This is a genomic window from Sphingomonas sp. UV9 (assembly GCF_004101245.1).
GTDB lineage: Bacteria > Pseudomonadota > Alphaproteobacteria > Sphingomonadales > Sphingomonadaceae > Sphingomonas.
The window spans coordinates 228176-275982 of record NZ_SCIN01000004.1 but is presented as its reverse complement, the minus strand read 5'-3'; the positions used below and the strand labels follow the sequence as shown (position 1 = coordinate 275982).

The 47807-nt window shown below is 62.7% G+C and carries 51 protein-coding genes and 2 pseudogenes (1 of these 53 cut by a window edge); 22 read left to right on the top strand and 31 right to left on the bottom strand.

From position 1 onward, the window contains the following. Positions 1–287: integrase core domain-containing protein (locus tag EQZ23_RS18340; protein ID WP_206364313.1), on the top strand; the 287-nt coding region annotated here is incomplete at its 5' end. 11 nt (positions 288–298) lie between these two features. On the opposite strand, the pseudogene EQZ23_RS18335 reads toward EQZ23_RS18340, so the two are convergent. The 4 genes and pseudogenes from EQZ23_RS18335 to EQZ23_RS18325 form a co-directional block, all read right to left on the bottom strand. After that, positions 299–609, bottom strand: a pseudogene (locus EQZ23_RS18335) (DDE-type integrase/transposase/recombinase); the annotation flags it as partial. A gap of 3 nt (positions 610–612) precedes the next feature. Next, positions 613–818 (bottom strand): annotated as a pseudogene (locus EQZ23_RS20385) (IS110 family transposase); the annotation flags it as partial. Between the two features lie 117 nt (positions 819–935). Further along, positions 936–1151, bottom strand: a complete 216-nt coding sequence (locus EQZ23_RS18330; RefSeq protein WP_128455886.1) for a helix-turn-helix transcriptional regulator — start codon at positions 1149–1151, stop codon at positions 936–938. Continuing rightward, entirely contained in the window at positions 1151–1687 is a 537-nt protein-coding gene (locus tag EQZ23_RS18325) for a DUF2975 domain-containing protein (protein WP_128455885.1), read from the bottom strand. The genes EQZ23_RS18330 and EQZ23_RS18325 overlap by 1 nt, the downstream gene beginning before the upstream one ends. 325 nt (positions 1688–2012) lie before the next feature. On the opposite strand from EQZ23_RS18325, the gene EQZ23_RS18320 reads away from it, so the two are divergent. Continuing rightward, positions 2013–2660: a type II CAAX endopeptidase family protein gene (locus EQZ23_RS18320; RefSeq protein ID WP_164913502.1), complete on the top strand. Its 648-nt coding sequence runs from the start codon at positions 2013–2015 to the stop codon at positions 2658–2660. Between the two features lie 109 nt (positions 2661–2769). Further along, positions 2770–2922 (top strand): hypothetical protein, encoded by a 153-nt coding sequence (locus EQZ23_RS19950; RefSeq protein ID WP_164913501.1) that lies wholly within the window; start codon positions 2770–2772, stop codon positions 2920–2922. Between the two features lie 249 nt (positions 2923–3171). On the opposite strand, the gene EQZ23_RS20085 is transcribed toward EQZ23_RS19950, so the two are convergent. From EQZ23_RS20085 to EQZ23_RS18295, 6 genes are all read right to left on the bottom strand, one after another. Further along, positions 3172–3345, bottom strand: coding sequence for a hypothetical protein (locus tag EQZ23_RS20085; RefSeq protein ID WP_206364312.1), 174 nt, complete (start codon positions 3343–3345; stop codon positions 3172–3174). 7 nt (positions 3346–3352) lie between these two features. Then, the gene (locus tag EQZ23_RS20080; RefSeq protein ID WP_206364311.1) at positions 3353–3763 is read right to left on the bottom strand and encodes a hypothetical protein; all 411 of its coding nucleotides are present in this window, start codon (positions 3761–3763) and stop codon (positions 3353–3355) included. Positions 3764–4708: 945 nt separating this feature from the next. Next, on the bottom strand, positions 4709–5704 hold the full coding sequence (locus tag EQZ23_RS18310) for a FecR domain-containing protein (protein WP_128455883.1): 996 nt from the start codon (positions 5702–5704) through the stop codon (positions 4709–4711). Next, positions 5701–6228, bottom strand: coding sequence for a sigma-70 family RNA polymerase sigma factor (locus EQZ23_RS18305; RefSeq protein ID WP_164913500.1), 528 nt, complete (start codon positions 6226–6228; stop codon positions 5701–5703). Before EQZ23_RS18305 ends, EQZ23_RS18310 begins: the two co-directional genes overlap by 4 nt. Positions 6229–6399: 171 nt before the next feature. Then, positions 6400–8775 carry a TonB-dependent receptor plug domain-containing protein gene (locus EQZ23_RS18300; RefSeq protein WP_128455881.1) on the bottom strand — a complete coding sequence of 792 codons (2376 nt, stop codon included), beginning with the start codon at positions 8773–8775 and terminating at the stop codon, positions 6400–6402. A 21-nt stretch (positions 8776–8796) separates the two neighbouring features. Then, complete coding sequence (locus EQZ23_RS18295; protein ID WP_128455880.1) at positions 8797–9417, bottom strand: porin family protein; 621 nt, start codon at positions 9415–9417, stop codon at positions 8797–8799. Positions 9418–9608: 191 nt separating this feature from the next. On the opposite strand from EQZ23_RS18295, the gene EQZ23_RS20520 reads away from it, so the two are divergent. Then, on the top strand, positions 9609–9962 hold the full coding sequence (locus EQZ23_RS20520) for a winged helix-turn-helix transcriptional regulator (protein WP_128455879.1): 354 nt from the start codon (positions 9609–9611) through the stop codon (positions 9960–9962). Between the two features lie 334 nt (positions 9963–10296). On the opposite strand, the gene EQZ23_RS18285 is transcribed toward EQZ23_RS20520, so the two are convergent. The 3 genes from EQZ23_RS18285 to EQZ23_RS18275 form a co-directional block, all read right to left on the bottom strand. After that, positions 10297–11625 carry a site-specific integrase gene (locus tag EQZ23_RS18285; protein ID WP_128455878.1) on the bottom strand — a complete coding sequence of 443 codons (1329 nt, stop codon included), beginning with the start codon at positions 11623–11625 and terminating at the stop codon, positions 10297–10299. A 384-nt stretch (positions 11626–12009) separates the two neighbouring features. Then, entirely contained in the window at positions 12010–13296 is a 1287-nt protein-coding gene (locus tag EQZ23_RS18280; RefSeq protein WP_128455877.1) for a glycoside hydrolase family 130 protein, read from the bottom strand. Between the two features lie 157 nt (positions 13297–13453). After that, on the bottom strand, positions 13454–14254 hold the full coding sequence (locus EQZ23_RS18275) for a class I SAM-dependent methyltransferase (RefSeq protein ID WP_128455876.1): 801 nt from the start codon (positions 14252–14254) through the stop codon (positions 13454–13456). A 160-nt stretch (positions 14255–14414) separates the two neighbouring features. On the opposite strand from EQZ23_RS18275, the gene EQZ23_RS18270 reads away from it, so the two are divergent. From EQZ23_RS18270 to EQZ23_RS18260, 3 genes are read left to right on the top strand one after another with little or no spacing between them, the layout of a single operon-like run. After that, complete coding sequence (locus EQZ23_RS18270; RefSeq protein WP_128455875.1) at positions 14415–14699, top strand: hypothetical protein; 285 nt, start codon at positions 14415–14417, stop codon at positions 14697–14699. 3 nt (positions 14700–14702) lie between these two features. Beyond that, positions 14703–14993 (top strand): DUF1488 family protein, encoded by a 291-nt coding sequence (locus EQZ23_RS18265; RefSeq protein ID WP_128455874.1) that lies wholly within the window; start codon positions 14703–14705, stop codon positions 14991–14993. Positions 14994–15000: 7 nt separating this feature from the next. Beyond that, on the top strand, positions 15001–15435 hold the full coding sequence (locus EQZ23_RS18260; RefSeq protein WP_240663672.1) for a barstar family protein: 435 nt from the start codon (positions 15001–15003) through the stop codon (positions 15433–15435). Positions 15436–15537: 102 nt separating this feature from the next. On the opposite strand, the gene EQZ23_RS18255 is transcribed toward EQZ23_RS18260, so the two are convergent. Genes EQZ23_RS18255 through EQZ23_RS18240 form a run of 4 tightly spaced genes read right to left on the bottom strand, consistent with a single transcriptional unit; the run spans position 15538 to position 19855 of the window. Continuing rightward, positions 15538–17751 carry a molybdopterin cofactor-binding domain-containing protein gene (locus EQZ23_RS18255; RefSeq protein ID WP_128455873.1) on the bottom strand — a complete coding sequence of 738 codons (2214 nt, stop codon included), beginning with the start codon at positions 17749–17751 and terminating at the stop codon, positions 15538–15540. After that, a complete protein-coding gene (locus tag EQZ23_RS18250) occupies positions 17748–18239 on the bottom strand; it encodes a (2Fe-2S)-binding protein (protein ID WP_128455872.1) in 492 nt (163 codons plus the stop codon). Before EQZ23_RS18250 ends, EQZ23_RS18255 begins: the two co-directional genes overlap by 4 nt. Continuing rightward, positions 18236–19525 (bottom strand): cytochrome c, encoded by a 1290-nt coding sequence (locus tag EQZ23_RS18245; protein WP_128455871.1) that lies wholly within the window; start codon positions 19523–19525, stop codon positions 18236–18238. The genes EQZ23_RS18250 and EQZ23_RS18245 overlap by 4 nt, the downstream gene beginning before the upstream one ends. A gap of 18 nt (positions 19526–19543) precedes the next feature. Beyond that, a complete protein-coding gene (locus tag EQZ23_RS18240) occupies positions 19544–19855 on the bottom strand; it encodes a hypothetical protein (RefSeq protein ID WP_128455870.1) in 312 nt (103 codons plus the stop codon). 91 nt (positions 19856–19946) lie between these two features. On the opposite strand from EQZ23_RS18240, the gene EQZ23_RS18235 reads away from it, so the two are divergent. From EQZ23_RS18235 to EQZ23_RS18225, 3 genes are all read left to right on the top strand, one after another. Beyond that, positions 19947–20609, top strand: coding sequence for a Fe2+-dependent dioxygenase (locus tag EQZ23_RS18235; protein ID WP_128455869.1), 663 nt, complete (start codon positions 19947–19949; stop codon positions 20607–20609). A gap of 397 nt (positions 20610–21006) precedes the next feature. Then, positions 21007–23574 carry a TonB-dependent receptor gene (locus EQZ23_RS18230; RefSeq protein WP_164913498.1) on the top strand — a complete coding sequence of 856 codons (2568 nt, stop codon included), beginning with the start codon at positions 21007–21009 and terminating at the stop codon, positions 23572–23574. Positions 23575–23596: 22 nt separating this feature from the next. Then, the gene (locus EQZ23_RS18225) at positions 23597–25189 is read left to right on the top strand and encodes an alkaline phosphatase D family protein (protein WP_128455867.1); all 1593 of its coding nucleotides are present in this window, start codon (positions 23597–23599) and stop codon (positions 25187–25189) included. A 242-nt stretch (positions 25190–25431) separates the two neighbouring features. Here the strand turns inward: EQZ23_RS18225 and EQZ23_RS20380 are convergent, their stop codons facing one another. Continuing rightward, the gene (locus EQZ23_RS20380) at positions 25432–25770 is read right to left on the bottom strand and encodes a TonB-dependent receptor (RefSeq protein ID WP_240663671.1); all 339 of its coding nucleotides are present in this window, start codon (positions 25768–25770) and stop codon (positions 25432–25434) included. A gap of 73 nt (positions 25771–25843) precedes the next feature. Between EQZ23_RS20380 and EQZ23_RS20375 the strand changes: the two genes are divergently transcribed. Further along, complete coding sequence (locus EQZ23_RS20375) at positions 25844–26035, top strand: hypothetical protein (protein WP_240663670.1); 192 nt, start codon at positions 25844–25846, stop codon at positions 26033–26035. A gap of 131 nt (positions 26036–26166) precedes the next feature. Here the strand turns inward: EQZ23_RS20375 and EQZ23_RS18215 are convergent, their stop codons facing one another. From EQZ23_RS18215 to EQZ23_RS18200, 4 genes are all read right to left on the bottom strand, one after another. Next, positions 26167–28038: an EAL domain-containing protein gene (locus EQZ23_RS18215; RefSeq protein WP_240663669.1), complete on the bottom strand. Its 1872-nt coding sequence runs from the start codon at positions 28036–28038 to the stop codon at positions 26167–26169. A gap of 288 nt (positions 28039–28326) precedes the next feature. After that, entirely contained in the window at positions 28327–28569 is a 243-nt protein-coding gene (locus tag EQZ23_RS18210) for a hypothetical protein (protein WP_128455864.1), read from the bottom strand. 379 nt (positions 28570–28948) lie between these two features. Beyond that, positions 28949–29134: a hypothetical protein gene (locus EQZ23_RS18205; protein WP_128455863.1), complete on the bottom strand. Its 186-nt coding sequence runs from the start codon at positions 29132–29134 to the stop codon at positions 28949–28951. A gap of 14 nt (positions 29135–29148) precedes the next feature. Next, on the bottom strand, positions 29149–29376 hold the full coding sequence (locus tag EQZ23_RS18200) for a hypothetical protein (protein WP_128455862.1): 228 nt from the start codon (positions 29374–29376) through the stop codon (positions 29149–29151). A gap of 235 nt (positions 29377–29611) precedes the next feature. Between EQZ23_RS18200 and EQZ23_RS18195 the strand changes: the two genes are divergently transcribed. From EQZ23_RS18195 to EQZ23_RS19945, 3 genes are read left to right on the top strand one after another with little or no spacing between them, the layout of a single operon-like run. Further along, on the top strand, positions 29612–29944 hold the full coding sequence (locus EQZ23_RS18195; RefSeq protein WP_128455861.1) for a hypothetical protein: 333 nt from the start codon (positions 29612–29614) through the stop codon (positions 29942–29944). 3 nt (positions 29945–29947) lie between these two features. Beyond that, positions 29948–30604 carry an SOS response-associated peptidase family protein gene (locus tag EQZ23_RS18190; protein ID WP_128455860.1) on the top strand — a complete coding sequence of 219 codons (657 nt, stop codon included), beginning with the start codon at positions 29948–29950 and terminating at the stop codon, positions 30602–30604. A gap of 10 nt (positions 30605–30614) precedes the next feature. Then, a complete protein-coding gene (locus EQZ23_RS19945; RefSeq protein WP_164913497.1) occupies positions 30615–30791 on the top strand; it encodes a hypothetical protein in 177 nt (58 codons plus the stop codon). Positions 30792–31167: 376 nt separating this feature from the next. On the opposite strand, the gene EQZ23_RS18180 is transcribed toward EQZ23_RS19945, so the two are convergent. Beyond that, positions 31168–31686, bottom strand: a complete 519-nt coding sequence (locus tag EQZ23_RS18180; protein ID WP_128455859.1) for a general stress protein — start codon at positions 31684–31686, stop codon at positions 31168–31170. Between the two features lie 125 nt (positions 31687–31811). Here EQZ23_RS18180 and EQZ23_RS18175 point away from each other — a divergent pair, with 125 nt between their 5' ends. After that, positions 31812–32777, top strand: a complete 966-nt coding sequence (locus tag EQZ23_RS18175; RefSeq protein WP_128455858.1) for a hypothetical protein — start codon at positions 31812–31814, stop codon at positions 32775–32777. Positions 32778–32899: 122 nt separating this feature from the next. Here the strand turns inward: EQZ23_RS18175 and EQZ23_RS18170 are convergent, their stop codons facing one another. Together EQZ23_RS18170 and EQZ23_RS18165 are read right to left on the bottom strand one after the other, a co-directional pair. Further along, a complete protein-coding gene (locus EQZ23_RS18170) occupies positions 32900–33712 on the bottom strand; it encodes a retropepsin-like aspartic protease (protein ID WP_128455857.1) in 813 nt (270 codons plus the stop codon). Positions 33713–33872: 160 nt separating this feature from the next. Beyond that, on the bottom strand, positions 33873–34061 hold the full coding sequence (locus EQZ23_RS18165; RefSeq protein WP_128455856.1) for a hypothetical protein: 189 nt from the start codon (positions 34059–34061) through the stop codon (positions 33873–33875). Positions 34062–34288: 227 nt separating this feature from the next. On the opposite strand from EQZ23_RS18165, the gene EQZ23_RS18160 reads away from it, so the two are divergent. The 4 genes from EQZ23_RS18160 to EQZ23_RS18145 all read left to right on the top strand — a co-directional run bounded on the left by EQZ23_RS18160 (position 34289) and on the right by EQZ23_RS18145 (position 37282). After that, a complete protein-coding gene (locus tag EQZ23_RS18160; protein WP_128455855.1) occupies positions 34289–34489 on the top strand; it encodes a hypothetical protein in 201 nt (66 codons plus the stop codon). A gap of 353 nt (positions 34490–34842) precedes the next feature. After that, positions 34843–35271, top strand: coding sequence for a DUF2231 domain-containing protein (locus EQZ23_RS18155; RefSeq protein ID WP_128455854.1), 429 nt, complete (start codon positions 34843–34845; stop codon positions 35269–35271). After that, positions 35268–36587: a sorbosone dehydrogenase family protein gene (locus EQZ23_RS18150; RefSeq protein ID WP_128455853.1), complete on the top strand. Its 1320-nt coding sequence runs from the start codon at positions 35268–35270 to the stop codon at positions 36585–36587. Before EQZ23_RS18155 ends, EQZ23_RS18150 begins: the two co-directional genes overlap by 4 nt. Before the next feature lie 365 nt (positions 36588–36952). Beyond that, positions 36953–37282: a hypothetical protein gene (locus EQZ23_RS18145; protein ID WP_240663668.1), complete on the top strand. Its 330-nt coding sequence runs from the start codon at positions 36953–36955 to the stop codon at positions 37280–37282. A 281-nt stretch (positions 37283–37563) separates the two neighbouring features. On the opposite strand, the gene EQZ23_RS18140 is transcribed toward EQZ23_RS18145, so the two are convergent. The 5 genes from EQZ23_RS18140 to EQZ23_RS19935 all read right to left on the bottom strand — a co-directional run bounded on the left by EQZ23_RS18140 (position 37564) and on the right by EQZ23_RS19935 (position 43502). After that, complete coding sequence (locus tag EQZ23_RS18140) at positions 37564–39501, bottom strand: BCCT family transporter (protein WP_240663667.1); 1938 nt, start codon at positions 39499–39501, stop codon at positions 37564–37566. Between the two features lie 436 nt (positions 39502–39937). Continuing rightward, entirely contained in the window at positions 39938–41284 is a 1347-nt protein-coding gene (locus EQZ23_RS18135; protein ID WP_128455851.1) for a HAMP domain-containing sensor histidine kinase, read from the bottom strand. A 2-nt stretch (positions 41285–41286) separates the two neighbouring features. Then, positions 41287–41964 carry a response regulator transcription factor gene (locus EQZ23_RS18130; RefSeq protein ID WP_128455850.1) on the bottom strand — a complete coding sequence of 226 codons (678 nt, stop codon included), beginning with the start codon at positions 41962–41964 and terminating at the stop codon, positions 41287–41289. Positions 41965–42029: 65 nt separating this feature from the next. Then, positions 42030–43319 (bottom strand): trypsin-like peptidase domain-containing protein, encoded by a 1290-nt coding sequence (locus EQZ23_RS18125; RefSeq protein ID WP_128455849.1) that lies wholly within the window; start codon positions 43317–43319, stop codon positions 42030–42032. Between the two features lie 15 nt (positions 43320–43334). Further along, positions 43335–43502 (bottom strand): hypothetical protein, encoded by a 168-nt coding sequence (locus EQZ23_RS19935; protein ID WP_164913495.1) that lies wholly within the window; start codon positions 43500–43502, stop codon positions 43335–43337. A 205-nt stretch (positions 43503–43707) separates the two neighbouring features. Between EQZ23_RS19935 and EQZ23_RS18120 the strand changes: the two genes are divergently transcribed. From EQZ23_RS18120 to EQZ23_RS18110, 3 genes are all read left to right on the top strand, one after another. Continuing rightward, positions 43708–44097: a hypothetical protein gene (locus EQZ23_RS18120; protein ID WP_128455848.1), complete on the top strand. Its 390-nt coding sequence runs from the start codon at positions 43708–43710 to the stop codon at positions 44095–44097. Positions 44098–44468: 371 nt separating this feature from the next. Next, positions 44469–45725, top strand: coding sequence for a Gfo/Idh/MocA family oxidoreductase (locus tag EQZ23_RS18115; protein ID WP_206364310.1), 1257 nt, complete (start codon positions 44469–44471; stop codon positions 45723–45725). Positions 45726–46031: 306 nt separating this feature from the next. After that, a complete protein-coding gene (locus tag EQZ23_RS18110; protein WP_128455846.1) occupies positions 46032–46241 on the top strand; it encodes a hypothetical protein in 210 nt (69 codons plus the stop codon). Between the two features lie 286 nt (positions 46242–46527). Here the strand turns inward: EQZ23_RS18110 and EQZ23_RS18105 are convergent, their stop codons facing one another. Then, positions 46528–47807 carry the 3' portion of a hypothetical protein gene (locus tag EQZ23_RS18105; protein WP_128455845.1) on the bottom strand. Its footprint extends 295 nt past the window's final position, so 1280 of the gene's 1575 nt are visible here — the last part of the coding sequence; its start codon lies off the right edge, out of view — the gene reads right to left on this strand; it ends in the stop codon at positions 46528–46530.

Sequence of the window (47807 nt, the reverse complement as noted above, 5' to 3'; positions counted from 1 at the left end):
GCTGCTACACCGCTCGCAACACACGGGCGTTCGCCCGGGGCATTGGACTGATCCCGCGCACGACCCCAGTCAGCAGTCCTCAATCGAATGGCATGGCCGAGGCGTTCGTTCGCACCCTCAAGCGCGATTATGTCCGCGTGAACCCCAGGCCAGATGCGCAGAGTGTCATCGACCAACTGCCCGGCTGGTTCGCCCATTATAACGAGGTGCATCCGCACCGCGCTTTGCGCTATCGATCCCCACGCGAGTTCATCGCGCAAACCTGCGAGGCTCTGTCAGGCCTTTAGGGGGCAACAACACCCACACTGCCGACCGACGGCTCGATCCCGGCTTCGGCGAGCCGCTCGGTATACTTGATAGACACGTAGTGCGCCCCCGGTCGCTATGGTGAACCAGGTCGCCACTATGTGCCGGCCGGCGGCCATGAAGCGCCTGCTCGAATGCATGTAAGACGAAGCTGGCATGCTCCGTCCTGCTGGCGCGCCAGCCTACGAGCCGTCTGGCGTAAGTATCAGTGACGAAGGCGACGTAGACGAATCCCGCCCAGGTCGCGACATAGGTCATGTTCGACACCCACAGCATGTTAAACGCTGGGGCATAGAACTGCCGTTTGCCTAGCAGGGCAATCTGCCGCCCCCAGAAATGCGAGCATTTGCACGCCTCAATGGCGACCGTGCACTGCGGAAGCGCGCTGAAGAACGGCAGCAACTGATACCGGCTTAACTTCCTGCGCAGGATCAGATGACCCGCTCATCAGCCCCGTGGACCTGGAACACTTTCTTCGCCAGATTGAGTCCGATCGTAATAATCTCCGACATCGCCGACTCCTCCATCAATTTAAGACGCAGGTTTCCAATCTAATGTCGTCGGGGGGCGGCTACATGATCAAAGCCAAGCGACGGCCTTAAACGGCTGAACGAGAGAGGCAAACGAGATCAATCGGCCTGCCCTTCATCCCACTCAAGAAGATCGCCTGGCTGGCAGTCGAGGAATCTGCAGATCTTTTCCAATGTCTCGAAGCGCACCCCCTTGACCCGCCCCTGCTTGAGCAGTGACAGGTTGGCTTCAGTTATGCCGACGAACGCAGCCAAGTCCTTGGAGCGTACCTTGCGCCGCGCAAGCATGACATCGAGTCTTACGACGATCGCCATCAGACTATCTCATCGAGTTCGTCGCGCAGGCGTCTGCCTTCGTCGATGACACGACAGATCATCATCACGAGCGTGGCGATCGCCAAGGCGAAGAGGCTGGAGAAGAGCGGTACCTGCAACGGTGGTACAGAACTGGGGCCGGGCGAAGCCAAGATCATCGTATGCATAACGACCGCCAGCAGCGGCAGCACCAAAGCCGCGGCAGCAGCCACCACGAGCCAGCGTCCGAAGGCACGCAGGTGCGCGGTTGTCTCCGCTGCGAAGACCCGACCAGCCTTCGAGAGACGAAGGAACGATATCAGCCGCCACAGCGCGTAGGCGAAGACGAAGTAGGAAACCGCTCCGACCTGGACCGCATAGGCCGGCATGTAGGAATCGCTGTGACGGACGAGGACCTTCGCCGGCCCGAAGTCGGCGTCGAAGCTTCCGATGAACGCCAGTACGCCACCCAACAGGGTGAGGATGACCGCGAGCCAACAAAAAACGAGACCCACCGATGCGGAGCGCTCCAATCCGGAATGACTGTTGACCAACATGTAATTTCTGTCCTACAGAAAGAGATCGTTGCGAATTTGTATTTACGCCATACCTGAGACTCACGCAACGGGAGTCTTCCCGTCGGCGCAGCTTCTTCGCCGTGGCAAGGATCAAAGTGGCCTAGTTCGTGCAGTTGTCCATCCTTGCAGCGGGGAAGTGTCGAAGCCGCTCCATGCGAATCGCCATGCCGTCATCGTATTATTAAGGATGGAAAAGTGTTCGCACGGGTCTCGGGAAGCATCGGTAGCTCGATATGGCGAACGCACCGAGTTTCGAAGACGACATATCGATCGTTTATATGGTCAAGAACACGGAAGCAGGATCATGACATCATTGAATAGAAAACCCATTCGCGGTCTAGTGATCGCCGTTCTACTCATTATCCTATTCCAGCCGGTGGTCGCCATACCATTTCGGGTGGTGCTGCTGGCCTGCGCCGCGCTCGTATGGACGTTTCTGGAAGCGCGAAGCCTCAATCCTATCGGTTTGAGCCGGCACGGGCTTACGAAGACTCTGGCCTGGGCTGTCGGCATCGCCGTTGGGGTGACGGCCCTCGGCTATATCCTTGAACCCGTGATCAACAAGTTGCTCGGCATCCAGACCGATCTGAGTGGCTATGGTGCGTTGAAGGGCAATGCCCAAGCAGCATTGAAACTCTTAATGCTGGCGCTGACGAGCGCTGCGTTCGGCGAGGAGATACTCTTCCGGGGTTTCCTGCAGCATCAGGTCAGTGCGATTCTGGGCTCGGGCGATCGCTCGCGATGGACCGCAATTTTGGCGAGTGGAGCGCTTTTTGGATTGGCTCATTCGATACAAGGTCCAGCCGGCGTTATTTCAACCGGTTTGGCCGGTCTAGTCTTTGGTTGGGCGTGGTTTCGTAGCGGCCGCAATCTATGGGCGCTGATATTGGCACATGGGATGATCGACAGCTACGGCATCGCGATGCTCTACCTCGGACGGTCCGCCATATGACGCCAAGGCACGGTTTCGATCTATGTTAGGTGGGGCCGCTTTCGCAAACTCGTCCCGCCCCGCGACGGTCGGAAGACTTGGGCCACTTCCTGCTATTTGGGAACGAAACATGAGCGAAGATACCCGCCATCGGGATAGGGCAACGAGCGAACTTCACAAAATTCTCGACGTGCTGGACGATCATCACGAGCATTTAGCCGCCGCCTTGGTCGCCCAAGCGATAGCGGCGCTGTCTGATGTCAGGCCTCACCAGTTGGTCTAATAAAAGGCGGCCGTGGCGGATATGCCCTCATCCGCACGTTACGGTGAGGATCGTCGATCACGCTGCACGCCGGGCGTCGTCAGATTGCTCGGTCAGTGCTTGGCGATCAACGGAAGGCGGTACCCACTCCGCCGCGTACACTCCAGCCTGCCGATTGGAGCGGCCGTTTCCCGAATGCTTCCGCCTTTGCACAAGGCGCCTGAATTCCGCCGATCGGACCTTACGAGCACCCGCTTCGGCACCGACGCACTAATTAGCCGACATCGCGCCGATCGCGGCTTTCTTGATGACGTTCGCCACCGCCTTAGGCGGGGTAAGGAAGACGACGTGGCTGCCCTTGCTCTCCATTGTATTGGCACCGATCCGGCGTGCCATCCTGCGCAGCAGTTTTGGATCAATGGCGCCGTTTTCCTTGGCCAGCACCAACCAGCTAGGCTTTACCTTCCACGCAGCTTTCGTGACCCTGGCACCGATCGCCGCCATGGACACCGGAACCCGGCTGCCCCGAAGGAACGAGCCGAACTTGTTGCTCGTATCCGCTGCGAAGCCGGCTTTGAACTTCTGCTTGTTCAGGAACCCATAGCCGTCGGCCGTCGTCTCCGGCACGAAGTCGGGCGGAGGCCGCAACCTTGGAATACTGGTCCAGCATCGACTTGTCGACCGCCGGAGCAAAGGCGGCGACGTAGACCAGTCCCACGACCTTGGCGTCGCCGCCGGCCTCGCGGATCACGCTGCCGCCGTAGCTGTACCAGACGAGGATGGTGGCGCCGTCCCGGCGTGCCAGAACCCGATTCGTCGCCGGCACGTCGTCCTCGAAGGACGTCAGCGAATTCTGGACCATACTAAAGCCGTAGCCGCAGGCGGTCGGCTTATCGTAAAATCCCTTCCTGCCGGAGCAGTCCGCGAGGCGCCGTGAACGAGCACGATGTCCTTCGCGGTCTGCGCCCAGGCGGCAGCGGGAAGACCGGCGCATGCCACAGCGGCGAATATCAGGTTGCCTGTCCTCATAGTGCACTCCGTAGACAGCAATGCAGCATCGCCAAAAAAACAACACGTCAAACTGCCGCCCTGCTTCCGTCCGCCAGCAGCGGCGGTTCCGGAGGCGGCTCGCAAGGATGTCCCGACAGATGGACGAGACTAGCGGTAGCGCCAGCCTCCATGACGCCGATGGCGATTACCATAGTAGCGTCCGTTGCGGGTGTACCGATCCCGTTCGTGCCGTCCGTAGTATCGCCGATCGCGACCATTCAGGCTGGGGTGGTAGCTGGGGGGGCGGCGATCCGGTCGCCAACGGCGGCCCTCGTTGCGATCGGAGCGTTCTCCAAACTGTTCGCTACGCTCTAGGCGACCGTGGTCCTGCGCGGTAGCTGGAACTCCTGCTGCGAAGGTCGCCACGGTGAGGGCAGCCAGCAAAAGGCTTCTGATCATTCATATTCTCCCATGACTAATCAACAAATCACCCGGCCGCTTTGACGCGCCGAGGTTGCGTGGAGATGGCCTAAGGCGGGGAAACTGGTGATCGAAGCTTCGGCGCGCATGATTTTGAAAAAGGACGTGGGGGCGCAGCTGGAACCCCGGTCCGGCAACGGGCTCATCGGGCTACCGGGGGCCGAAACATCAGTCGGCCCGATCCAGACGCGGCGTTGCCCTGCCCCTGAGCGGAAAGACGCTCCGCATCGCGCACACGCGCCGTCTTCAGCGCCTCTTGGTTTTGGACGTATCCTGGTTCGGGATGCGCGGCACAACCAGCAGGAACTGGTGTCGTCCACTTCCGAGCAGGATCTGCCTACCGACCGCTGGAGTAGGGAGCGGTCGTCCCATCTCGCACCTGTTTGACGTCAACGGACCAACCCGACTCGGTCTTAACGGCGGACGCTTGCAAGAGGTCTGCCAAACGACGAACCACCTCGCCGGGACCTTGGCGGAGCGGCAGCACGCCGGTGAACCGCTCGTCTGCCAATCGCGGAGATACCACCACGGATACGCCAAGCGATCTAGTCAGATCGGATGCCACGCGATCGACGCGGTCGTTGGCGTAGACAAGCCGTCCTTCCCGCCAACTGCCAACGTTGCGGGAGGCTACCTTGCCGATCACCACCTGCGCTCCCATGATCGTGACAGCATCTCCCGCATCGATGCGCAGGTTCGCGCCATCTGGATCCAGCGCCACGGCACCCTCAGCGACAGTAAGCCGAGTGGCGGTAGATTGCATGCTGATGTTGAACTCGGTCCCGACATCGCGGAACAACCTGTCGCCCACGACCACTTCGAACGGATGCTCGGCATCGTGAACGACACGGAGGAACACTTCGCCTCGGTGGAGAACAATTCGGCGCTGCGCCGCGTCCGCTACCGTGACCTGCGTATCGCCGTTCAGGGTCAATGACGTGCCGTCTGCAAGCGTCACGTTTCGGCTGGCGCCGGGCGCCGTTCGGATTGACCGCGCGGGCTCAGCACCTTGGTGCGGCAGTATGAAGAACGCGGTGATCGTGGCGGCAAGCGCGACGCCTGCTCCTGCCCACCAACCGGTCTGCGGGCGGTGCGTGCCGACATTTTCCTCGGTGTCGTTCGCCGCCAATGGTACGGAGCCAGCCCCGATCGGCTGAAGCATCGACAGACCTGCGGACATCGCCTTTGTTGCGCGGCGATAGAGTGCCGGATGAGTGGCGTCGGCCTCGAGCCATTCGATATGGGCTTCCCAATCATCGAAATCGGCTGCCTGCATATGCGCGGCCCAATCAAGCGCCTCACGCATGGCGGGATCGTGGCTCTCGTCGCTCATCGTACGTGCTCCCCCGCCCCATCAAACTCAATCTGGATCAAGGCAATTGCGCGATAGGCCTTCTGGAGATGCTTCTCGACAGAGCTCAAGGATAGACCTTCGTCGATGGCGAGTTGCTGCTGACGAACGCCATCGATCCTATGGCGGCGAAGGATCCGTTCGGTCACCGGGCCTAGCCGACGCAGAGCGTCTTCCATCCTACGAAGACCGTCGCGGAATATGACCACCTCCTCAGCATCCGGAGCAGGGTCTACATCGAGGAGGCCCATTCGTTCGCCTTGCCAAGTGTGATCGCGCGCTCTCCGCCGTGTTGCAGACCGCGATTCATCAACCACGAGATTGTGAGCCATTTTCATGAGATACGCCCGTGAGACCTCTGCTACCGGCGGTGCGCGTTCAATCTTGAGCCATAGATCCTGAAGCAGATCATCAGCGTGATCGCCAGCTCCATGTGCTCGAAAGTACCGCATGATCATGGTCCTGTTCGCGTGAAACAGGTCGGTCAGCGACGGAGCGATGATCACGTCAGGGGGGTCCCGCTGAACCAAGTAGACCGTTGGCATCCGTCCGCTTGATTGACGGCAGTCGTATTTGATCGGAGTTCGATTGGCCGTCCATCCGGACACGTTTCGTCGCCCCACCGTTTGCTGATGGTGGTCAAACGGCACGGGAACGCCGAACCCGCATCAGCGCCTTCAGAAGTCTGCATGCAGGCCTACATTAAGCGTGCGAGGTCGCTGAGGAGTCGTTTGTCGCTCCGACCGAAGGGTAAAGGGATTGCCATAGCCAAACAGGCTGGAACGGTCGTCGAGAATGTTGTCGACCGACAGCGTCAGCGACTTGGAACCATGCCCGATACGGACGGCTGCGTTGGTGAACAACGCATCGCCTTGACCTATTTCATTGAGGAAGCCGAAGCCGAGGCGTGATTTCCCCCGATATGCCAGTCGCGCTTCCATGCCCACCTTCCAGTTGTTCGACAGCGATTTCTCCCATTCGATGCTGCCATAGGTGGCTCCGACTGGCACGCTCGGTACTTCGGAAACGGCCGAACCTGGACCAATGTCTACACGCCGGGTAATCGAGCTGCCGGCTCGCAGCGTCGTGTCGGACCTGATCAGCCACGACCCGGACAGATCGAGATTCAGGACGGTAGATCCATTGGTGTTCGTCGCGTACAGAAATCCGTATTCGTCGACGATACTGCCCTGCGTCCTGTTCCATTTCACGGCCGTCACCGAAGCCTTCAGATCGAACGGCCTGCTTCCGGTCGTGCGATGACTCAACTCCAGTGCAGCGGCACGAATCAGATCCTGCCCGTAGTAGATTGAGTAGAACCCGGGCGACAGCACGTCTTCAAATCGTTGGTCGACACGGTAGATGGAAGCGCCGCCCGACCGGAACCCCTGTCTCAACGAGAAGCCGAGGGACGTTTCGCTGTCGATGAGCCACCCGATCTCGGCCATAGGAGAAATGTTGAGCTCGGTCCGTCCGCCGCTGCCGAACCCGTTCGACGTCAGATCCAGCGCAGTTTCAGCCCACTGACGTGAGTAGGTACCTCGCAGCCCCGCCGTGAGCAGAAGATCGCCTGCACGAAGGGAGCCCTGGCCGAAGAGGGCAACATTGACGCGATCGCTCTGGAGGTTTGAGGCGAGATCGGCGAGAGCCGGCTCGTCCGCGGTCTGCTGCGCTTCGTCGCGTTGTGCGAAAGCGGCCATACCGACGACCCAACCGGCTCCAGTGGCCGCCGAACGTGCCAGGCGAGTTTCATGGTTCAGGGTCGTAAGCCGCCGATCGTCGCGAAAGGCTGCCGGCGAGCCAGCCTTGACCGTCCCATCGTAGGTAGCGCTTAAGTTGTTCCGTCCAACGGAAGTCGTGGAGACAAGTTCGGCTCCCGCAGCGGGGCCGCGAACCTCGACGCCGAGCAGGCTGAAGCTGTTCGACGATGGCTGCGCGACGCTGGTTCTTCGCGTGAGCGGCTCCTCCCCCGCGACTGAATAGTTGCTGTCGCGTGACGTTGTCCGCTGATAAGTCCCAGCGACGTCGATCTGCCAGCGTCCCGGCTTGAAGCGAACCTGTCCCCGTCCTCCCGACGTGATAGTGCGATTAACGTCCTTCAGGTTCCGTCCGACGTCGTCAATGTAGCCTGCTTCCCGCGTCCTGTAGGCTAGGAGGCGAGCCCCTGCACGGTCTTCGACGATCGGAAGATTGATGACTGCGGCCAACGAAGTCCCAAAGCCACCTTCATGAGTCGCGGAAACCGTCGCGTCGACGGATCCAGCGGTGTGGGAAAGATTGGGCCGCTGGGGCTCGATCCGCAGGACGCCACCAAGCGTGCCCCCTCCGTACAGCGTGCCCTGCGCGCCTTTGAGCAGCTCGATCCGACTGACGTCGTAGAGGATGAGTCCAGGATCGGGCGCGTTGAAGTTGATCCTCGCCTCGCCGAGATACTCGCCCAACGTCGCCTCTGTCGCGCCCGCGAAGCTCGAGTCGGCGATACCACGGAGAAACAGCTTGTCGCGACCCCGGCCAAGGGACGTCGACGCGATCGAGGGAATGCGCTCGGCAAGTTCCGCCGGTCCGCGGCGGGCGGCACTACCTCCAAGAGGCGTGTCAAAGCGAACGTATTCTACGCTGCCGCCCAGCAGCTGTGCCGGTAGCGAACGTTTGCTCGCGATGACAACGATGTCCGGCGTGGGATCTGCCGGGGGCGGTGGCAAGGCAGGTACGGGGTTGGGACGGGGAGTGATCCGCTCAAGCCGGAAGCTTTGCACGCCGACCTGCAACGCACGCAGCCCGGTGCCGCGCAGCATCTCTCTCAGAGCAGTCTTGCTGGACATCCGCCCCCGAACCCGCCGCGTGCGCAGTCGCGGATCGACTCGCAACGTACCGCCAATGGACATGTTCGACAGAACGCTGAGCCGCTCGATCGCTTCGACGACCGGTAGCGAGGGTATGTCGAACGTCTCCGGCCCGGACGCGAACGACCGGGCCGGAGCGCAGACGGTTGATAGCAGGCCGATGTACAGGAGCCAGTGACGCCCGCCACCGGCCCGATCAGTCTTTTTCAATACTTCTGCACCGGTATGAGCCTAGAAACGAAAGCCGACGCCGCTGACGAACTGGTGCTTCTCGGCGCCGGGATCCTGTGGTCCGAAGCGTGAGTAGCGGTACTCCGCCTTGATGAAGGCATGATCGGAAACGGCGTGTTCGAACCCCGCGCCAACCCGGAAGCCGTCATCACTGGCATGATCACTCCGCTTCGCATCAACGCCGTCGATGGTGCCGTCAACGGACCACTTGGAACGAACGTTCTCGTACCCGCCAAGCACGTAGCCGAGCGTGTGGTCGCCGAGGACGTAGCCAACGCGAGCGCCGGCGAAGAGCGAACGTTGTGCACGCGCGCATAGCCGGCCTGCGAAGCCAGGGGTCTGCGGCGTAGCCTTGATGTCGTATGTCCCACAGTCCTTGTTCGTTGTTCCGCTGATTTCACCGAGAACACCGACAACGACATTACCGGTGCGAACATCATAGCCGCCGCCGCCGCCATAAGCCAAGCTGTCATCCTTGAGGTCACGGTTCAGCTCTTCGCGAGACTCGTGGCTCAGACCGACAACGGCTTCCACGTGAGGCCCTGAAAAGGTCTGTGCCTGCGCCGTGGACGAGACGAGTAGGGCAAGGGTGGAGAATAGGGTACGCGTAACGAGGGACATGCAAACTCCTGGGCAATGGTCGACAGCGACTTGTGCTCGCCGTCACAGGACATCGCACTCGAGCGCCCTGCCCAGCTCTAACGGCGCCACGGCACGAGACCCGCAACATCCGAAAATGCGATTTCCAGCGGCTTCGTGCAGGCCGTCGCGAGGGTTGTGTCGGTCGAGGACTTTAACCACTGCGCAGGTCAATGCGATCGGATCATAGCCCGGCGAAGCTTGGCTCCGCGCGCGCTCGCCTCAGCTTTGAAAGGCGCACTGCAGATCGGCAATATACTGTCCACGAGCAGGTTCCCAGCTTCTTGGCGGGTCCGGGTATTCACCGGCTGGAACGCAACGGGATGATCTCCCGCACCGGGATCGACGGCCGGGTGCTGGGCTTCGAATATGCGCTGACGCCGCTCGGCCGCTCTCTACACGAGCCGTTCGCCGCCCTGTTCATGTGGACCACCGACCGTATGGCCGAGATACGGCAGCATCAGCAAATCTACGACGTTTGCACCGAAGGCTCATTTACTCGTCTTGGTCGGACGGGCGGTACATGAGAATCATTCATGCACCCGTTGCACCGCCTATCGAACGGCAAGCGCGCTCGATGTCGAGCTAGTCGACGGCCAAGTGTGTTTTGCGGAGGCCGACTTTGTGCGGATAGGACGTGCATTAGGTGCCTTAGGCATAAACTTATGAATGTAACTCGGGATATGCCCGGCTGGCGCCCAATACAGGCAGGTTTCGTGTCGTCGGCCACCAGCTTCCGAACAGCGTCCGGATATTTTCGCGATTTCTGACCCTAAATTGACACCTTTGGCCGTAGCGGCCTTGATGCACTTGTCGTGACCAGCGATCGACCTCGGGCAGCCTGATTGATCCTCGGAACCGTCACGGAAATGCGACCCTGTGCTTCTTCATGATCTTCTCAAGACGCTTCTCCCACTTCGCTAGCGTCTCTCGCTTCTCGCGGGCGTACTGGTAGAGCCAGTATGTCCCCGCGACGCCGTCTAAAGTACCTGACACATGATTGAGGATCGCCTCCGCGTGGGCGATCGGCACGCGCATCTCCCCGCACATCGTCGAGAGTGTACGGCGCATGTCGTGGCGAACCCACGGGGCGAAGGGGCCGTGGTTTCGCCACGTGATCTCTCGGATCGCAGAGGCGATCAGCACGTCGACCTCCGCCTTCGACTTGCTGAATCCTGACACTGGCGTCCGTCCGTTGCTGGTCAGCAGCAATCCAGACCTGAGCTTGGGGTCAGGCTCTATCGTCGTCAGCAGGCATTCGAAGACCGGCAGGATCGGTACCAAATGGTCGCGCTTGTTCTTCGTCCTCGCACCGGGGACGATCCATTCCTTTCGGTCCAGGTCGATCTCCTCCCATGTCATGCCGCTCACCTCGCGCAGCCGCAGCCCCGTGAGAATAAGTATCCGCATGTGCATGGCGAACTGCCAAGCAAGCTGCGGCAGCACCGACCAGAGAAGGGCGATCTCCCATTCCGAAAGTGTGCGAGTCCGCTTGCCCTCCTTGAACGGTCGCTTGAGCCCGAGCATCGGCGATGACTCGAGGCCATCATGCTCGATGCCCCACATAAGCGCTGCGTTCAGCCATTTGTGCGCCTTGTTGGCAGCCGACTTGCTGCGCTGTCCGATCTGCGACCGCAGGTCCTTGCAGTCCTGCTTGGTGATCTGCCTCACCGACTTGCCCTGGAAGAAGGGACGGATATCTCGGTCGAACGTGCCTTGGAAGTCCGACAGGCTCCGCAGATCGTTCGCCTTCACATGGTCATCGATGTAGCGGTCGGCGAACGCGTTGAACTCGTAGTGCACCTCCTCCAGCGTGGCCTGTTGCGCTGCGGCCTCCGCGGAGCGCCTCTGCGCGATGGGATCGATGCCGCGATGGACAAGCTCCAGTAGCGATCGGGCCTCTTCGCGCGCGGCGTCGGGCGACCAGGGCGAGCCGTACTTGCCGATCGTGTATGTCTGGGTCTTCGCGCCCTTCGTCTTCATCCGGTACTGCACCACGAATACGATGCTGCGGTTCGGGTTCACGCGGATGCCGTAGCCCTTGAGCTGCTTGTCCCACCGGACGCGCCGGCCCTCTTCGGTAGATGGGAAGGTGATATCGTTGATGAACCGCTTGTTGATCGTGACTGTCTTGTCGACCTGCGTTTCGTCCGTCTGCGGTGCTGGCAATGGCTTCGTCCTGGCAATCATCTGGCAAGCAACCGAATGGAAATCGACGGCCAGCCAGGGAAACAGGACGTCCGTCTAAATGACGGTTTTCCGCGGGAAAACCCACCCACGGTAACAGACGGTAAGCCGGAGAAACCCGAATCCGATAATTGGTAAGGCTGAGGTCGTGAGTTCAATCCTCACCGGCAGCACCATTTTTTCTTGTTCACCCCCTAGAGCTTTGCTTCTGCCAAGTAAGCAAACCTCTACGGGCCGGCGCCGAAGCCAGTCGTTTAGCGGCGAGCGGCGAGCAAAGAATCTACGCCAGCTTCACCTCGTCCAGATCCCGCGTGACCGTCCCGTTGAAAGACCGGCCCCCTGCGACGGTGGGCGTGCCAACGCCCTCCATCTCGGCACGCCGGTTCATCAATCGGCTTTCATCACGGACAACAGGTCGTCCACCTCTCCTACCGCAAACGCCGAATACTCGTCGCCGATCGCGTAAGGCAGCAAGATCCGGCGATCGCGGATCAGCGCGCCACAGCTATAGGTCACGTTCGGCACATAGCCGCCGCGCTGCTCCGCGCTGGGAAACAGCAAGGGTGACGGCGTGCGGGCAAGCACCTTCGACGGATCGTCCTTGTCGAGCAGGCAGGCACCGATGCAATATCCCCGGACCATGCCGACGCCGTGCGTGAAGACCAGCCACCCCTCGTCGATCTCGATCGGCGACCCGCAATTGCCCAGCTGCACGAACTCCCACGGATATTTAGGCGCCATGATCGGCGTTCCGGTCTCCCAGGTATAAAGATCGTCCGATCGCAGCAGCCAGATATTCTCGCTGTCCTGCCGCCCCAACATCACGAACTGATTGTTGATACGCCGCGGAAACAGCGCCATTCCCTTGTACCCGGTCATGGCTCCGGCAAGCGGCCTCATCTCGCCCCGGCGCAGATCGATGCCGCGCAGGATTTCCTGGCGCGCGTCCTTGCCGTCGAACGCGGTGTACGTGCCGATGACGCTGCGGACCCCGTCATGATCCGTGAAATTGACGAGGCGAAGGTCCTCGATGCCCTGTCGCTGGCTCGGCAGGACCGGGAAGATCACCGTTTCCGACGCGTCCTGGCTGTCTTCGCATACCAGGCGGACCCAGTCGCCATCGTGCCGCTCGATGCGGGGCGGGACGCCGTGCGCGCTGGACGGGTCGATCACCAGTCGATCGCCCGGTCCCCACTCGCCCGTACGAAACGTGATCGACGAGATATGTCCCTCGCCGATCCCCCGTAGCGACATGACGAAGCGGATAGCACCCGGCACCGACGGCTCCTCATCCGTCAGCGAAACGATGCTGGGGTTGAAGAGAGCGGCGGATTCGAACGCGTATTCCTGGCTGAAATAGGCGCCGATCAGGATCTGTTCGTCTTCGTCGAAGTCACCGTCGCCGATCTCCTCACGCATCTCCGCGAAACGGCGGAGAAACACCTTCTCGACGTTGCGATGGCGCTCCCGCATCGGGGTCAGCAGCAGGTCACGCATCCTCCTGCGCATCGTATCGTCCAGCGCCTCGATGCGGTCCACGACCACCTGGCTGCGCGGTGGATGATCCGCCGCGAAAGCTGGCGGATACCCGAAGCTGAACGGGCGGATCACGGTGCGTGACGGATCGGGCTTCAGTTCGACGTCAAGCGTCGAGAAGACATCGGCAGCTCTCATCGGCATCGGCCCTTCAAATAGGGTCGCGGACGGAGGTTCGCGACACACTGGGTAACGATGCCGGGCTCGTCGCGATCCCAGGCCCGGGCCAAGAGTCGCTACTTCTCGGCCCGTTAGAAGATAGTCCGAACCGCCGCCGCTGGTCCGCGGTGCTCGATCAACGCCCCTTTACGAACTTGATCGTGAACCGATCGCTCTCGCCGATCGCTGCATATTTTGAACGATCGACGTCCTTCAATCGATAGGTCGGCGGCAGCGTCCAGACGCCTTCCGGATGATCGTGGGTATCCTTGGAATTGGCGTTTATCCGGGATTCCCCGGCAAGCTTGAAGCCCGCCGCCTGCGCCAGTCGCACTACCGTCGATCTCTTGATGTAACCGCTCGTCTTTTCGCGCGCCGTATCCATCTCCTCTGGCAGGCGATGATCGACCACGCCCAGCACGCCGCCCGGCTTGAGGGCCGCATAGAACGCCTTGAACACGCGGCCCGCTACGGCGGGATCATCCTGCATCAGCAGATTGTGGACGTTGCGGAACGTAAGCAGCACGTCTGCGCTCCCGGCCGGGATCGACGATGCTCCGGTCTTGAAGTCGATTGTCGCGACCTGCACGGCGCCATATGCCGCGGCCTTTGCGGCAAATGCGTTGCGCGTGCGTTCCGCCTGCGCCGTCGGCACCAACGCGACATACCGCCCACGGTCCTTTACCAACGGCGCGAGGATCTCGGTATACCAGCCCGCGGCCGGCAGGAACTCGACCACCGTCTGCGTCGGCTTCACGCCAAAAAAGGCCAGCGTTTCCGCCGGGTGGCGATACCGATCGCGCTCCCGGTTCGCCGGCGTGCGGGTCGGCGACGCGACAACGGCGGCGATCTCTTTCGAGGAAGCGACCGACTGCGCGGCCACCCCCGTGGCTCCCAACGTCGCGAGGCAGGTCAAGGCTGTGAGCAGTCGGTTCATATCGTTACTCTCCCTGGGAAGTCTCTTCTCTCGGCGACCATGCCCTGCGCGCGCCGCCCGTACAATCTCAAGCGGCGTATCCTCGGCGGAACCAGCCTTCGAAGGTGAGCGCTTTGACAGCGTGGCTGGATGCACCACCGGCAATGATGAGGGGACGAGCATGACGGAAGCAACCTGGGGCGACGACGCGAAGACGCCCGAAATCGACTGGCGGATGAGCGCCGCGTTGGAGAACGTGCCGCGCGGCGGCGAAAATCTCGCCGAGGTGACGAGCCTGGAAGGCGCAGTCCGCGCCTGGACTGCACTTGATAGGGACCATCGCGAAGCTGCCGTGCTCACCCCGGAACGCCCCGTGCTGATCGATGGCGCATCGCATGTCTCCATCACCGGTGACGGGATCGCCGCGCTGGCGGAGCGGTTGCCAAGCGCAAACGACGAGGGCTGAGGCATGGCACCCGCAAGCGTTCGCTTTGCACTCGGCGACTATGAGTGGTCGGCGGAGCGGAACGGCATCCTGTTCCTCGGCCAAACCGCGCTTGGAATGGTCGAGTTCCTGATCACCAGCGAGGCATTGGCCGAGTTCATCGACCCCGATCTAGAAGGAATCGACCGCGAGACCGCGATCGAGGCCTATGTCGAATTCGAGCCCGACATCCATCGCATCGCGCGCCGTGAGTTCGTCAGTCGGTTGGGCGGAGAGCCCCCTGTCCTGATTACCGCAGCCGACGTTTCGGCATAAACCTCGGATGCTGGTCAGCGCATCGGCAATGCGGGACACGACACCGACGATGACAACTATCCTGACAATCGCGGGCAAGACCATTCACGACATCCCGTCGTTCTACGCAGAGATCAACCGCGTTTTCATGGCGGAGGAGGACTGGAAGCTGGGTGAGAGCCTCGATGCCCTGGATGACATGATGCGCGGTGGTTACGGTGCCATTCGCGGAAACGAGTCCGTCAGGCTGGTCTGGCAGGATATCGATCTTGCCCGATCCAGTCTTGGCTTGTCTGCAACATGCGCATTCCTCCAGGCCAAGCTGGAACGACCCGGCCAATATGACGTGGAGCGGATCGACCGTCAGCTATCCGCGTTGAAAGCCGGCACTGGCCAAACCTACTTCGAGATCATACTCGAGATCATTGCCGATCATCCAAACATACATCTCGTTGCGGCATGACGAACTTCGATCCGTTACATTCAACCGCTTGTCCCTCTCCGCGGTATTGCCGATCACTTTACGCAACGCCTGTGGTTCGAAGGGCACGCCCCCTGGTCATACCTATGCCGACGGTCGGCTTATCATTGGCATGCTTCTTGGGCGTACCCCCGTGGCAGCGGTCAGGGCGTTGCCGAGTGCCGCTGCGGTCGGCCCCTGCGCGCACTCGCCCGTGCCGAGGAACGGCGTCCCCGGCCGATCGAGCACTTCGACGCTGACGCTGCGCGGCGCGTCGGCGAAGCGAAGTATCGGGTAGGTGCTCCAGTCGTAATCGGTACGGCGTGCACGGTCATGGCCAGCCGCCTCGATTGCGGTCCAGCTCAGCGACTGGACGATCCCGCCCTCGACCTGGTTGCGGATCCCGTCCGGATTGACCGCCTCGCCACTGTCCACCGCGGCGACCGCGCGGTGGACGATCAGCCGCCCCTCGTCGGGGATACGCTCGACATCGAGCGCGACCGCGCAATAGGCCCCGTGGTTCTTGTAGCGCGCAAAGGCGAACCCCCGCCCGCGATTGGGTGCAGGTCGGTATCGCCCCCAGCCGAACCGGTCCGCCGCGCGCCGGATCACGGCGGCCGCACGCGGATCGTCGAGATGCGCCAGTCGGAACGCCACCGGGTCACGTCCCGCTGCGACCGCCAGTTCGTCCATGAAGCTTTCGAGAGCGAAGATGTTGAGATGCGCGCCAAGCCCGCGCAACGCCGAGACGCGCACCGGCATGTCGGGCAGGAAATGGCTGACGATGGTCTGGTTGGGAAAGCGATACAGCGGAATGGCGTTGCGGTCGCCGCCGCCGTTCGGCTGCGGGATCGGCTTGGGTGGCGTCGGCGTGAAAGGTGGCACCACCTCGGCCCCCGCGAGAAGATCGCCGGCTGCCGTCGGGCGGGTGCTGTGCGTGTTGCTCCACACCTGATGCCGCCAGTCGACGATCCGCCCCGACGCGTCGAGCGTCGCATCGACCTGCGCGAGCATCGCCGGGCCGAGCGGTTCCCAGCCATGTTCCTGCTCGCGGCTCCATTGCAGCCGGACCGGCACGCCGGGCATCGCGCGCGCGATCAGCGCGACGTCGCCCGCGACGTCATCAGCGCCATTATGCCCGTAGCAGCCCGCTCCCTCGCGGTGGACGCAGCGGATGCGGTCGGCCGGCATCGCGAGCAGCTCGGCGATCGCCTGGCGCAGCGGTTCGACGCCCTGGCTGTGCGTCCAGACCGTCAGCCGGCCCTCCGCGAACAGCGCCACGGCACAGGATGGTCCGATCGCGCCGTGCATCAGATAGGGCCGGTCGTAGCGCGCCGACAGCCGCTGGACGCCGCGCGCCGCGGGATCGTCGCGCCGCGTGTCGATCACCTGGCTTTCGCGGCGCATGGTCAACAGTCCCGCCGGCATGGGCGGCAGCGCCGGCACCGCGGCATCGCGCACCCAGCGGCCACGATTGGCGACCCGCAGCGCCTGCTCTAGCGGCCATTCGCGCGGTCCGACGATCGCGGCGAACCGCCCGACCTCCACGACCTGGGCGACGCCCGACTGCCGGCGCAGTGCCGCAAGGTCGGGCGTCAGTCGCGTGCCGGACGACGGTCCGCGCAGAACGCGCGCGTGCACCATGCCGGGCAGCGTCATGTCGTGCACATAGCTCGGCAAGCCGGTCAGCTTGGCGGGCAGGTCGACGCGCGGCACCGGCCGTCCGATCAACCGCCGCGCCGCCAGCCGCTTGCGCGGCACGTCGGCACGCGCGCGCACCGCCAGCGACGTCGACGCGGCGAGCTCGGCGTAGGTCGCGCGCCGTCCCTGCCCGTCCAGCACGGTGCCGTCGCGCGTGAACAGCGTGGTCGCGGCCACGCCCCACTGCGTCGCCGCGGTCTCGGCGAGCAGCAGCCGGACGTTGGCGGCGGCGTTGGCGATCGCGGTGCCGCTCTGTTCGAGCGTCTGGCTGCCCGCGGTCACGCCCTCGTTGGGTGTCAGGGCGGTGTCCGCGGTAATCAGATCGACCCGTTCGATCGCCACGTCGAGTTCGTCGGCGGCCAATTGCGCCATCGCGGTCTTTACGCCGGTCCCGAGTTCGACCTTGCCCGTGAATACCGTCACGCGACCGTCCGGTGCGATGCGGATCCACGCGTCGAGATCGGGAAACTTCGCTAGGGTTCCGGCCAAATCGGGCGCGACCGTCGGCGGTCCACCGCTGCCCTCGCCGCCGCCGGTCTGTGCAAGCGCGGCGGGCGCGAAGGCAAACGCGACCAGCAGCCCGCCCAGCACATCGCGGCGTGACGCATGCCCGCTCATGTCACGGGTTCCGCGGCATCGACCACCCCGCCGCCGCGCATCACGGCCGCGCGCCGCACCGCGCGTAAAATTCGCATGTGCGTGCCACACCGACAGAGCGACGGCGCCATTGCCGTCCGCATCGCGTCTTCGGTCGGTGTGACCGTCTCGCGCAGCAGCGCTTCCGCACGCGCGATCATCCCGGGGATGCAATATCCGCATTGTGCCGCCTGCTCGTGGAGGAAGGCGCGCTGGACGTCGCCAAGTCTGGCGGCCGTCCCCAGCCCCTCGACCGTCGTGACCTTGCGCGCCCCGATCGCGCCGACCGGCAGCAGGCACGAGAATACCGGCCGATCGTCGACCAACACGGTGCACGCCCCGCACTGCCCCAGTCCGCACCCGAACTTGGCGGCATGGAGATGGAGGTCGTCGCGCAGGACATAGAGCAGCGGGGTGGCGGGATCGACATCGACGCGCGCCGCCGCCCCGTTGACGATCAAGTCGATCATTCGCCCTCCTTGCGCGCCCTGGCGACGTCTTTCTCAAGCTCTTTCCAGGCCGGACCGGTGCCATGCCGTGCCTGCAGATATGCCACGATTTCCGCCACCTGACGATCGTCCAGCGCATCGGCGAAGGCCGGCATATAGGGCCCGCGCGCCGAGACGGGCGGACGCAGCCCCTGCAGGATGATCTGGATCGTATCGCGGGGGTTGTCCTCGTGCAGCGGCGTGCCGAGCGGCAGGACCGGACGCCCCGCGACCATCATCGCCGCACCCGGCTCATGGCATACCGCGCAGGCACCGTCGTACAGCCGCGCACCAACCGGATGCCGCTGCGACGCCGATGCCCGACGATCCGCCAGCGGCGGCTCGACGCGCGCGGCTGGCGCGTTGCGCATCTGCCACGCGTGATAGGTCGCAAGCGCGCGCACATCCGTCGGCGCAGCGCGTGCCAGATTATACGTGACCGGCCCCATCGGCCCGGCGGCTGCGGCATGCGCGGTACTCAGGCCAGTACGGAAATACGCATCGAGCCGGTCCACCGTCCATGCCCGAACTGCCGGAGAGCGCGCGTTGATCGGGGGGGCATACCAGCCGCCCGACCACCCGCCATCATAGGCTTGGGCGCCACGCTTCTCCTGCTGCAACAGGCCGCGCGGACTGTGGCACGCGGTGCAATGCGCCAGCGTCTCGCCGACATAGCGACCCCGGTTCCATGCAGGCGACTGGCGAGGATCGGATGCGATCGGCTGCGGTCGGAAGAACAGCAGCTTCCAGCCGGCCAGCAACGGCCGAAAGCCAAGCGGCGGGATCATCGTGTTGGCCGGCGGTACCGCCCGCACGGCTGGCCGGGTCATCAGGAACGCGTACAACGCGCCCAGGTCGCCGTCCGTGACATTCGCATAATGGGTGTACGGAAAGGCCGGATACAAATGACTCCCGTCACGCCCCACGCCCTCGCGCATCGCCCGGCTGAACGCAGCCGGTGACCACTGCCCGATCCCGGTCGCCGGGTCGGGCGTGATGTTGCTGCCGTAGACCGTCCCGAACGGCGTGTTGATCGGGTAGCCGCCCGCGTAAGGACGTCCATTCGCGGACTGGTGGCAACTGACGCAATTGCCCAGTCGCGCAAGATTGGCCCCCCGCGCGACCAGTGCCGTATCGAACAAACGAGGATCGGGCCGCGTCACCGCTGCAATGGCCGGTCGGTAGGCGATGATCGCAAAGACCATCACGCCCACGCAGAGTGCAATCGCGGCCCACATGACCTTGCGCGTGATCCCGGCCCGGCTCATTTCCCGCTTATCCCTGGATCAGCGCTCGCCTTCGCCGCCTTCGCCCCGCTCGTTTTCGCCACCCTCATACTCGCCTTCGCCACGCTGGCCTGCATGCTGTTGCGCAGCGCGAGCGCGACGAGGGTTCCGGACCATGTGCCGCGACTTCGCCGAGCGCACGACCTGACGGCCCTCGCCTTCACCTTCGCCCTCGCCGCGCTCGTTCTCGCCGCCTTCGCCGACCTGATCGACCGACGACGCCAGCGGCTTGGCGGCCGCTTCGGTCAGGATCGCCTGGCCCGACTGCGCGACAACGAAAGCACCGACGCCTATCCACAACTTCGTACGCATGATATTTCCCTACTCGCCAAGCCGTTGGCCGCATGGGGGGGTACTGATAGGACCCGCGACCCGAGGTCATGCCGATGCCACGAGATTTCCCATGCTGATCATGATTGCCAACGTTCTGGATGCCGACAATCTCCAGTGGCTGCGAGATAATCTCGGCAAGACCCGCTTCGTCGACGGGCGCCAGACCGCCGGTCGCGAGGCGCGGCCGGTCAAGCGCAACGAGCAGGTCGACCGTAGCGACCCGTTGCTCGCCGACATGCAGGACCTGGTGATCGACCGGCTGCTGGCGAACCCGCTGTTCCGGATGGCGACGCGGCCGCATGTCGTGCGCCCCCCGCTGTTCAGCCGCTATGAGCCCGGCATGGCCTATGGCAACCATGTCGACGACGCGATCATGGGGGGCATGCGGACCGACGTGTCGGTCACCATCTTCCTGTCCGAGCCGGACACCTACGAAGGCGGCGAACTGGTCATCGACTCCGCGGCCGGCGAACAGGACGTGAAGCTGGCGGCAGGCGATGCGGTGGTCTATCCGACGACCGCGCTGCACCGCGTCGCGCCGGTCGTGTCCGGCGAACGGCTGGCCGCCGTCACCTGGGTCCGCAGCCTGATCCGCGATGCCGACGCCCGCGAACTGCTGTTCGATCTGGAAACCGCACGGCACGCGCTGTTCGACCGCCTGGGCAAGACCCCGGAGCTGGACCTGCTGGCGAAGACGCAGTCCAATCTGCTCAGGCGCTGGGCAGAGGATTGATATCTCACCAGAATATGGAGGAACGCTCCCGACTCTGGCATTCGCAGGCAGTTACCGGCCCGATCCCCGTCGTTCCGCGATATGCGAACGCGATGACTGACTCGGGCCACACCAGTCCCGAAACGGCTTTAGGACGCCGCGGAGCGACGCGCCTGGAATAGTACCCGCTGTCATAAAAGGTCAGCGTAACTGACGCGGTTGTGTCGCGTCGAGATCATAAGCGAGGCGACCGGGGCCGCAGATCGCGCGACCCCGCAATCGGTAGAGCCAGCCTTCCCGTGTCCGGAAAGGCTCTCTGCGCGCCCCTGTCGGAGATGCTGGTCCAATGTCGTTTCCTTTGCCCGCCAGGCGCGTTCGCCTTATCGCGTCCGCCGCGTGTACGTTCCCGTTATTCTTCATGGCGAGTGCTGCAAACGCGGAGGATCCGACCGCCGATCCCGACCAGACCAAGTCCGACATCGTCGTCATGGGCGAACGCGCGATCCGATCCGACAAGGAACAGTCGACGTCGGTGCGCGATTCGATCATCTATGACGATCTCGAGACGCTGTCCGCCGACGGCAGCGTCGCCGGCCAGTTGATCCTGTTGCCGGGCATCAGCGCGATCGAGGACGGCGATGCGCCGCGGTTCGTCAGCATTCGCGGCATCTCCCCCGATCTCAACCAGACCACGATCGACGGGATTACGCTCGCAACGATCGGCAATGACGGCGAAGGGTCGCGCAAGGTCAATTTGCAGCAGATCCCGTCGGAGCTGTCGTTCCACAACGACGTCTACAAGACCTTCACCGCCGAACAGGACGGCGCCGCGATCGGCGGCATCGTCGACATCGTCACGCGCAGCGCCTTTGCCCTCAAGCGCCGCTATTTCATGGTCGACGGCTACGGCATCTATTCGTCGTTCAAGGGCGATGGCGGCAGCAACGCGGGCAACGGCAGCACGCCGCATTTCGGCGGCGGCGGCAAGATGGTGTTCGCGGACAAATTCGGCGCAGGCGACCAGTTCGGGGTGGTGCTGTCCGCGCGCTACGAGAACCGCATCCGCAACTCGCGCAAATGGTGGCAGGACACCAAATATTACTTCAGCGACGCCGGCAAGAAGCTCGCCGGCCCGGACGATCCCGCCTGGAACGGCATCGCCGTGCCTTACAACCACAGCTACGGCAGCTACACCAACCGCCTCCAGACAGCCGGCAGCTCGGCGAAGTTCGAATGGCGCCCGCTCGGCACCGATATCTATGCGTCGCTGCTGGGGTTCAATTATCGTCAGTGGGAATCCTCGACGATGAACAAGAACGATTTCTACACCAAGAACAGCGTCACCGACCTCACCGCAGAGGGCGGCGGATCGGACATCAACAGCCTCTATTCGCGCTATCGCTACGATACCTGGAACAAGGCGACGGTCGGCGCGATCGGTAACGTCGAATGGCATGACGACCGCTCGTCGCTGCGCGTTCGGGGCGGCTACACGCGCGCCCGGTACGACAATACGCAGCCCTATATCGGCGTTCGCGCGTACCCTACCGGGCTTTCGCTGGACTGGGCTGCGGGCAACGACGACACCGGCGGCCTGCCGTACGTCACCGGGATCAACAAGCCCGGCGTGGTCCTCGGATCGCCCTACAAGCTCAGCACCGCACAGACGACCTATCGCATGGCGAACGAGGGGTTGGCGGATGCGCGCGTCGACTTTGGCTGGAACGCCGAACCCGAGGATCGCGGCTTCGGGTTTGTCACGGGTATCGAGTTTCGCAACCTGGAACTGGCCCGCAACGTCGACATGACCGAATACAAGCTGGGCCAGGCGATGAACGGGTATCTGTACGATCCAGGCTATGTCCCGGTCGGCGCGCCGCAGTCGTTCCCGTGGGTCGACTGGGCGCGCGTGAAAAAGGAGTTGTGGCCGAAGTTCGTCAAGGACGGGCCCAACTCGACCTATGACAGCATCACCGGGGACTATCGCTACACCGAGCGACTGGTGACGCCGTATCTGTCGCTGCATTATGCCACCGACGACACCATTCTGGTCGCCGGCTTCCGCTACGACCACACGCGCTTCTCCGCGTTCCAGCCGACGATCACCGGCGGCACCGCGTCGGCCGTGATGACCCGCAGCAAGGGCGGCTACGAATATCTGCTGCCGTCGTTCACCGGTATTCGGGACTTTGCGGGGGGCAAGAAGCTGCGTTTCTCGTACAGCCGCACGCTCGGCCGTCCGACGCCGGGCAACATCGCCCAGCCGGAATCGCTCAATTGCGGGGACGAGGACAGCGGCGGCGCGGATTGCTCGATCAGTCGCGGCAACCCCGAACTGCGTCCCCGCCGGTCGGACAATCTCGATCTCCAGATCGAGCAGTATTTCCACAAGGACGGCATCATCTCGCTCGGTGCCTTCGCCAAATGGATCAAGGACGACATCTTCACGCTGACCACGACGCAGCTGATCGACGACGTCAATTACCGGGTCCGTCAGCCGCTCAACGCCGACAGCTCGCGGCTGTACGGCGTGGAATTCCAGGCGGCCGATCACGATGTGAACCTGTTCGGGCAGCGGATCGATCCGTTCTTCAACGCGACCTGGCTGAAGGGACGGATGTCGATTACCAGCGACGCCGGAACGCGCACGCTCGATCGGCTGATCTACCAGCCCAAATGGATCGTCAACGGTGGCGCGACGCTGCGCCTGCCCGCGATCGACGGCGCGTTCCGCGCGACCGTCACGCACCGGGGCAGCTATATGGAGGGCATCGGCGAGACCGCGCAGGACGATAACGGTCGCGCCGAACTGACCACGGTCAACCTCGGTCTGTGGCACCGCGTGACGAAGCACGTGACGTTCAAATACGAGATCACTAACCTGCTCAACGACCAGCCGAAATTCCTGGTCGGCAACGGCCTGCGCTACGTCAGCGAGGTCGACGATTACGGCCAGGGTGCCTTTTTCCACATCATGCTGCGCTGACCCGCCGAACGGAGTTACGACCATGTACGAAGTCGACCGCCGCTATCTCCTGTCCGCCCTTGGAAGCCTGACCGCCGTCGGTCTGCTGCCGGGCCGGGTCGGCGCCGCCGAGATCCGGCCGCGCAACCTGATCGAAGCCCCGCGCTTCCCGACCCCGCCGTTCACGCTCGGCGTCGCGGCGGGTGATCCCGATGCCTCGGGCTTCGTCATCTGGACGCGGCTGGCCCCGCTGCCGCTCCAGCCCGATGGCGGCATGATGATGGCGCCGGTGCTGGTCGCATGGGAGGTCGCCGCCGATCCCGAGTTCCGCCAGGTACTGCAACGCGGCGAGGCGATCGCGCACCCTGAGTTGGCGCATTCGGTGCATGTCGAAGTCGCGGGGCTCGCCCCGGCCCGACCCTATTGGTACCGTTTCACCTGCGGCGGCGAGCAGAGCGGCACTGGCAGCGGCGCCACCTTGCCCTTGCCCGGCGCGCCGCTCGACCGGGTCCGCTTCGCCGTCGCAGGCTGCCAGCATTACGAAGAGGGCTATTACACCGCGTGGCGCCACATCGCCGCCGAGCCGATCGACTTCGTCTTCCACTATGGCGATTATATCTACGAGGGCCCCGATCGCGGCGAGCAACCGCGTGGCGCCAAGAAGCCGCTGGTCCGCCGCCATCTCGGCCACGAAATCTATTCGATCGGCGATTACCGCCAGCGCTACGCCCAATATAAGAGCGATCCCGATCTCCAGGCCGCGCACGCCGCCGCGCCGTGGTTCGTCAGCTTCGACGATCACGAGATCGATAACAACTGGGCCGGCGACATCGACCAGGACAATACCGCGCTGGAGGTATTCCGGACGCGCCGCGCGATGGCGATGCAGGCTTATTACGAGCACATGCCGCTGCGCCGGTCCTCGATGCCGGACGGTTCGCACATGCAGATGTATCGCGGGGCGCGCTTCGGCGACCTGATGGACGCGTTCTTCCTCGATACGCGGCAATATCGCTCGGACCAAGTCTATGGCGATCGCGATGCTCCGCAGGGACCCGACGCCTTTGCCACCAACCGCTCGATCACCGGCGCAACGCAGGAGGCGTGGCTGTTCAAGGGTCTCGATCGCTCGAAGGCACGCTGGAACCTGATCGCGCAGCAGGTCTGCCTGATGAATCTGGGCTATCACAAGGCGGGACAAGCCGAACAACTCGTGTCGATGGACCAGTGGTCGGGCTATATGAACAGCCGCCGCCGTCTGCTTTCGCACATCGACGCGCAGTGCCCCGGCAACGTCATGACCGTCAGCGGCGACGCGCACCGCCATTACGCCGGCGACCTGATCCAGGATCACGGCAACGGAAAGATCATCAGCAGCGAGTATCTCGCGACCTCGATCAGTTCGGGCGCGGACGGTGTCGGCGAGAGCGACGAGTATACCCGCTCATCCCGTGCGGAAAACCCGAACCTCAAGGCGCTGATCGACCGGCGCGGTTATGTGCTGTGCGATGTCGGGCGCGATGCGTGGCGCGGGGACCTGAAGATCCTCGACACGATCGCGACACGAAACGGCGTGCTGTCGACGCATGCCAGCTTCGTCACCGAACGCGGCAAGCCCGGTTTGCAACGCGCCTGATCCGTGCCCCGAACCGATACGCGCACCCGCTTTGGTGTGTCGAGGATCGATATGCCGATGCTCAGGATGCGCAGCGCCGTTGGCCCTGCCAAGGTGCCATCTCTGTGCGTGGGATCCTCAAGACTGTTCGAGCCGCGGCGATCACGACCCAGAAGCGGTCATTCGCGAAAACACGACGCCCCCCCAACTTCGGCCAGTCGTTCGGCGTACGTGACGTCCTGCAAAATGCGACAACGCGGTCGTCAGAAATCGACCGTTGCGGACAGCCATAGGCGGCGGCCTTCCTGCGGGTTGGCGTATTCGCCCGCATATACCGTCGTCGCGCCACTGCGATATGGCAGATAGTCGACGAAATTCTTGTCGAACAGATTGAACAGCGTCGCGCTCAGCTTGAACCTCTGCGTCACTTCGAGTGCACCGCCGAGGCTGAACAGCGCATATCCCTTGAAGCTGCCAAGCGCGGTCTGGGCGGCGCCAACGCCGCGATACCGGTCCGAGCGGATCTCGGAACGCAGCCATGTGCTGACCTTGACCGCCACCGGCGACGATAGCGCGCCAATCGTCCATAGCGCGTGCTCCATCGTGATAACCAGTAGCTTGGTTTGCCCCGTCATCCTGCTAAAACCCCCGACGGTGCGCGAGTGTGTGCGCCGCATGCTTCGCAAGCCAAGCGAGTTCGTCCGCGCGGTTGCTGAGAAGCTGGCACGCCAGAAGACGCTGGACGCCGCAACGGTTGATGACGTCATTGCCGAAGTGCAGAGCCCCGAGTTGCGCGCCATCCTCGCCCGCGCCCGCGCTTCTGTTGATGGTGCAAATCCGCCGAGCAGTCACACAGAGATCCTGTAAGATATAAATACAGGCGGAACTGCTCCACCAAGCCCCCAAGAGCCCGCAATCAAGCATGACGCCAATGCCGTTGCTGAGCGCTTCGGAACCATCGGCGACTGTTCCAACGAGTGGGTCTGCTGGTCTGACGATCAGATTCTCATCAACCGCGGAGGGGGGAGCGAATTCGTGGACCGAAGCGCCTGAACGGACCCTTCAGCATCCATCGGCCGTCCGAAGTAGAAGCCTTGACCTTCGGCACATCCGAGCTCCCGAATGATCTCGAGAGCAGATCCATCCTCGATCCCTTCGGCGATGACGTCCACGCCAAGACTGGCCGCGAGCCGTGTTATTGCCAGCACCATCTTGTATGATTGGCTGTGTCTTTCCAACCTTTGCACGAACGACCGGTCGATCTTGAGCTTGTCGAAAGGCAGCATCTGGAGATGTTGGATCGACGAGAAGCCTGTACCGAAATCATCTAGGGCGAGCAGCATGCCTTGGTTCTTTAGCGATTGGATCAGCCGCTTGGCGTTCGTCGGCTCCGCAATCAAGGCGTTTTCAGTGATCTCCAGCGTCACGCGCTGCGCAGGGAATCCGGTACGCCTGAGCACCGCTAGGACCTTCTCGCTGAACCATGGGTCCTTGAGCTGGATCGGTGAGACATTCACCGCCAGCGTTATGCCCGGGCCCCACGCTGCGGCATCCAGGCAAGCCTGGTCGAATAGCTTCAACATGAGCTCCCCAACCAGGCCACATTCTTCAGCAATCGGGATAAAGTGGGTCGGACCGATCTCCTCCCCGTCCGAGCGGTTCCATCGGGCAAGCATCTCGAAGCTTGCTATCTGCCCTGACGCGAGGTTCACGATCGGCTGATAGAAAGGCAGGAAGGCGCTGCTTTTAATGTCATCCCGCAGATCTCGCTCCAGCACCGATCGCCGTGTGATCTCAACGTCCATCTTGTTCTCGAACGTGCGATGTTGCGAGCGACCGCCTTCCTTTGCCTTGTACAGCGCAATATCGGCTTGGCGCATCAAGCCTTCGCGATCGACGTCGTTCCTATGACGGATGGCAATACCGACGCTCGCGCCGATATGGTGGTTAAGTCCATCGAGCTCGAATGGGGCTGCAAGGCGATCGACAAGTGTCTGGGCAAGCATGGCGGCGGAACCGCTGTCCGGTCCTGAAATCTCGACGATGATCGCGAATTCATCGCCGCCGAGTCGATAGACGGAGCCAATGCCATCCACGATCTCAATCAAGCGTGCGACCACTGCCTTCAACAAGCGGTCGCCTGCCGGATGGCCGTGAACGTCATTGACGGCCTTGAACCGGTCGAGATCCAGCACGAGCAAGGCGAGATGGGTTGCAGACCGATCCTGAAAGCCGAACGCATCCAGCTGTTCGCTTAGCGCCCGCCGGTTCTTCAAGCCTGTCAACGCATCTCGATAAGCAAGCTGCTGCGCCCGATGTTCGGCGCCGCGCGCGCGCTCGCGCTCTGTCTGCATGTCCGACCGGCTTCGCACCACCTCGGTGAATCCCGCATAGCTCGTGGACATCGTCCGCAGGATGAGAACCGCAACGATGATGAAGTTCGCACCCGTACCAATAAGTTGCCAGTCGCCCGACGCGAGAAGCTGTATCGTCACCGGCATAGCCCCGAGCAGTAGCACCAGTCGGCCGGCAAGTGGCAGGGTGAGAAGGCAGTAGCAGCAGCTGATGGTCCCCACGAAAACATAAAGCGCGACGGACATGCTGCGCCTCGGATCGGCCTGTTCGAACAGCATGAGGCCCCACCCACCGAACGCTAGGCTCAGGACCGCAGCCGCGATGATCGTGCCACGAAAGTATCTACGGATATTGGTCGGCGGCGCTGCGATCGTTCTGCGGCTGAGCCACAATCCGGCCCGCACCGCGATAACAATCGACAAGGCGAGCGGCACCACCAAACTCATGGTTAACGAGACGTCATCGAACGACGACACCGCTAGGAATATGATGTCGACGAACATCAGGCCGTACATGAGCGGTATCTGCTGCCGTAGGGCTGCATACTGCTCAGCCAGCAGTTCATCCGTGGGGCGTGAGGCTGGCGATCTCAGTGGAAGCAACCATCTCAACATCGACGCCCCTCCCTAAACGGTTCTGTATAGGCCGAATGTATTGAGAATGTCTGATTGCCAGAAAATATCAGAGTGGCGCCAGGACTGAGGAGCGTCCAAGCGCAAACATCATTGTGCGCTACACGCTTCTGCCGATAGCGATTCGTTGCCCTATATTCCCCTAATTGCTGTAGTATGGGAAGAATTACACTAACCCGCTGGAATGCTGTCGATCAACGCCACCAGTCCATCGTCCTGGAAGGTATGCGGTCGAACGTGCCGATCGGGTAATGACAGGCGCAAACCACGACGATCAACCGGCTTCATGGCTTTGACCTTCTTGGCCAGCGTGATCAATGGACCTTCGAACAGTATCTCGGATGATTGATCATCCGGTTGGCCTGCGACGGCCATGCGCACCAAAGTCGCGTTTTCTTTCCACGGAAAGTTCATCAATTATGTCCCCCCACAATCACCGATTCATGGAATCGATCCGGAGAAATTACTTAATCTTGCCTACCAACCACAAGGCGGGAACCCGCTAGCTGGCGCCGCGAAGGCGAACCGCTTTGCCAACACTGAATCCCGAGAGCCAGGCGAACCGTTCTGCGAGAGCACTCCCTTGCGAGAAGGGGCATGTCTTCGGAAGCCCATCGACGGATTGCCCGACCTTCAGACCGGCCTCGTACGCGGCACGGAGTTTTTGTGTGTCAGGCATTAACAGTGAACGCGTCCGGGCCGGCGCAGGGCCCGCCTGTTTCGAAAGATTGCTGCATGCGAAGCAAATCCCGAGGGGCCTTCCACAGTCCGGCCCCCCTATGAAGAACGGCAGCTACCCTTCCTCAAGCGCTTTCATCACCGCCGCGATATTCCCCTTCACCACGACATAATTACCCTTCTCAAAGTTCACCGCACTGGCATCATTCCCGCCTTTGAAGCGGCGCACATAGTTCACCCGATCCACGTTCACGACGATCGGATCGCCCTCGGGACTTTGAAATTCCACATAGCCGTTCATCCATATCCCCCGAATTAGCTATCGTGCGCCGTGGCGGTCGGGTCCGGCGATCGCGCGGCGATAAGCGAGGCAATCTCGGCTTCGTCGATGGTCCGGCTTTCCCACGTGTCTTCCACCGTAATCGACTTCTCGTCGTCGCGCATCGCGATCATCTCGGCAGCGGTGGCGAGTGCCTCGTCGAAGCTGTTCCGATGAATACCAACCATGGACAGATCGCCGTCTTTACGGATCACATAACGCATTGAATTGTCTCCTGTTGAATGAGGTGTCTAACTCAGCCGCCGCCTGATCACCATGCGTTTCAAATTGATTATATCCCCGCCCGCGCCCGAAGCCCGCCCTTCAATATGCCGACCTAACCGCACGCAGCGATCAAAGTACGCGCGTAGCGGCAAGTGTCGCGGGGTTCGACCGCTGAACCATCGATGCAGCGTGGCGCCATATTGCGCCACGCCACAGACCGGGTAGGTTTGCTCAATGGAAAACACTGAATCGCTCGACCTGTTCACTCTCATTGAGGTCGCTTTGGAGGAGCGAAACGAAGCAGCGGACGCCTTCGACGTGTTTAAGCAGGACGCCGTGATGGCCCATCCGCCGGCTCCAGGTGACGAACCCGCCATCACCAGCGACAACGCCGCGGACGCAGCGGCGGAGGAAGTCGATCAATTCAGCGCGGAAGTCCGCGGCCTGCTGAACACTGCGTCGGACGCGGATTTGACGAACGCTTATGAACAATCGGGCGGCGAGGTTGGCCACCCGGTGGCCGAAGCACTGCTCAGCGAGATCAAACGTCGCGGCCTCGGGAGCTGATCGATGTGTAATCGCGCCCGGTTCGACAGCGAGCCGGAGACCATAACCGAACGATTTGGTGCGGAATGGCTTGCCGACAAGCCGATGGACAACCGGTTCGACCCGAAGGAGCTACGCCCGTTCGGTCGGGCGTACGTTGTGCGAAACGAAGCTGATCGCCGCGGGATCGACGTGATGGAATGGGACGTTCTGGCTGGGCAGGCGAAGCAGGCCGGCCGCAAGGTTGCCCAGACCAACGTGCGCACGCTCCATCTCCCACAGTGGCGTTCACTCGTCTCCGATCCGGCGAGCCGCTGCCTCATCCCGCTTACGGAATTCTGTGAATGGGCACGCGAGCCCACTGACCTCGGCGACGGCAAGAAGCCGATCAAGGGGGAGATGTGGTTTGCGGTGACCGACCAGCCGGTGTTCGCGATCGCCGGTTTCTGGCGACAGGTCGATGATCGGCGCTACTTCGCTATGGTGACGTGCGACGCCAATGAACTGGTGGCGCCGATCCATCCCAAGGCGATGATCACTATCCTTCGGCCAGACGATCACGAGCGGTGGCTGACCGGCAGCTACGACGACGTCCTGTCCTTGCAGCGGCCCTATTCGACAGATCGGATGACGGTGCGTGGGCCCGTTTTTCCAACTCGTGCAGGCGGTGCCTGTGCCTGACGCGGTCAGAATGACCGAGCGCGAAGTTTGGGAGATGGCCGGCAATATCGTCGCGCAGTTCGGCAACGACCATGACGACCTGTTTGTCGGCCGATTTGTCGATCTGCTCCAGGATACGGCCGCACCCGGGGATTGGCGCCGCGTTGCCGCCGCAGTCGATGCAATCACGGACGCGCCAAAGCAGTAAGATCTCTAGGCCCGAAGGGTCGGCATCTGCGCAATGTCGGTTGTCCACCCCGCCGACCGTATCTCAGACCGCATCTTCCTCTCGCGCTTCGACCCCTGCGACGCCGTCACCGCAGTCCAGGTGCCGAACCGGTAAAAACTACAGTCGTGTCGTGGCCCAATGCACGTTGCCAGACGGTTGCCCACTTTCTTGCGCGTCAGGGGGCGGCCGTTAGGTGGGATCGGTACTGGCGGCAGTAGCAGATGGGCGAGTGCCAGTAAGTCATGGGTCGGCTTAACGTTGTGAGATAGGGTAGGCCCAAGGGCTCTCGCGCTCAAGCTATAGGGGCGTTCCGAAACTGAAACGCCCCCGTTAAATCTGCCCTGTACCGTTGCGATTACGCTACCGCGACCTTCGCCCGCGTCGCGGTGTGTCCGCCCGATCGATACAGGACATCGGCAGCGTCTTCAGGACTAACTCCAGAGGCGCCGGTATCAACAGAGACGAACACGCCTCCCTCGTTGATGCGGCCTTCATAGTAGCTAGCGTCGACTCGGCTGACGCCGTGATCGGTCATCACCTTTTCTAGACCCCCGACAGCGCCACCAAGTGCGGCGCCGGTGACTGCCGCAGCTGGGATAGCAGCGGACGCGATCGCGCCAGCGGCAACCAGAGGACCGACGCCAGGAATGGCCAAGGCCGCGATACCTAGCAGGGTGCCGATACCAGCGCCGGCTGCCACCTTACCGACAAACTCCTGGGTGTCGCCGTTCCCGTCCGTGGTCGTATTCTTGCCGTCGTGCTGAGCAACGATAGAAATGGCGCTGTCGTCTACACCGGCGGCGCGAAGCTCGGACACGGCGCGCTCTGCCTCGGCATGATTATCGAAAACCGCGGATACCAGGTTCGTGCTCATCGTCAGATCCAGTCGAAGACGGGGGTTGCAGATGAGCGTAGAAGCAGCTTCGAAGGCCTATCGTTCCGTAGATTGAGGGTTAGCGCCGCGGTAACCTCGAACAGTGTGCAAAACGAGCTTGGCTGATGACACATCGAAGCGAGGCTGCCGGAGCCGAGCCTGATGCAGGTGCGCGGCTTGCGACCAGCCAGGCGGTGCGCGAGCTGGTGTATAGCCAACGTGTGGGCGCCGTGCGGATCCAGCCCGACCCGACCTCCACCACCACCCCACCCGCCGTCACGCTCGCGCTCTTAGCGAGTGGGCATGACGGCCCCGTAATCGGAGCGCAATTCGAATACCTGGGCGTCCAGGTCCGTATTGACCTGCTCGAACCCCATGAGGCGGGGTGGCAGATCGTTGAAGTGAAAAGCTCGACGAAAGCGAAGCCCGAACACGAAGCCGCGCTCGCAACGAAGCTATGGGTCGCGCGTGGAGCCGGCGTCGTCATCACGGCAGTGTCGATCCGCCATATCGACAGAGAGTTTGTGCTCGACCAGCCCCACGACCACGTTGGGCTGTTCGCTGATGTCGATTTGACGAGCAGGCTTTTCGAAGCGGTTGCCAACCGCGAGACGATTGCCGCCGCCGCACGGGAAGCGATGGCAGGTCCCGAACCCGACGTACCTATGGGCGATCAATGCACGAAACCCTTTGCGTGCGCGTTCGCAGCCTATTGCGAAAAGGATCATCCGACTGGTCCCAAATGGCCGGTGACGCTTTTACCGCGGGGTGCGGGTGAACGGTTCCTGGCCGAAGGTATCGAAGACCTCACGCTGATCGATCCAGCGGCCCTGAGCTCTGACATGCATCGCAGGATACACGGTGCGACCGTCACGGGAGTCACCGATCACGATCCCATGGGCGCAGCCGCTGCGATGGCACCATGGGCTTATCCACGGATCTGGCTCGACTTCGAGACGGTCAGCGATGCAATCCCGATCTGGCGTGGTTGCGCACCTTATGATCAGGTCGCCGCCACGCTCGCCGCGCTCGTCCGCCTCGGCCACGCCGCCGTCGAAAACGGCCGCTACACGCTGCGCCGCGCGGCGTAGCACCTAACGGTGGAAGCCTGGCGCCAGAAGCCTTGCGCCGGAAATTACGGGGGTCGCCTGTCGCCGAGTTTCGCGCGGAGGACCGACCGTTATCTCACCACGGCATCGATCGGTCGCCGGACCTAGCGCCCGGCAACCTCAGTCGGCGCCCCGCGCGGCGTGATCGTCATCACGCCGTCCTCGATCGTGACGCGTCCCAGCCGCGCGATCTCGGTCTGTCCGAGCAGCGTATAGGGGATGCCGGGCTGGCCGATCCGCATCGTCATGCGGCCAAGGCTCTGCCCGCCGATCTCGACCGATGCGACGCGCGCGACGCTGAGCTGCGTGTAGCCACCGATGCCGACCGCGGTTTCCTCGCGCTGCACGGCGCGGTCGGCACCGGTCGCGTGTGCGTCCTCCACCGACAGGATGCTGTAGGCCGCGCCGGTGTCGATGATGGCACGGACGCGGACGCCGTTTATGATCATCGGCGCGACGAAGTGCCCGCCCCACGAATCGCGGGTGATGCGCAGGACCTGTGGCGTTCCGATCGCGACCGGCTCTTCGAGGTCCGCCGGGTCGATCTCGAGGCGGGGTGCAGGTGGCGGCGCCGGCGGGGACGGCGGCGTGTAGGCCACGACGGCGACCATCGCGCGCTGCGGCTCGATGCGGGTGACGACGGAGCGCGACAGAACGCGGCCCTCCTCATCCTCGTCGATGGTCTCGGTGGTGGTGATCGACGCCATGCCCGGCGTCGCCTCGCCGCCGGGCCATGCGGCGTCGACGATCCGCGTACGCCCGTTGAGCGTGGTGACGGTACGCACGGTGTTGGCGGGAACGTCCTGCCTCTGCCCCCCGATATCCACGCTGACCTGCGCGGCAACAGGTGTCGCGGAAAGCGCGCACGCCAAGGCGATCGCGGTAGCGACGGCGCGGACACGGGCTCTGGCAGGCATGGCCTTCCTCTTTTCCTCGCTCAGGGACTTCGTCCCTGGACGTACGGAAATTTTAGCGGCCTAGCGTTTACAATTGGTTAGCGCGTGCCGGATCGCAGCCTCGGCCACTGAGGAGAGCGACGCGGCCTTGCTCGATCGGCCAGAACGCCGTGGCCGATCGCTAGGCGCCGGGCGCTTCCGGCCCGAGGACGAGCATGCCGCTTTGCCGCGTCAGCCGCCCGCGCTTGATCGCCGCGGCGATCACGTCCGCCAGCAGCTCGCGGAGCTGGCTGCTCGTCGACTTGAAGCCGACCGCGCGGGCGGCGGATTGCATCACCTGGTCGTCGGTCGCGCCATAGTTGATCCGCACGACATCGAGGATCGCGATGTCGAGCTCGGCTGCCCGCCGCCACGTTCAACCGCACACCCTCCGGCGCGAGCAATATCGCTCGCTCGTTTAGCGAAATTACAACAGGCGTCCGCGACCGAGCACGCTCAAACTCGCACGTTCGTCGGCACAGTAAGAACGCTGGTGGTGCCGAGGTTTCGCTATGGCGCACGCACAACACGTTTCCAAAGAACGAACATAACGCGCGCATGCGCGCGGCCGAAGCGTTCGAGCATGAAACCAAGCTGCCTTGTAAGCGCAACGGTGCCCTCGAGGGGATTGGCCTTGACGTGCTGCGCTGCCTGCTTCGCCTGCGGGGTCGCAAGGACGGCCGACTGGACCCGACCTACCAGTGGATCGCCAATAAGATACACAAGTCCCGTAGCTTACCAGCTTCGGACATTCATTAATCTTTAAAAATGTGGGGCGAGTAACACTGGCCGCCGGATAGCCCTCGACGCATGCGCCCGCACAAACTATGCCTTGATCGGGTCGCTGCCGAGAGCGTCTTGTAGAGATCTTGACTAGCCGCATGTCGGACGCTCGGGCCGAGACGGGCAGTAGCTTTCATAGCATCGGCAGAAATCTTCCCGAGCTCGCGTAACGTCGACAACATCGCTAGCGCATTGGCTAACGCCGATCGGGAGACACGCGGAGACGCTTCCCACTTCATTGACCCGAGAGTTATCGATCGAAGCAACCATTCAGATCGTGCGGCATTGTGCCAGAACCGTTCCGTTTCGGACTGTTCTCGGAGGATCCCATGCCGCCTTCCCGCGCTGCGCCCATCTTGGTGCCGATTCATGCGATCCTGTTGAGCTTCCCCATCGCGCTGTTCTCGACCGCGGCGATGGCGGACGTCACCTATCTCAACACCGCCGAAATCCAGTGGACGAACTTCGCCCAGTGGGCGATCACCGGCGCGTTGGTGTTCGGCGCGCCTGTCGTGGTTTTCGCCATCGTCGGCGCGATCCAGCGGCGGAAGACGGCGAGTGCGCGTGCGGCCTTCACCTATGTCGGATTGACAGCTGGCATGTGGGTGCTGGGGCTGATCGACGCGTTCAAGCACAGCCAGGATGCGTGGAGTTCGGTGGAGTTCGGCGGCCTGTTCCTGTCGCTCAGCTGCACCATCCTCGCGATCGCGGCGGGATGGATGACGTTCTCGACCATCGCCCGCGGAGACCACGCATGACCGTCGCCCGCGCCGTCGCCGCGGCGACCGCCGCCGCGCTGTCGCTCGTCCTCGCTGCCTGTGGCGGCCCACCGAACGTCCGGGATACCGGGCCCGAGCCCCAATTGCCGGATATTCGCCAGCATCTGGTCCCGACCATCAAGGTTGCGCGACCGACCGGCTGGGGCGACGCGGTGCCGACCGTGCCGGCCGGCTTCCGCATCGTCCCCTTCGCGACCGACCTGCGCATCCCACGGCAGATGCTTGTGCTGCCGAACGGCGACCTGCTGGTAGCCGAGGGGCGCGGCGGCAATGCACCCAAGCTTCGCCCAAAGGACGTGATCGCCGGCTATATCAAGGGGCTCGGCAACACGAGCGTCGAGGGCGGCGACCGGCTAACGCTGCTGCGCGACGCCAATGGTGACGGCCGGCCGGAGGCGCAAACCGTGTTCATCGACGGGCTCGACGCGCCCTACGGGCTCGCGCTGGTTGGCGGCAATCTGTACGTTGCCGAACAGGGCGCGCTGCTGCGATTCCCTTACATCACCGGCCAAACCGCGATCCCGCGCTCGACCGGGGTCGAGGTCACCAAGCTGCCCGGCCAGGTCAACCATCACTGGACCAAGTCGCTGACCGCGAGCGCCGACGGGCAGCGGCTGTACGTGGGCATCGGCTCGAACAGCAACGTCGGCGAGCGCGGCATGGAGATCGAGGGCGACCGCGCAATGGTGTGGGAGATCGATCCCGCCAGTGGCGCGCACCGCACCTACGCCACCGGCATCCGCAATCCAACCGCGCTGGCGATCAATCCTTGGACGCGCGGCCTGTGGGCGGTTGCGAACGAGCGCGACGAGATTGGCGCGCGGCTGGTGCCCGACTATCTGACATCGGTGCAGCCCGGCGCCTTCTACGGTTGGCCGTGGAGCTACTGGGGCAAGAACGTTGATCCGCGTCCGCGGCCGCAAAATGCGGGCATGGTCGCGCGCGCGATCGCGCCCGATTATGCGCTTGGCGCGCATGTCGCCGCGCTGGGACTGACCTTCGCGAGCGGCCAGGGCATGGGCGGCCAGTATCGCGAGGGGGCGTTTGTCGGTCAGCACGGCAGCTGGAACCGGCCCGATTTTTCCGGCTACAAGGTCAGCTGGGTGCCGTTCCGTGCCGGCCGTCCGGCAGGCGCCAAGCAGGACTTCGTCACCGGCTTCCTGGTTGACGGCAAGGCACGCGGCCGGCCGGTGGGCGTGACGTTCGACGGATCGCGCACCGCGCTGTACGTCGCCGACGACCTGTCGAACACGATCTGGCGGGTCTCCCCGGTAGCGAAGACGGCGTCGCGATAAATGTCTCAACCCTCCCCGATTGGCAGTTCGGGGAGGGGCAACCGCTAGATCGCGGGCAGCTCGCCGAGCAGCGCGTCGAGCGTCACTGGCACGCAGAGCATGCGCACTGCCATGACGTTGTGAATCGAGTTTATCAAAGCCGCGCCCGCGAGGTAGACGCCGAGCTCGGCGACGCCTTCGCATCGAACCCGCAAAGACCCAGAGGGCGACGCTCAGGGCATCCTATCAGCTCGCTGAAACCAATCATTTGTTCATGTTTCAGGATCGGAAGGTACCTTCATTGCGCCGTTTACTCTGGACTTGCCCTATGGCTGCTCACTGGGGTCGGCAATGGGGCGTGCCGCAGTCTGTTATCGCTGACGGGGATGAAGGAAGCGATGGCCGCGACGCCCGAAGAGGCCTATTCAGCCGGCCGTATTATCGGATGGCAAGAACGTCTCATCCTTGCGATCGGCATCACCGCACACAGTCGGGAGGTTCTTGCCGCAGTCATCGCATTGGAGGCAGTCGCTCGGTTCAAAGAGCTTGATACTAAACTCCTCGCGGAAAACTTTCTTGTCGGCTCGCTGTTCAGTGTATTTTGGGCAATGCTGATCACCGGTGCGTGGTTCAGCTATGACCAAAGATTTGGGATTCACCTTCGCGAAACTGCCGTTCATTTACTCCAACCTGACAAGGCAGCGCAGAAGCCATAAATTTAGACTTGGCCTGACAGGATCGACCCATTTTCGGCCATTCCCGACTGATTGGCAGTTCGCCGAAACCAGCCGTTCGTTCATCTCTATCGGGCCGGGACTGTTTAATCGAAGCGCCCCGTTTCCGGCTTTATTGCGGTAAAACTCCAGCCGGTCATAGCGGAGGGTCGGGTATTGGGTGTCGCGGATGTACATCGAAGCCGCCAACTATCGCCCCGGACATCTGCGACTGTTAAGCTGTCCAGCGAACGGGCATGCAGCTGCGGTGCGAAGCTTAGTACTTAGCTACCTATGCCGTTAGCAGCACCCAAGGCTCCAGCAAGGCGCCATCGTTCGAGTTGGGTCAGCACGTCGCTGGCAATCTGATCAGCAGAGAAGCCAGTCAGGTCGCGAAACTTGGTTTCGCGGTTCGCCTGCGCTGCCAATGTCCACGCCATGCTGCGACGGGCTTCCGGCGCCTCCAATGCGGTATAGGCTGCCAGTGGCCGGGCGCGTGGCGCCAGCCGGTAGACGAACGAACTGGCATCATCACTGCCGACCGTCAGCACGATGAGGCCCTCCTCGACCGTGAGCGCGTTGGCCGTCCAGCCTTCTGCCTGCATGGCATCATAGACCGACTTGAGCGCCGGTTCGCCGTTACGCACCATTTGTTCGATGATGTCGGTACGGCGGGCCGGGACCAGCAATCGCTTGATCCGTTCGCTGATGGCGGGCGCGTCGTCGCCAAGCGTTATGCCGGCCAGGTCGGCATTGGTCTGGCGCACCAGACCGATCGCCAGCATCAGCATGATGAAGCAGAAGGGCAGCGCTGCGAGCAGCGTCGCGGCTTGCAGCGCGCCAAGCCCGCCCGCCACCAGCAACAACGTGGCCGTGACGCCCAGGAGCACGCACCAATAGACCCGCTGCCAGCGCGGCGTCTCCTCAGCGCCCCCGGATGCCAGCGTGTCGATCACGAGTGCGCCCGAATCCGCAGAGGTGATGAAGAAGATCGCAACCAGTGCGATCGCGAGTGTCGAGGTAACGCCTGCGGCCGGCAGATATTCCAGAAACTTGAACAGGGCCGTGGACAGGTCCGCCTGCACCGCATCCGCGATCCCGCCCGCCGCGGGGCCCAGATCCAGCGCAATGGCGGTGTTGCCGAAGACCGTCATCCACAGGAAGGTGAAAGCGGTGGGGACGAACAGAACGCCGATGACGAACTCACGGATCGTTCGCCCGCGCGAAATACGGGCGATGAACATACCGACGAAGGGCGACCATGCGATCCACCACGCCCAGTAGAACAAGGTCCAGTCCGCCATCCACGCGCGTGGTTCGTAGGCATAAAGGGTGAAGGTGCGCATCACGAAATGATCGAGGTACAGACCGAAGTTCTGGACCAGCGCGCGCAGCAGAAACAGCGTCGGGCCGACCGCCATGACGAACAGCATCAGCAGCACGGCGACCGTCAGGTTGAGCTCCGACAGGCGCCGAATGCCGCGGTCTGCGCCACTCAGCACTGACAGCGTGGCAGCCCCCATGACGAGCACGATCACGATGATCTTGGTCGTGATCGTATCGGGAAGGCCGTAATTATACGCGAGGCCTGCGGTCATCTGTGAGACACCAAAGCCGAGGGACGTGGAGACGCCGAAGACCGTTCCGCACACCGCAAAGATGTCGATCGCGTCGCCGAGCGGACCGTTGATGCGCTTGCCCAGGATCGGCGACAGGCCCGACCGCAACGTCAGCGGCATGCCCTTGCGATAGGTGAAATAGGCCAGACTCAGCCCCACCAGCGCATAGATCGCCCAGGCGTGTACGCCGTAATGGTGAAAGGTGATCGCCATCGCCTCGCGCGCGGCGAGAATGGTGCCGCTCTTGGCCTCTGGGGGCGAGATGTAATGCTGGATAGGTTCGGCCACGGCGAAATACATGAGCCCGATGCCCATGCCGGCGGCGAAGAGCATCGCAAGCCACGACAGATACGGGAAATCGGGTTCGGAATCGTCCGGTCCGAGCTTCAGCTTGCCTGCCGGCCCGAAGCCCAGTGTTAGCACCACCACCAGGAACACGGCCACCGATGCGATGTAGAACCACCCAAAGGTGTCGATCGTCCAGCTTTGCGCCGCCTTGAAAGCGGCGTCTGCGGTACCCGGCATCGCGAGCGTCGTCGCCAGGAGCAAGGCAATGATAGCGGACGCGCCCCAGAACACGCGTGGATTGAGTTGGCTCTTCATCATTTCGCCTTTAACGCCGGCCGCCAATGATGGCTAATCAAGGGGACGGGCGACATCATCGTTGCGCCGAAACGGACGTCTGGTTCGCGAGGCTGCCAGCAACCTCATTGCTCAGGCTTATACCAAGCACGTTCGTCGTTCAGGTCCCGCAAGCCGATGAGACTGGAGGCTACCTGCCGCAGAACTCGCGACATACGGGACGTTCGGAAATCAGGAGTTTTGCGACAGCGCCTGACGACGCGAGGACCCAGTTGCGGACATTCAGCTGTCCTCGACAGCTTTTCAGAAGCGGGCGTCCATTCATCTCGCTCGAGAGTCTTTTCGGCCAACCTTTCGCGCTTTGAGAAAGATGGCCGGATAGACGCGTCACTATTGCAGCAAACGGCGGCGAGGACCGCGGATTTTGCGCAACCGCAAGACCCCCATCAGAATATGTCTACGTCCTTGGAAAATGTAGAGCAGCATGAAGCCCAGGCGCGTTGTCGCTCAGCGTCAGTGAGGCACCATGAACGCGGGCAGCGACCTGTGCGATGCTGAGACCAAGGCCACTGCCCTCGGAATGACGGCTCGTGTCGAGCCGAATAAAGCGCGTCAGGGCATGTTCGCGCTGGTCGGCTGGTATGCCCGGTCCTGTATCCGCCACGACAAGCGTGACCCCCTTGAGCGTGCGCGCAAGCGTCACGCGGATTGCCCCGCCGGGCGGTGTGTACTTAATCGCGTTATCGAGCAGATTGGCGACGATCTGCCCCAACAGCGAACGGACGCCGCTTACCGTCACCGGCGCCGTTTCGATCGTAAGAGTCAGGCCACGATCGTCTGCCAAGGGTTCGAACAACTCCACGGCCTCGATCACGATTGCCGCCAGATCGACTGGAACGAACTCGCTGGCCATCGTCGTCTCCGCTCGGGCCAGTCGTAGCGTATCGTCGATCGTACGGAGCAGGCCGTCGAGATCTCCGCGCATGTCCGATGTCACTTCGTTTTGATCCCCGCCAAGAGCCGCAAGCTCGAGCCGAGACCGAATACGCGTCAGCGGCGTCTTCAGATCGTGAGCAAGCGCATCGGTCGCAGTTCGCAGTGAATCCACCAGACGTTCGATCTCCGCAAAACTATGGTTCAGCGTCGCTGCAAGTCGGTCATATTCATCGCCGCGTCCCGTCACGGGCAAGCGCTCGTCGAGGTGCCCGGCTCGAAAACGATCGCCAGCCGTGCTGGCGGCATCGAGGAAGGCGAGCCCGCGCCGGCTGTACCAGAAACCGAAGAGCAGGCCGATCACTCCCGTGGCCGTGAGTGACCAGGCCAGCGCTGAAACATAGCGGCCGTGCAGCAGCCTGCGATCGTCCGAGAGGCTACCAACGAGCAGTCGATAGTCGTTGCCGAGAAGCACCGTGCGGGCAGCGACCTGGCGCTGGATCACCGTGCCTCGCGTCGTCGCGACCTGCGTATCGAACGTACGATATCCGGTGCGGTCGATCTCGAGGGGCCATTTGGCAAGATTGCCTGCGACGGGCTCTCCCGAAGCGTCAGTCATGAGATAGATGAAGTCTGTAACGCGCGGGCGCCCGACCGCACGCGATACAGAATGCGCCACCGCTAATGGCCCCTCGCTCTGATAGCGCTCGATAAGCCCTGCCGTCTCGTCGTCGACCGCCGCCTGAGCGCGGGCGTCGAGCAGGCGTACCGTCTGGACATATTGAACGCTCAAGGCGATCCCGGTCGCGATCAGCGCGATCAGGGTGATCCAAAGCGCACCGCGCAGCGCGGCTGTCGACGGCAGGCGCATCGTCAGACAGCATCCAGCCTATAGCCGGAGCCGCGCACCGTTCTAATCATCGGAACATCATCCGGACCGTCGATCTTGGCGCGCAGGCGGCTGACATGGACGTCGACGACGTTCGTCCCCGGATCGAAGTTGTAGTCCCAGATCGCCTCGATCAGCATCGTCCGCGTCACCACTTGCCCGGCATGGCGAGTCAGATAGTCGAGCAGCTGATACTCCTTGTTGAGCAGTTCGATGCGCCTGCCGTTGCGTGTGGCCGTGCGTCCAAGCAAATCGAGCGTCAATGACCCCGTCTGCCGCGTACCTTGCGTGGTGTGCGTCTCGCTTCGTCGACGCACGATCGCCTCCAAGCGAGCGACAAGTTCGCCAAACGAGAACGGCTTGGCGAGGTAATCGTCGCTACCGGCCTGAAGCCCGGCGATCCTGTCGTCCACCTGTCCCAGCGCGGACAGAAGCAGCACCGGCGTCCGATCACCCTTCGCCCGCAGAGACTTCAGGACCGACAATCCGTCCAACTCAGGGAGGTTCCTGTCCAAGATGATTGCATCATAGGTACCGACGATCGCGGCGGTGAGGCCGTCGATGCCGGTCGCCGCATGGTCCGACGCGTGTCCGAGTTCCACCAGGCCGCGGCGGACATACTCTGCGGTCTGTGCGTCGTCTTCGATCAGGAGCAGCTTCAAGGTCGGGACGTTTCCTTCGAGGTCTCAGGGAGCGGACGCGTGTACGGTCAGCCGGTTCCATAAGCTTAGGATTGGCCCAACGATTCGCTTCCAATGCGCAGGTTCAGGGAGACCTGATGGCCGTCACGGAGCACCTGGGTTGGAACGATCGAACCGATCCGCGCCTCCGCTACGGCGCGAGCAAGATCGCGACCGTTATTGACCGGCTTGGATCCGAAACTTCGAACGACGTCGCCGCGCTGCAGGCCGGATCGTGCGGCTGCCCCGCCATCTTCAACCTCAGCGATCAATGCGCCCTTGGTGATGCTCGAGCCCATCGCACTGGCAATCTCCGGCGTCAGGTCCTGCAATGAGACGCCGATCCTGCCCCGCGACACGTGGCCAGTTTGCGCAATTTGAAGCGCGACCTTCCGCGCCATGGCGGCAGGTATCGCAAACCCGATGCCCACATTACCGCCCGTCGGCGAGAAGATCGCGGTGTTCACGCCGACGACCCGGCCGGCACCATCGAACAGCGGCCCACCCGAGTTGCCACTGTTGATCGCAGCATCGACCTGCAAGAAATCGTCATATGGCCCGGCCCCGATTTCCCGACCGCGGGCGGACACGATGCCCGACGTTACGGTATTGCCGAGGCCGAACGGACTGCCGACCGCAAACACGCTGTCTCCGGCCCGGATATGATCGCTGTCACCCCATTTGATCGGGGTGAACCTACCCTGCCCGTCGATCTTCACCACGGCGACATCGATCTTTGGATCACGACCGAGGACGCGTCCGGAGAACTCGCGGCCGTCCGACATCTGGACGGTAACGCGGTCGGCGCCGTTGACGACATGGTTGTTCGTGATGACGATCCCGGATGCATCGACGATGAACCCCGAGCCGAGCGATCCGCGCTGCGGGCCTTGTTGCTGTTCGGGAGCCTCGCGGTTTCCGCGCCGATCCTGCAGGCCAAAGCCGAACAATTGTCCCAGGCGATCAGCCAGTTCGCTGTCGTCCGACCCGAACTGCGTCGGTTCGAATTGCTGCTCTTGAGCAGATGACGGCTTGACCTGTATCTGAACGACGCTGGGTCCCACAGCCTCGACCATGTCCGAAAGCGACGCGTGCACACCGGTCGACGCCACGGCAGCCGGCCCGGGCGCGGTGAACCGTTCGGCGATGTTAGCGCGACCGTCGTCCGCGGCGATTGCCCCACCTGCGACACCGACGAGCGCCGTGGTTCCTAAAGCGACAGCAGCGATCACCGGGCGTACGGTCAGGCGACGGTTGAATATCACGATCTTTGTCCTTGTCCTGCGAGCATTTGCTCTCCTTGGAACCAGACAATGAGCGCCGTCTGTTGCGAACATTACATCGCTTTAATCTTACGAGGCCGCCTGCTCGCCCGGTGCCACGGCGCCGCCGTGGAGGCGGGGCGCAGCTTGATCGGTATCGACCGACCACATCAGGCGAAGGCGGCCGCCCGCACGACCGGGTTCCGCCCTGCCCCCTCGCGGAACGATGCCGTTGGCGATTGCCGTGCGCTGCCGCACGCTCCCGCCTGAGACAGCGAGAGCGCGCGACCAGGGCCGCCGTCAGCGCGATGGTGATGTCATTGGTCAGGAACAGCAACAATGCGCCCGAGAAAACGACCCAGTTCCATGTCCTCTCGCCCATGCGTGGCCGTCTGGCCCGAATACCTGTCTTGCTTGCCAAGAGCCCTACTGACAGAGTAAAAGTCTTAGGCAAGGAAAACTAGTGACGAAGCGCTCGGTCACTTTTGGAATCATCGCGGTCGGGGTATTGCTAATCGCGAGCCTTGCCATTCTGCTGCCAAATTCCGCTGCGGGAAAGGGCGAGAACGGGACCTTTGTCAACGACTACTGCGGAACGATCACGCTTACCGATGGCGAGATGTTACTGAACGGCCAGCGCAAGATCCGCTACACCGTAGCCCAAGACACCGATGGGCCCTACATACTGCCACAGGTATATGTTGGCGCCGTTCCGGACATCGGGTTCGACGTGGACGGTACCCGCTCAATCTTGAAGCTTCGCCTCGACCGGCTCCCGGCACCGACCAGAATCGTCCTCCACGAAGGCCTTACGCCCTATATCTTCAATCGACATACTTCGAGCCTCCGTTAGTTGCGGTCTCAAGGCGCCCGCATCACGTGGTGAGGGACCCATCTACAGTAGTCTCGCAATAAATATTCTTGCTGACCCAGGCACGGACGCTCGTTGCCTGGCTGAAGCACACCGACATCGGCCACTCGTTCATCTCGAACGATCAAGGTCGAACCTCGTTGTCCAGAACGGGCCCGTCGTTGTGGCGACTGGTCGCGCCCCACCGATGCTTCGACGGCCCGCCGGCGTGCCCCTTGCGGCCTTGCCGCCCGAGGATTTGGCGCTACCAATGTTGCAACGATAGTCCGGGAGAGACCAAGATGACCGCCAGCTTCGATCGCCGAGCCATCTTGGTCGGCGGCCTTGCGGCCTCAGCCGCTAGCGCAGTTCCCATGAACGAAGCCTTCGCCCAGACCCGCCGCCGCGGGTCGGCCAACGACAAGGTTCAGGTGGGGCTGATCGGGTGCAAAGGCATGGGCTGGGCGGACCTAACCGCGATGTGCAAGGGTGCCGATGTCACGCCCGTCGCGCTGTGCGACATCGATGCCAAGGTCCTCGCCGAGCGCGGCGCAGAGCTGAAGAGGGTTTCCGGCCGCACGCCAAAGCTTTACGGCGACTACCGCCGGATGCTCGACGACAAGTCGGTCGACGCGGTCATCATCGCCACCCCCGATCACTGGCACGCGCTCCAGCTCGTCGATGCGATGTCAGCGGGAAAGGATGTCTATTGCGAAAAGCCGCTCGGCAATTCTATTGCTGAATGCCGCGCGATGGTAACCGCCAAACAACGCTACAACCGCGTCGTTCAGGTGGGCCAATGGCAGCGCAGCAACCAGCATTGGGCAGATGCGATCGCCCATGTCCATTCGGGTGGCATCGGCCGGGTGCGGAAGGTCAAGGCCTGGGCCTATATGGGATGGATGACGCGCGTTGCGCCGCAGCCCGACCAGGCGCCGCCGCCGGGTGTCGATTACGACCGCTGGCTGGGCCCGGCGCAGCAGCGCGCCTTCAACCCTAACCGCTTTCATTTCAGCTGGCGCTGGTACTGGGACTATGCAGGTGGCCTGATGACCGACTGGGGCGTCCACCTGATGGACATCGCGCTGCTGGGGATGAAAGCGCAGGTGCCCAATTCGGTCAGTTCGCTAGGTGGAGCGTACGGCTATCCGGACTCGGCTATGGAGACCCCCGACACCCAGACCGCCCTTTTCGACTTTGGCGACTATTCGGTGGAATGGGAACATGCGGTCGGCATCAGCCGCGGCCCCTTTGGCGGTCACGATCACGGAGTGGCGTTCGTGGGCGAGTTGGGCACCTTGGTTGTAGACCGCAGCAAATGGTGGGTCTCGCCCGAGATGAGGGACGGCAAGGCCCTGACCCGTGAAATTCCGGTTACCCAAGCCAAGGACGACGGGCTCGATCGACACACCGCGGACTTCATCGCCTCCGTGAAGGATCGCGCGCGTACCCCGGCCTGCCCGATCGAGTCAGCGGCCAACACTGCCATCGTCTGTCAAATGGGCAACGTTGCGTGGCGCACTGGCCGCAAGGTCGAATGGGATGCTGCGGCAGGACAGTTCAAGGGCGATGCCGAGGCCAACGCACTCATTACGCCTCGCTACCGCGCGCCCTACCGCTTACCGGTATAAGCTGCCTCCACGGCGAAAACAGCGCTTTCCTGGCCCGCCTTTTCGACCCAGAAGCGGACGCTCACGCTCCTTCCCCCGCTTCCCAACTTTGGACGCTGGTTCATCTTTGCGAATGACCTATTTTGAGCCCGGCTATCCGCTCATGAATGTCGTGATGGGGAAGGATAGCGGACGGGCGGCTTACGTAATTGCCCCATGTCCTTCAGGCCATTCCGACGCTCTGTAGCTCTTGATGTGCGTGCCGGGCGGCAACGTATCGCGCAGACAATCTCTCGCTGACACAGCTTCAGCTCGAGGAAGTATGACATGGTAGTCGCCACCGTCCGCAATCTGGGATCCATGGTCAACGACAGCGAACCGCTTCAATCCACACGTGCGAAGGTCTTGCAGAACACAGCCTTCTATGACCGGCGAACCCTCAAGGCGTACATATCGATCCCAAACAAGAATGCCCTGGTCGGCGAACAAAACCATAGCAACGTCTTCGTGCGGCGGTTGCGCACAGCTTGTCAGTAGCAGGGGCAGTCCCGCCAACAGACATTTTAGCACAGCTTAGGCCATGTTCGCATTTAGATGTAATGCACGTTTCGGCGGATGTCCGCTACTGGGCGCAAGCGGCCGGGGTATCGGTGATCCGAAATCGGGGTACGGCCTGCGGCCAAAGTCGCGGAAAAGCGTGGTAGCGACGGAGGGAATATCCGCCTTCCGGGAATGTTCGGAATGGAGAGAAAACAGACTGGCTGCTTTCGGAGGGCGATCGCGGGAATGGTCCACTCTAAGCGGTGACGGCAGGGACGCGCGGCTACCCGCGGTCGGTTGCATGTGACCCTGCCGCCGCTGCGTCTCCGGCTGCGGGCAATTCCTTCCCCTTGGCATCGGCATCGGCATCCGCCTTCGCGTGGAAGGCGTTGCCAATCCGCTCTGCATAGGTGATGGCGAGGTCGCGCTGCTCAAGCGTACGCAGGTGCTCGATATCGCTGGCATTCGCCATGAGCTCGAGAAGCTTTCCGCGCGGCGTGTGTTGGTAAGTCTCGAACAGGAAGTCCCAGAACTCGACGAGCGTGTCGCACTCACCCCCTGGCTTTAGCACCTCGCCGAAGAACGTGTCGGGGTAGCGCTGGTATTCCGCAAGCTCCTCGGCATCGAGGGTATTGCTGGCGATCACGTGTCGCCCGTCCTCGAGTTCGTATGCTCCGTGGACCTCGCCGGTGTCCGGCTTCACCGAAGCGTTGTAAAACCGGCCAGCGTGCTCCGCGCCGTCGACATCGGGGATTAGATAGCGCTCCCCGAACTTCAGCCGCACGGCATCCGAACCCTTTGAGAAGACGCTCGGCAATTCGCCGTCGAACGTCGCCGGGATTTCATAGTGCGTCTTCATAGATTCGATCAGCGCGGTCATCGGGGCATGCTTGTCGCGGGCCGCCATCACCCCGGCATAGCCTGGATACCGAACGTCAGGGCCGAAGTCCGGCATGCGGAAGCCCACCGCGAGCGCCTGAATGTTGCCACCCAATCCGGCGAGGTCGTTATGGAACGCGTGATTGGTCACGAACACATATGCCGGCGGGAGCCGCTCGCCGTCCGGGCCCTTGGCATCCTCATTTTCGCGCACTTGCTTAAGCGCGGCGGCGGGCCAACCATCAAGAGTGCCGGCCGCCTTCAACTGGTCAGGCACGTTAATCTCGATCATCACGAAGCGGGCGTGCGCAGCCGCCTTCTTGAGCGCTTTGGCAAGCCTGGCACCTATCCGCAGTCGCCGCACCTCGTCGACCGGTTCGACGACGACGCGACCTTCCGCGGCTTGCACACGCGACTTCACCTCAACCGAGAACTTCTCACCGCTCGCCGGCCAAGTCGCGACGAATTCGACGCAAGACGTCGTTTGCGGCTTAGTCTCCTCATAGGTGAGGGTGAAGCCAGCCTTGAGAAATGCTGCGGCTGCATAGGTTTCGAATAGTGCGCCGATGAAGTCGTCGTCGCGCGTGCTGCGCAGGCGGCGGAGATAAATGTCTGCCATATCCTGGCCATCGCCATGATAGGCTATCAGGTAGATATTGCAGGCAAGGTTGAGAAAGGCCTGGA

Excerpts from the sequence above, each read along its gene's own strand:
- EQZ23_RS18330 (WP_128455886.1), bottom strand. The coding sequence starts at position 1,151 with ATGGCGATCGTCGTAAGACTCGATGTCATGCTTGCGCGGCGCAAGGTA.
- EQZ23_RS18325 (WP_128455885.1), bottom strand. The coding sequence starts at position 1,687 with ATGTTGGTCAACAGTCATTCCGGATTGGAGCGCTCCGCATCGGTGGGT.
- EQZ23_RS18320 (WP_164913502.1), top strand. The coding sequence starts at position 2,013 with ATGACATCATTGAATAGAAAACCCATTCGCGGTCTAGTGATCGCCGTT.
- EQZ23_RS19950 (WP_164913501.1), top strand. The coding sequence starts at position 2,770 with ATGAGCGAAGATACCCGCCATCGGGATAGGGCAACGAGCGAACTTCAC.
- EQZ23_RS20080 (WP_206364311.1), bottom strand. The coding sequence starts at position 3,763 with ATGGTCCAGAATTCGCTGACGTCCTTCGAGGACGACGTGCCGGCGACG.
- EQZ23_RS18310 (WP_128455883.1), bottom strand. The coding sequence starts at position 5,704 with ATGAGCGACGAGAGCCACGATCCCGCCATGCGTGAGGCGCTTGATTGG.
- EQZ23_RS18295 (WP_128455880.1), bottom strand. The coding sequence starts at position 9,417 with ATGTCCCTCGTTACGCGTACCCTATTCTCCACCCTTGCCCTACTCGTC.
- EQZ23_RS20520 (WP_128455879.1), top strand. The coding sequence starts at position 9,609 with ATGCGATCGGATCATAGCCCGGCGAAGCTTGGCTCCGCGCGCGCTCGC.
- EQZ23_RS18285 (WP_128455878.1), bottom strand. The coding sequence starts at position 11,625 with ATGATTGCCAGGACGAAGCCATTGCCAGCACCGCAGACGGACGAAACG.
- EQZ23_RS18280 (WP_128455877.1), bottom strand. The coding sequence starts at position 13,296 with ATGAGAGCTGCCGATGTCTTCTCGACGCTTGACGTCGAACTGAAGCCC.
- EQZ23_RS18275 (WP_128455876.1), bottom strand. The coding sequence starts at position 14,254 with ATGAACCGACTGCTCACAGCCTTGACCTGCCTCGCGACGTTGGGAGCC.
- EQZ23_RS18270 (WP_128455875.1), top strand. The coding sequence starts at position 14,415 with ATGACGGAAGCAACCTGGGGCGACGACGCGAAGACGCCCGAAATCGAC.
- EQZ23_RS18265 (WP_128455874.1), top strand. The coding sequence starts at position 14,703 with ATGGCACCCGCAAGCGTTCGCTTTGCACTCGGCGACTATGAGTGGTCG.
- EQZ23_RS18260 (WP_240663672.1), top strand. The coding sequence starts at position 15,001 with ATGCTGGTCAGCGCATCGGCAATGCGGGACACGACACCGACGATGACA.
- EQZ23_RS18255 (WP_128455873.1), bottom strand. The coding sequence starts at position 17,751 with ATGAGCGGGCATGCGTCACGCCGCGATGTGCTGGGCGGGCTGCTGGTC.
- EQZ23_RS18250 (WP_128455872.1), bottom strand. The coding sequence starts at position 18,239 with ATGATCGACTTGATCGTCAACGGGGCGGCGGCGCGCGTCGATGTCGAT.
- EQZ23_RS18245 (WP_128455871.1), bottom strand. The coding sequence starts at position 19,525 with ATGAGCCGGGCCGGGATCACGCGCAAGGTCATGTGGGCCGCGATTGCA.
- EQZ23_RS18240 (WP_128455870.1), bottom strand. The coding sequence starts at position 19,855 with ATGCGTACGAAGTTGTGGATAGGCGTCGGTGCTTTCGTTGTCGCGCAG.
- EQZ23_RS18235 (WP_128455869.1), top strand. The coding sequence starts at position 19,947 with ATGCTGATCATGATTGCCAACGTTCTGGATGCCGACAATCTCCAGTGG.
- EQZ23_RS18230 (WP_164913498.1), top strand. The coding sequence starts at position 21,007 with ATGGCGAGTGCTGCAAACGCGGAGGATCCGACCGCCGATCCCGACCAG.
- EQZ23_RS18225 (WP_128455867.1), top strand. The coding sequence starts at position 23,597 with ATGTACGAAGTCGACCGCCGCTATCTCCTGTCCGCCCTTGGAAGCCTG.
- EQZ23_RS20380 (WP_240663671.1), bottom strand. The coding sequence starts at position 25,770 with ATGGAGCACGCGCTATGGACGATTGGCGCGCTATCGTCGCCGGTGGCG.
- EQZ23_RS20375 (WP_240663670.1), top strand. The coding sequence starts at position 25,844 with ATGCTTCGCAAGCCAAGCGAGTTCGTCCGCGCGGTTGCTGAGAAGCTG.
- EQZ23_RS18215 (WP_240663669.1), bottom strand. The coding sequence starts at position 28,038 with ATGTACGGCCTGATGTTCGTCGACATCATATTCCTAGCGGTGTCGTCG.
- EQZ23_RS18210 (WP_128455864.1), bottom strand. The coding sequence starts at position 28,569 with ATGAACTTTCCGTGGAAAGAAAACGCGACTTTGGTGCGCATGGCCGTC.
- EQZ23_RS18205 (WP_128455863.1), bottom strand. The coding sequence starts at position 29,134 with ATGAACGGCTATGTGGAATTTCAAAGTCCCGAGGGCGATCCGATCGTC.
- EQZ23_RS18200 (WP_128455862.1), bottom strand. The coding sequence starts at position 29,376 with ATGCGTTATGTGATCCGTAAAGACGGCGATCTGTCCATGGTTGGTATT.
- EQZ23_RS18195 (WP_128455861.1), top strand. The coding sequence starts at position 29,612 with ATGGAAAACACTGAATCGCTCGACCTGTTCACTCTCATTGAGGTCGCT.
- EQZ23_RS18190 (WP_128455860.1), top strand. The coding sequence starts at position 29,948 with ATGTGTAATCGCGCCCGGTTCGACAGCGAGCCGGAGACCATAACCGAA.
- EQZ23_RS19945 (WP_164913497.1), top strand. The coding sequence starts at position 30,615 with ATGACCGAGCGCGAAGTTTGGGAGATGGCCGGCAATATCGTCGCGCAG.
- EQZ23_RS18180 (WP_128455859.1), bottom strand. The coding sequence starts at position 31,686 with ATGAGCACGAACCTGGTATCCGCGGTTTTCGATAATCATGCCGAGGCA.
- EQZ23_RS18175 (WP_128455858.1), top strand. The coding sequence starts at position 31,812 with ATGACACATCGAAGCGAGGCTGCCGGAGCCGAGCCTGATGCAGGTGCG.
- EQZ23_RS18170 (WP_128455857.1), bottom strand. The coding sequence starts at position 33,712 with ATGCCTGCCAGAGCCCGTGTCCGCGCCGTCGCTACCGCGATCGCCTTG.
- EQZ23_RS18160 (WP_128455855.1), top strand. The coding sequence starts at position 34,289 with ATGCGCGCGGCCGAAGCGTTCGAGCATGAAACCAAGCTGCCTTGTAAG.
- EQZ23_RS18155 (WP_128455854.1), top strand. The coding sequence starts at position 34,843 with ATGCCGCCTTCCCGCGCTGCGCCCATCTTGGTGCCGATTCATGCGATC.
- EQZ23_RS18150 (WP_128455853.1), top strand. The coding sequence starts at position 35,268 with ATGACCGTCGCCCGCGCCGTCGCCGCGGCGACCGCCGCCGCGCTGTCG.
- EQZ23_RS18145 (WP_240663668.1), top strand. The coding sequence starts at position 36,953 with ATGAAGGAAGCGATGGCCGCGACGCCCGAAGAGGCCTATTCAGCCGGC.
- EQZ23_RS18140 (WP_240663667.1), bottom strand. The coding sequence starts at position 39,501 with ATGAAGAGCCAACTCAATCCACGCGTGTTCTGGGGCGCGTCCGCTATC.
- EQZ23_RS18135 (WP_128455851.1), bottom strand. The coding sequence starts at position 41,284 with ATGCGCCTGCCGTCGACAGCCGCGCTGCGCGGTGCGCTTTGGATCACC.
- EQZ23_RS18125 (WP_128455849.1), bottom strand. The coding sequence starts at position 43,319 with ATGTTCGCAACAGACGGCGCTCATTGTCTGGTTCCAAGGAGAGCAAAT.
- EQZ23_RS18115 (WP_206364310.1), top strand. The coding sequence starts at position 44,469 with ATGAACGAAGCCTTCGCCCAGACCCGCCGCCGCGGGTCGGCCAACGAC.
- EQZ23_RS18110 (WP_128455846.1), top strand. The coding sequence starts at position 46,032 with ATGGTAGTCGCCACCGTCCGCAATCTGGGATCCATGGTCAACGACAGC.